Origin of the sequence: Helcobacillus sp. ACRRO, assembly GCF_022347125.1 — a bacterium.
In the GTDB taxonomy this organism is placed as follows: Bacteria; Actinomycetota; Actinomycetes; order Actinomycetales; family Dermabacteraceae; genus Helcobacillus; species Helcobacillus massiliensis.
Genome location: NZ_JAKRNG010000016.1, coordinates 1 through 53,965 on the forward strand (window position 1 = coordinate 1; position 53,965 = coordinate 53,965).

Consider the following 53,965-nt stretch of genomic DNA (forward strand, 5'->3'; position numbering starts at 1 on the left):
CGGTGGGCGCGGGGCGGGCGGGCCGGAGGAAGGCCGACGGCAGCATCGCCAGCACCCCGGCGCTGAGGATGCCCGCGGCGATCAGCCACAGCGGCAGCGCATCGCCGAGCACGAGCACCGCCGCGAACAGGCCGGTCAGCAGAACGAAGAACAGCCCGGCGCTCACGCCCCAGGCGCTCGAGGTCATGCGGGAGATCATCGTGCCTCCTTCCAGGTGACGTCGCCGACGCCGAGGCGCCCGATCACGCGGACCTGCACAGCCGACGGGTTCCACGCATCCGTGCCGCGATGCTCCGTGCCGCGCTGCCTGCCCATGCCGGTGGTGATGTCCGAGCCCACATCCCAGGAGTGCTTCGGCATGATCACGGTGACGTCCCCGACGGGCCGGTCGCACACCACCCGCATCGCCAGCTGCGGGGACTCGGCGGCGGGGGCCGACGGGTTCTTCGCCCGCCACTGCGCCTCCGCTTCCGCCGGGTCGGGCGGCGGCGGCAGCGCGGACATGTCCAGCACCACGGGCGTGGACCAGTCGCGCGGACCGCCCGGTGAACAGGGCACGACCGTGCCGGGCTCGTACTCGGCGACGCTCACCACCACCGGGTCCTGGTGGCGGGAATCGGTGAGCCGCACCCACATCACCGAGCCCGCGAGCGCGACGGCGCACACCGTGCCGAGGACCACGAGTCGCGTATCGGTGCGGCCGCGCAGGCCGAGCACGATCAGCGCCGCGCCGGTGAGTGCGAGGGTCGCCGAGGCGCCGGCGCCGATCCGGCCGATGAAGGCCAGCGGCCCGTCAGGGTTGAGGGTCGGCGCGAGGTGCGGGAAGAGGGACAGGATGCTGAACGCAGCGATGCCGGTGAGCGCGGCGATCGCGAACAGGACCGTGGAGGTGCGGGGATCCGTCGGCCTTCCACCCGGGTCGGTGGTGGCGTCGACGCGGCCGGTGGCGCGGGGATCGGCGTCGGCGCCCCACGCCAGCGGTGCGTCGCGGCGCAGACGGCCCACGAGGTCGGCGAGTTCGTGCTCGGTGAGGATGCCGGCTCGGGCACCGAGCTGCCCGACGATGTAGGCGGAGCGGGCGCGGGAGGACTGCCAGCCGCCCACCACGACGATCGCCAGCAGCACCAGCAGCAGCGGCAGCAGGAATGCGAGGGCGAGCACGAACCAGCGGATGTAGGCCCAGACGGCGAGCCCGGCGAGGATCACCGCCGGGGGGATCGCGGCAGCGATGACGAGGTCGCCCGGCTGCGGGCGGCGCCGGCGCAGCGCCTGCAGGGGCGTGTCGAAGCGGGAGCCGGGCAGCTGGCGCGGCAGCAGGATCAGCAGGATCAGGTAGATGAGGGGGCCGATGCCGAGGATGCCGAGGAGGACCGCGCAGGCGCGCACGAGGCGGGCGGGGAGGCCGAACCCGTCGGCGAGAGCGAGGCACACACCGCCGACGAAGCCGCCTCCGGGCCGGCGCACCACGCCGTAGCGCAGGGCGCGGTCGCGCGGTGTGAGGGAGCGGGGCGGCGCGATGACGGTGTCGAAGACGCTGCGGGACCCGTCGTCGTGGGGTTCTGCCATGGCACCATAGTGGCATGCCCGAGATCACCCAGCCGTCGGCCGATCGATGGGCGCGGACCCTCACCGACGCTCAACTGGTCGGCGTGTGCGGCGCCCTCGCCCGCGGCTGCGGTGTGCCGGTCGCCCCGATCCGGGGCCTGACCCTTCTGTCCTTCGTGATGATCTTCGCCGCTGTGCCGGTCACGCTCGGCCTCAACCAGCCGCCGATGGTCGCGCTGACGTTCGCGGGCCTGGCCAGCGGCATCGTGTTCGCCTACATGGTGGCCTGGTGGGCACTGCCGCTGGACGAATCGGCGGAGCGGGAGCTGCTGATGGGGCTCTCGCAGGCGCCGATGCGAGGCCGGCCGGCGCTGTCGGATGCGTCGATGGCGCTGCGCTCCCCCGCCTCGCAGCTCCTGCAGTGGATGCTCATCGCTGCTCTCGTCGGCGCGGCCGTGATGCTGACGGTGACCGGCATCGGCACCACGGTGGTGTGGGCGCTGCCGAGCTGGCCCCAGATCGCCGCGTTCTGCGGCATCAGCGCCGCCGGCATCGCCCTCGGGGTGCTGCCGCTGAACGCGGTGGACCGCGCCCGGTGGGGCGGTCGGATCGCGCAGGTGCCCTCGGTCGCGATCGTGGCGCTGGGGCTGTCCGTGGTGCTGCTGCTCGCCGGGTCGCTCGGCATGGCCGCCGCCCTGTTCGGCCCCCGCGCTCTGCTGGTGGCGCTGGCCGTCGCGGTCATCGTGATGCTGCTGGTGGCGGCAGTGCTGGTGCCGTGGCTGCGGCGACTGTGGCGGGGCCTGCAGGAGGAGTCGCAGGAGCGGGCGCTCGCGCAGCAGCGCCAGGAGATCACCGCGCACCTGCACGATTCGGTGCTGCAGACCCTCACCGTGATCCAGCAGTCCGGCCGCGACGGCGAGTCGATGAAGCAGCTCGCGCGGCTGCAGGAAGCGGAGCTGCGGCGATGGCTGTACGGGCAGCAGGACGCCCAGGCGGAGGCGGACGGCAGCAGCCTGCGCACTGCGGTCGAGGAGATGTGCGCGGATCTGCAGGCAGAGCACGCCGTGGAGATCGTGACGGTCATCGTCGGCGACGCCCCCCTGTGCCCCCGGGCGCGGCCGCTGGTGAAGGCGCTGCGGGAGGCGACCAGCAACGCGGTTCGGCACGGCGGCACCGGTGTGCGGGTGTTCGTGGACATCTCCCCCGACGTCATCGAAGCGTTCGTGCGCGACCGCGGTGAGGGCTTCGACCTCGACGCGGTGCCGGAGGACCGCCTGGGTGTGCGAGAGTCGATCATCGGCCGGATGAGGCGCGCCGGCGGCACCGCCCGGGTGCGCCGCGCCGCCGGCGGCGGCATGGAGGTGGCGCTGCGACTGGAGCGCCCCGAGGAAGGACAGCCATGAGCACGAAGGACACGGTGAGGATCGTGGTGGTGGACGACCACCGCATCTTCCAGCTCGGCGTCATCGACGAACTGCAGCGGGCCGACCCGTCGATCGAAGTGGTCGGCACGGCCGCGACCGTCGACGAGGCGATCACCGTGATCGGGCGGGAGAAGCCCGACGTGGTGCTTCTCGACGTGCATCTGCCGGGCGGCCACGGCGGCGGGGGTGCGGAAGTGGCGCGCTCCGTCGGCGAGGAGGTGCGGTGCCTGGGCCTCAGCGTGTCCGACGCCGCCGATGACGTCATCGCCGTGATACGCGCCGGCGCCCGCGGCTACGTCACGAAGTCCATCACCGGCGAGGACCTCGCGGATGCGGTGCACCGGATCGCGGAGGGCGATGCGGTGTTCTCCCCGCGCCTGGCCGGGTTCGTGCTCGATGCGTTCCGGGGGCAGGCGCCGCCGAGGCCGACGGAGCTGGACCTCCTGTCACCGCGCGAGACCGAAGTGATGAAGCTGATCGCCCGCGGGTACACGTACCGGGAGACCGCGAGCGAACTGTTCATCTCCGACCGCACCGTGGAGACGCACATGTCGAAAGTGCTGAAGAAGCTGCAGGTATCCAACCGCTACGAGTTGACGCGGTGGGCGCGGGACCGGTTCGTGATCTGACCGATGTGATGGAGCAGGCAGACCCTTCGGGTCCACAGCGCCCGTGTGAGAACCTGTGTGCGCTGTTCCCATCAGCTGGATCGAGGAGATGACATGTCCCTGTTCGGAGAGCCGTTCACCGCGAAGTGCCTGAAGTCGCAGAAGACCGTCGAGGTCGAAGAGGGCCAGTCCCTGCTGCAGGCCCTGCTGGACGCCGGCATCGACATGGACTACTCCTGCGAGGGCGGCGTGTGCGGCACCTGCGTGGTGCCGCTGGTGTCCGGCGAGGTCGACCACCAGGACGAGTTCCTGATGGACGACGAGCACGAGACCCACATGACCACCTGCGTGTCCCGCGGAATCGGCGAGATCGAGATCGACGTCTGATCCTGCGCCCAGCGCACCTGGCCTAGCGTGGGGCCATGACGAAGAACCACGATTCCATCACCGACGCCGCGGCGGCCGAGCGCATGCCGCAGTGGCGCATTGAGGACTCCACCGCACACCTGCAGGCGAAGGGCCGGTCCTTCGCGGATGCGATCCGCTTCGTTACCGGCGTTGCGGAGCTCGCGGAGGCCGCTGACCACCACCCCGATATCGACATCCGGTTCAACCGGGTGCGCCTGGCGCTGTCCTCGCATGACGTCGGATCCCTCAGCGACAGGGACGTCGCGCTCGGCGAGCAGATCGTTCGGCTCGCAGAGGAGCAGGGGCTCACGGTGTCCGCTTGACCTCGAGGGGTCGGCGCATCAGTTTGTGGGCCGCCGCCTGCGCCACCGGCCGCATCGTGATGAGGTCGAGGTTGACGTGGGCGGGCAGTTCGATGCTGTAGGCGATGACATCGGCGACGTCCTGCGCGGTCAGCGGCTTCTCGACGCCCTCGTAGACGGCATCGGCCGCGGCCTGGTCGCCGCCAAGGCGGGTCAGGGAGAACTCGTCCGTGTGCACGAGACCGGGCGCGACTTCGATGACGCGGATCGGCTCGCCGGCGAGTTCGAGCCGCAGGGCCGCTGCGAGCATGTGCTCGGCCGCCTTCGCGGCGTTGTATCCGGAACCGCCCTCGTAGGCGACCTGTGCGGCGGTGGAGGTCAGGAAGACGATGTCGCCGCCGCCGGCGGTGCGGATCTGCGGCAGCAGCGCTTTGGTGACGCGCCCGGCGCCGAGGACGTTCGAGGCGTACATGCCGGTCCACTTCTCGAAGTCCGCGCGCTCCACCCAGTCCACTCCGAGGGCGCCTCCGGCCACGTTGATGAGGGCGCTGACGCCCTGGGGGAAGAGCTCGGCTGCGCGTTCGGCGAGGCGGTCGACGGATGCCCCATCGGAGACGTCCACGACGAGTGTCGAGACGCCGGTCTCGGCAGCAAGCGCCTCGAGCCGGTCGCCGCGGCGGGCGACGGCGAGGACGTGGAACCCGTCGGCCTGCAGGCGGCGGGCGACGGCGCGGCCGATGCCGGAGCTCGCGCCGGTGACGACGGCGGTGCGCTGATTCTCGTTCTGGTGCATGCGGATTCCTCCGGGGATCGGGGCGGGTGATGCTGTCATCGTACGGCGATGCCCGGGCACTCGCCGGGCGAAGCAGTAGACGCAGATCACAGTCGGTGGTTCAATAGCCAGCCAAGGAGTTGCAATTCCCGCAACCCGGTTGCCTTCGGCGCGGCGATGACGCCTGCAACGCCCCCGACTCAAAGGATCACGATGAGTTCAGCACCCACCTCCACCACCCTGTCGGGCCAGCCCCGCAAGGCCGAGACCCTCCGCCAGACCCGCACGCGGGTCCTCACCGCCAGCTTCATCGGCAACTTCGTCGAATGGTTCGACTACGCCGTCTACGGCTACTTCGCGGTGGTCATCTCCGAAGTCTTCTTCCCGGATTCGAAGAACAAGCTGCTGCTGACCTTCGGCCTGTTCGCGATCTCCTTCCTCATCCGCCCGCTCGGCGGCTTCTTCTGGGGACACCTCGGCGACCGGATCGGTCGGCGCACAGCTCTGAGCTGGTCGATCCTCATCATGAGCGCCGCCACCTTCTGCATCGCCCTCATCCCCGGGTACGCCACGATCGGCGTGGCCGCTCCCCTGCTGCTGCTGGCGTGCCGCCTGGTGCAGGGATTCTCCGCCTCCGGCGAGTACGCGGGCGCCTCCGCATTCCTCGTGGAGTACGCCCCGGCGGACAAGCGGGGCCGCTACGCCGCAGTGGTCCCCGCCTCCACCGCCACCGGCCTGCTGATGGGCTCGCTGTTCGCAGCGGTGTCCACCGCCGTCCTCACCGATGCGCAGATGCACGACTGGGGATGGCGCGTCCCGTTCCTGCTCGCCGCACCGATGGGCCTGATCGGCCGCTACATCCGCAACAAGCTGGAGGACACCCCGGCCTTCCAGGAGATCTCCGCGGAGGACGAGGTCATCAAGGCCCCGATGATGCAGATGTTCCGCGACCACTGGCCTGCGCTGCTGCGAGCCTTCGGCGCGGTGCTGCTGAACGCAGTGGGCTTCTACGTGATCCTCAGCTACATGCCGACCTACTTGTCCGAGGTCGTGAAGCTGGATTCGACCCTGAGCTACATCGCCACCACGGTCGCGCTCATCACCTACATCGGCTTCATCTTCGTCACCGGCTCGCTGTCGGACCGCTTCGGGCGCCGACGGGTGCTGATGGCCGCGGCGGTCCTGGCCGTGGTGCTGACGATTCCGGCATTCATGCTGCTGAACACCGGCAGCTTCGTCGTGATCCTGCTGGTGCAGGTGGTCCTGGGCTTCGCCCTCACGCTCAACGACGGCACCCTGCCGAGCTTCCTGTCCGAACTGTTCCCCACCCGGGTGCGCTACTCCGGCTTCGCCGTCAGCTTCAACCTGGGCAATGCGATCTTCGGCGGCACCGCGCCGGCGATCTGCACCTGGCTGATCGCGACGTCCGGTTCGCAGATCGCGCCGTCCTACTACCTGATCGGCGCCGCTGTGGTGTCGTTCATCGCGGTGGCGCTGTCCCCCGAGACGAGTCGTCGCCCGCTGACCTGAGGAGTCCGTGATTCCATCGTGACCCCGGTCACGATATAGTCTTTTGCAACCTAGTTGTTGCTGACGCAACTTTTTGACCATCTGCGCCGCGCCTCGCAAGGAGGAGAACGCATGCCCTCATCATCCATCCCCCCAGCATCACCCGGCTCCCAGCCACCGACGGAGCAGGTGGGAGTCGATCTCCCCCGCTTCCGCGGACGGTCGATCCCGCCGATCGACTCCCTCATCATCAAGGTGCTGCCGCCGATCCTGATCGTCGCACTGGTCATCACCGTGACCGTGGCACCAGATGCGGCCTCGGACTTCATCTCCTATCTGCGCACCAAGGTCACCTCCGGCTGGACCTGGTACTTCGTGATGTACTCGCTGATCGCCGTGGCGCTGTGCACCTGGCTGTGCTTCTCGAAGGTCGGCAAGGTGCGCCTCGGTGGGCCGAAGGCGAAGCCCGAGCACTCGAACTTCGCCTGGTACTCCATGCTGTTCGCCTGCGGCCAGGGCATCGGCCTGATCTTCTGGTCGATCGCCGAGCCGATCATGCTCAAGCCGGAGAGCGAGCACCGCGTCATCGCCGGCGGCGCCAACACCGGTGATGTCGGCATCGTGTGGACGTACTTCCACTGGGGTCTGACCGCCTGGATCATGTACGGCGCCGTCGCCGTGTGCCTGGCGTACTCGCACCACAACCTCGGCAAGACCCTCACCTTCCGCGAGGCGACCGTGGACTTCCTGCCCCGCGCCGCGCAGCGCCCCGCCGGCGTGGTCGTGGAGATGCTCGCGATCATCGCCACCACGCTGGGCCTGGCCACCTCCTTCGGCTTCGCCGCCATGCAGTTCTCCTCCGGCATCGCCTCCTTCACCGGCCTGACCAGCTCGCCGGTGCTGTGGTTCACAGTCATCCTCGGCCTCGGCGCGCTCACCGCGGTATCCGCCTTCATGGGCGTCAACAAGGGCATGAAGCGGATCTCCGAGCTGAACTCCTACCTGTCGGTGGCCCTGATCGTCGGGGTGTTCGTATTCGGACCGACCGTCTACATCCTGTCCACCCTGTTCGAGACCTTCGGCTCGTTCATCCAGAACTTCATCTCGATGAGCTTCTACACCGGCGCCGACGGCGCCACCGGCCCGCTGGAGACCTGGCAGGACTCCTGGAACGGCTGGTGGACCGTGTTCATCTGGTGCTGGGTGATCGCCTTCAGCCCGTTCGTGGCCGGCTTCATCGCCCGCATCTCCCGCGGCCGCACCATCCGCAGCTTCGTCCTCGGCGTCACCATCGTCCCCTCCCTCATCGTCATGGTCTGGGTGGGCATCATCGGCGCCGCCGGCCTGTTCTACGACCAGCGATCGAATGAGGCGATCTCCGGCGCCATCGCGGAGGACACCTCCGCGGGCCTGTTCGCAATGCTGGACATGATCCCCGTGGTGGGCACCGTCCTGCTGGTCGTCGCGACCATCCTGGTGGCCACCTACTACGTGACCTCCCTGGACTCGGGCACCTACGCGCTCGCCGAGTTCGTGTCGGCCCCGAAGAAGTCCGGCCCGTGGTTCCGCGTGATCCTGGTGTTCTCGATCGCAACCGTGGCGGTGGTGCTGCTGTCCATCGGCGGCAGCGCCGTGGTGGACACCGTGCAGACCGGCACGATCCTCGGCGCATTCCCGTTCTCGTTCGTGCTGCTGATCATGTACTTCAACCTGTTCCGCCGCCTGCGCGCCCGCAACAAGAAGATCAAGCAGCTGGAGCGCGCGGTCAACGACCCGAACCATCGCCCTGAGGATGCATTCGTGGACGAGCACGGCATGCCGATCGAGGGAACTCCGCACCCGCACAACATCACCCTGGCGATGGAGGAGGGCAAGGACCCGTTCTCGCGAACCGGTGAGATCGAGATCCCCGAGGAGTTCCGCCGGGACCCGGCGGTCGCCGACATCGACTACGACTTCGACACCCGCAGCCCCAAGCCAAAGGGAGGACAGAAATGACCGAGCAGCCCATCGACCTGGCACTGTTCGATGCCGTCGCCTACCGCGAGTGGACGGAGGGGACCTCGGTGGTGCTGATCCCCGTCGGCGCGTTCGAGCAGCACGGCCCCCACATGCCGCTGGGGACGGACGCGATCCTGTCCACGGCGATGGCCCGCGGGACAGCGGAGCGGATCAACCGCGTCGCCCCCGGGGCGGCGGCGGTGGCGCAGCCGTTCACGCACGGCTACAAGTCGCAGCAGAAGTCCGGCGGCGGCGACCACCTGCCGGGCACCATCAGCCTCGACGCCTCCACGCTGATCGCCCAGACCCGCGACATCGCCCGCGGCTTCCTCCAGCAGGGGGTGAGCCACGTGGTGTTCGTCAACGGGCACTACGAGAACTACCAGTTCCTGTACGAGGGCATCGACCTGGCGCTGCGGGACCTCGGGATCAGCGAGGAGGGCGGGCAGTCGGCGATGCTGCTGAGCTATTGGGACTTCGTCACCGAGGACACTCTGCGCGCCGTCTACCCGGACGGCTTCCCCGGCTGGGACATCGAGCACGGCGGGGTGCTGGAGACATCGCTGATGCTGCATCTGCGTCCCGAGCACGTGCGGATGGAGCGGGCGGTGTCGCATCCTCCGGCGGAGCTGCCGCGCTTCGACCGTCTGCCGGTCATCGCCTCCCGCACCCCGGAGACGGGGTGCCTGTCGGCGCCCGACGGATCCTCGGCCGAGAAGGGTGAGCTGCTGTTCGCGCAGGCGGCGGGCCTGATGGCAGAGGACATCGCAGCCGAGCTCCGGCTGGCATCCGCGTGACGGAGCGCAGGACTTGACGTTCGTCACACCATGAGTATCCTTGAGGGGAACGGCGTTGCAGGTGCCGCAACAGGGCAGGCAGGTCCGTTCCCTTCAACTTTTCCACCGTTCTTTCGACCACAAAGGAGTGTCATGAATACCACCGTCACCTCGGTCAACGACCTCGACCGCCTGAAGACCCTGCACAACGGTGAGAAGCAGCAGCTCACCTTCTCCGATGCCGAGTTCGAGCGCCGCCTGAAGGGCCTGCGAGAGATCATGGCCGCCAAGGACATGGACGCGGTCATCCTCACCTCGTACCAGGGCATCAAGTACTACTCGGACTTCCTGTTCACCTACTTCGGCCGCTCCTACGCGCTCGTGGTGACCCAGAAGAACACCACCACCGTCACCGCGAACATCGATGCGGGCATGCCGTGGCGCACCAGCTTCGGCGACAACATCGTCTACACCGACTGGCGCCGCGACAACTTCTACTACGGCCTGCAGGAGGCCCTGAAGCGCGACGGCGTCAAGGCCAAGAAGATCGGCATCGAGGACGACACCGTCCCCGCCCTCATCCGCGAGCGCCTTCAGGATGCCTTCCCGGATGCGACCCTCGAGGACGTCTCGCAGGACGCCATGCGCCAGCGCATGATCAAGTCCGCCGAGGAGATCGAGGTCATCAAGCACGGCGCCCGCATCGGCGACCTCGGCGGTGAGGCGATCCGCCAGGCGATCCGTGAAGGCGTCATGGAGTACGAGGTGGCCCTCGCCGGCACCGAGGCGATGACCCACGAGATCGCGAAGACCTTCCCGCACCGCGAGGTGCGCGACACCTGGGTGTGGTTCCAGTCCGGCATCAACACCGACGGCGCCCACAACTGGGCCACCACCCGGAAGCTGCAGAAGGGCGACATCCTCTCCCTCAACTGCTTCCCCATGACCTCCGGGTACTACACGGCACTGGAGCGCACCCTGTTCCTCGGCGAGCCGGACGAGGAGTCGCTGCGCCTGTGGAACATCAACGTCGAGGTGCATGAGCGCGGCCTGGAGCTCATCAAGCCCGGCGCGGTCTGCAAGGACATCGCGCTCGAGCTCAACGAGATCTACGCCGGCTACGGCATCCTGCCCAAGCGCACCTTCGGCTACGGCCACTCCTTCGGCGTCCTCTCCCACTACTACGGCCGCGAAGCGGGCCTGGAGCTGCGCGAGGACATCGAGACCGTGATCGAGCCGGGCATGGTCGTCTCCATGGAGCCGATGATCACCATCGAGGACGGCCAGCCGGGCGCCGGCGGCTACCGCGAGCACGACATCCTCGTGGTCGGCGAGGACTCGGTGGAGAACATCACCAAGTTCCCGTACGGCCCGGAGAAGAACATCATCGAGGCCTGATCCTCCTCCGCCGCCGGGGCCGGTCGTTCACTGCGAACGGCCGGCCCCGGCGGCATGTGCGCACCCGGCCAGTCCGCGGTCACGGACGGAGGCCCGGTGCGCTTCGCCCCATTTACGCCGGATTCCTCAAGATTCCTTCCCGATTGCGATTGGCTGAGACGACTATGACCGACTCCGAATCCGCAAAGAACCCGTCGACCATCGGCACCATGATCGAGGTGCTGCGCTGCTTCACCGTGAACGAACCGGTGCGCGGCGTCACCGACATCGCCGCCCAGGTGGGACTGCACAAGTCGTCCGTGTCCCGCATCCTGCAGACCCTGCAGCAGGAGCGCCTGGTGGTACAGGACGAGCAGTCCCGCAAGTACGAACTCAGCTGGGGTCTGCTCGGCATCGCCGGGCCGCTGCTCAGCCAGCTGTCGGTGCGGAGGGTCGCCTACCCGCTGATGGAGGACCTGCGCGACTCCACGCAGGAGACGGTCTCCCTGGTGGTGTTCGACGGCCTGGAGGGCATCTCTGTGGAGCAGGTGGCGAGCCCCCGCCACATCAAGCACACCTCCCCCATGGGCACGCGGTACAGCACGGGCCATTCCGCCAGCATCCAGGTGTTCCTCGCCCACGTCGAGGAAGAGCGGGTGCGTGAGCTGCTGGCGGAGGGCCGCTTCGAGTTCACTACGGCCCCGTCGGCCGAGGACTACCTCGCGGCGCTGCGGCAGGCGCGCGCCGACGGGTTCGCGGCGAACGCCGGCCTCACCCACCCGGACGAGGTGGGCATCGCCGCGCCCGTGTTCGACCATCGGGGCATCGTGACGGCGGCGCTGATGATCGCAGCTCCGCGCTACCGCACCGATGACGCCCTCATCGCACAGCTGGGGCCCGCCTGCGCGGACGTCGCCTCGGTGATCAGTGAGCGGATGGGGTTCGCCGGCCACGTGGAGGACTGAGCGCGGCTCGGGCCGTCGCGCCCGCGCCCGGGGGGTGCGAGCAGTGCCACGCGCCGCAGCGTCGGGCTGCGGCGGGGCATCTGAGACAATGGGCCGCATGAGTGAGATCGATTCCCGCGCAGGCCACGACTCGGCCGCGAGCGCACCCGCCATCCCCGCCAAGCCCAGCCTGGAGGGCCTGGAAGAGAAATGGGACCAGAACTGGACTGACTCCCAGGTCTTCGCATTCGACCCGGACACCACCCGGTCCGAGGTCTTCTCGATCGACACCCCTCCCCCGACCGCGTCGGGCTCCCTGCACATCGGCCACGTTTTCGCGTACTCGCAGTCGGACATCATCGCCCGCTACCAGCGGATGACCGGCAAGAACGTGTTCTTCCCGATGGGCTGGGACGACAACGGCCTGCCCACCGAGCGCCGCGTCCAGAACTACTACGGTGTGCGCTGCGACCCGTCACTGCCGTACGAGGAGGGCTTCGAGCCCCCGCACCGCGGCGGCAACGCACAGACCGCGAAGCCGCAGAACCAGCAGCCGATCTCCCGCCGCAACTTCATCGAACTGTGCCTGGAGCTCACCGGTGAGGACGAGAAGGCGTTCGAGCACGTGTTCCGCACCCTCGGCCTGTCCGTCGACTGGGGCCGCCTCACCTACCAGACCATCAACGCGAAGGCCCAGGCCACGAGCCAGAAGGCGTTCCTCGACCATGTCGCCTCCGGCCACGCCTACCAGGCGGAGGCCCCCACCCCGTGGGACACCACATTCCGCACAGCGGTGGCGCAGGCCGAGCAGGAGGACCAGGACCGCCCGGGCGCGTACCACCGCGTCGGCTTCACGAAGCCGGACGGCGAGAAGGTCTTCATCGAGACCACCCGCCCGGAGCTGCTGCCCGCCTGTGTGGCACTGGTGGCCCACCCGGACGACGAGCGCTACCAGGACCTGTTCGGCACCACCGTCACCTCCCCGCTGTTCGATGTGGAGGTGCCGGTGAAGGCGCACGAGCTGGCGCAGATGGACAAGGGCGCCGGCATCGCGATGATCTGTACGTTCGGTGACGCCACGGACGTGATCTGGTGGCGCGAACTGGACCTGCCGACCCGCGCCGTGATCGGCCGCGACGGCCGCTTCATTCCCGAGGCGGAGTGGATCACCTCCGAGGAGGGCGCGGCCCACTACGCCGAGGTCGCCGGCGCCACCGTCTTCACCGCGCAGAAGCGCATCGTGGAGAAGCTCACCGCCTCCGGTGATCTGGTGGGCGAGCCGAAGAGGATCACCCACCCGGTGAAGTTCTACGAGAAGGGCGATAAGCCCCTCGAATACGTGACGAGCCGCCAGTGGTACATCTCCAACGGCGGCCGCGACACCAACCTGCGCGCCGAGCTGATCACGCGCGGCGAGGAGCTGGAGTGGTTCCCGCCGTTCATGGAGTCCCGCTACCGCAACTGGGTGGAGAACCTGACCGGTGACTGGCTGGTGTCCCGCCAGCGCTACTTCGGCGTGCCGATCCCCGTCTGGTACGGGGTCGCGGCCGACGGCTCCCCGGACTACGACACGCTGCTGACGCCGTCGGCGGAGCAGCTGCCGATCGATCCGACCCTGCACGTCCCCGAGGGCTTCACCGAGGAGCAGCGCGACCAGCCGGGCGGCTTCACCGCCGACCCCGACATCCTCGACACCTGGGCGACCAGTTCGCTGACCCCGCTGCTGGTGACGGACTGGCTGGGCGAGCAGGACATCCTGAACAAGGTGTACCCGTTCGATCTGCGGCCGCAGGGCCACGACATCATCCGCACCTGGCTGTTCTCCACCGTGGTGCGCTCCCACCTGCTCACGGATTCCCTGCCGTGGAAGGGCGCCACGATCAACGGCTGGATCCTGGATCCGGACCGCAAGAAGATGTCGAAGTCCAAGGGCAACGTGGTCACCCCGATCGACCTGCTGGAGCAGTACGGCTCCGACGGCGTCCGCTACTGGGCGGCACGTGCCCGCCAGGGCGCGGACACCGCGTTCGAGGAGGGGCAGATGAAGATCGGTCGCCGCCTGGCGATCAAAGTCCTCAACGCCTCGAAGTTCGCGCTCGGTTTCGGCGAGGCCCCGTCGGACCCCGCGGGTGTTCTCGCGGCTGACCCGGCCGCCGTCACCGAGGCGCTGGACCGCTCCATGCTGGCGGCGCTCGCCGACGTGGTGGAGCAGGCGTCCACCGCGCTCGCGAAGCACGACTACGCCCGTGCCCTCGAAGTGATCGAGCCGTTCTTCTGGACGTTCTGCGACGACTTCATCGAACTGGTGAAGTCCCGCGCCCACGGCCACGCCGGTGAGGAGGCCGCGCTCAGTGCCCGCGCCGCCCTCACGATCGCGCTGGATGTGCAGCTGCGCCTGTTCGCGCCGTACCTGCCGTTCGCGACCGACGAGGTGTGGTCCTGGTGGCGCACGGGCTCCGTGCACGCCCAGGCGTGGCCGCAGGCCGCTCCCCTGCGGGAGGCTGCGGGCACGGAGACCGGCGAGCTGCTCGATGTGGTCAGCGCCGCGATCATCGTGGTCCGCAAGGTGAAGAGCGATGCGAAGGTCTCGCAGCGCACCCCGCTGCTGCGGGCCGCTCTGCATGTGCCCGCCGCACAGGTGGAGCTGCTGCGCCGCGACGCGGACGACGTGTGCCGCCTGGGCTCCATCGAGGACCTCACGATCGAGGCGATCGATGAGGGTGCGGAGGACCAGTCGATCCGGGTGGAGGGCGCTGAGCTGGGCGAACCGCCGGCGAAGCGGCCGCGGAACTGACCGCTGCCGTGACCGCGCGAATCCGCCTTGCCGGCAGCGGCCAGGACGCCGTCATCGAGCCCGCTGAGGTGGGCGAGGGCCACGTACTGATCCTCGACGGCGCGGAGCAGTCCCACGTGGACCTCGCGGACCCGTCGGCGATCCGCCACGAGTACCTGCGCCGCGTTGCGAACGTCGTCGATTCGCTGCCGGCGGGGCCGCTGCGGGTGCTGCACCTCGGCGCCGGGGCGCTGACCCTGGTGCGGTACGTGCAGGCGCTGCGGCCCGGCTCGGAGCAGACCGTGGTGGAGCTGGAGGCGGAGCTGGTGGGCTGGGTGCTGCAGCACCTGCCGCTGCCGGCCGGCACCCGCCTCACCGCGGTGGCGGACGATGCGCTGGCGATCGTGCACCAGCTGGAGGCGTCCTCGTTCGACTGCGTGGTGGTGGACATCTTCACCGATACGGGGCCGACGGATCTGGGCGCCCCGCAGTTCTACACCGCCCTGCTGAAGCTGTTGACTGACCGGGGCGTCGCGATCGTCAACATCGGAGACTCCCCCGGTCTGCAGCTGTTCTCCCGCCACGCCGCTCTGATGGAGGGCGCCGCGGAGACCGCGGGCATGGGCGGGGTGTGGACGCTGACCGATGCGTCGATGCTCGCGGGGAACCGGCCGGGGAACCTGATGCTGGCGGCCGGTCCGGGCCTCTCCCCCGCCGCGGGCATGGATGTGTCTGCCGAGGCGCAGCGGTGGCGCGCGGCGGGGCCGCACCCGTCGGCCGTGCTGGATCCGGACGGGACCGCGGAGCTGGTGCGGCGCTTCGCCTGATGGGGTGGAGTGCCCGGATGGGGACGGGGACCCGTCTCCGGGGCGCGACAGGGTACCCAGGGAGGCCCTAGTCTCGGAATCAGCGGCGGCACCGAGCCGCCCATGGTTTCGGGAAAGGACCAGCACGATGCACCCCACCACAGCAACCAGGCGCGGCGCCCTCGGCCTCCTCGCCGCGAGCGGCTTCGGCCTGACCGCCTGCGGCGCCAACTCGAAGGCCTCGGATTCGAGCGACCCGGCAGGCTCCGCGGCCGCACCGGCGGCCTCGAAGGCACCGGAGGCCGACAGCGCGTCCGACGGCGGAGGCGCGCGTGACAGCAGCGCCTCTGACGGAGGCGGCGCAGGCACCACCGCCGGCACGCCCAGCAGCACCGGCGCCGACCCCATCGCCACCGCGGAGGTCCCCATCACCCGGCCCGGGGATCCGGACGCCACAATGACTGTGTCGCTGCTGGCACTGACCCGCAGCGGCGACACCCTCGAGGCCACCTACGAATACACACTGCACGCCAGCACCGATGGTGACTCCGGGCGGATCGACAGCCTGCACGAGTTCAACGGCGCCACCAAGTTCCGCCCGTTCCTCATCGACCAGAAGAACCTCAACAAGCATCTGGCGATCGATGAGGTCTCCACAGAATCCACCGAGCTGGTCCTCAACCCGGAGAAGCCGAAGCGCGGCCAGTGGGTGTTCGGCGCTCCGCCCGCGGACGTCACCGCCATGGACGTGGTGCTGTGGACCGGGGAGCCGCTGGTGAAGCAGGTGCCGATCCGATGAGCACCATCGAGCCCCTGAACCCCGAGATCATCCCGCTGAAGCCGCTGATCGAACCCCTGGAGCAGGAGTCCACGGACGGCGCCGACCGCGTCATCACCCTGAACTCGGACATCCTGTTCGACTTCGGTCGGCACGACCTCTCGAAGTCCGCCGCCGCAAAGATCGTGGCGCTGGTGTCGAAGCTGCCGGACGGCACTGAGGTGCGGGTTGAAGGGCACACGGACTCGGTCCCCTCCAGCATGGGCAACGATGTGCTCTCGCAGAAGCGCGCTCAGGCCGTGGCGGATGCGATCACGGCGGCTCGAGCGGACCTGACTCTGACGGTGAAGGGATTCGGCGAGTCGAAGCCGATCGAACCGAACGAGAAGAACGGTGAGGACAACCCGGAGGGGCGGGCGAAGAACCGTCGCGTGGAGATCCGCAGCGCGGCCTGACCGAGCGGGGCGGGTGTTCAGGTGATGGCCGTAGCGTCGGTGCCATGACTGCTGAGCACTCTGCTGCCCGTGTCCCGTCGAAGCCGTTCACCATGTCGTACAGCGTCCGCGTGGACGGACCTGCCGACGAGCTGTGGGCGATCGCCGCGAACCCGCACCGCCACCATGAACTCGACGGCTCCTCCTCCACTGGTACCGATGCGATCGGCCCGGACGAGCTGCGGCACGGCGACGTGTTCCGTGTCCGCACCACGAAGTTCGGCCTCACCTACCGCCTGCCGATGCGGGTCACCGAGTCGGTGCCGGGCCGCACGGTGGAGTTCCGCCACCCGCTCGGCTTCCGCTGGAGGTGGGACTTCGAACCGGTCCCGGGGGCCGACGGGGTCAGCATCGCCACCGAGACCTTCGACTATTCGCATGTCCCCTCGATCGTGCTGCGCGGGTGCCGGCGACTGGGTGTGTTCGAGGGGAACGAGGAGTCGATCTGCTCCTCGCTCGATCAGTTGGCGCGGCGGTACGCCTGAAATCGCGAGGGGGCCTCATCGGTCCGTGTCACTGGGCGGCAGACTCTGGTCGACTGCGCTGAACCGCCAGCGCGGTGATCACACCGGTGGGCAGGAGCAGCAGGTGCGGCAGGGGGATCGTCCAGTCGCCACTGAGCGCGCCGTACACGATCCAGGAGGCGCTCGCCGCGGCGGTCAGCCAGTACATGGCGGCGCTCACACCGGCGGCGCTGTCCGGTCGACGGATCACGCGGACCATCTGCGGCAGGTTGATCACCGCTGTCACCACCACGGCGGCGGCCGCCACCGCTGCAGGTGACAGCAGGCTCGTCCCGACGACCACGGCGAGGATGCTGAGCAGAGTCAGCAGCAGGCGCACCCGCAGCTCGGGCCGGGCCCGACCCACGAGGAAGGCGATCAGGGCGAACCCGATCGCGATCGGCACCTGGCCGACGAGCAGCGGCACATCGACCCCGTTGCCCTGCAGGGCGTGCACGGACCAGAGCACCCGGCCGGTGAAGCCCGCGATGATGGTGCCGAGCGCGATGCCCTCCACACTGCGGAATGCACGCGCCACCTGCGGCCAGGCGAGCAAGCAGTTCAGCGCGATGCCGAGCACGCCGGCGGCGGAGGCGATCAGTGCGGCTGGCATCACAGCACGGCGCGGACCGCCGCTTCGAAGCCGTCCACGTGGGCGCTGACCATGTCGGCGGCACGGTCCGCGTCGCCGTCGATGATCGCCTCCATCAGTGCACGGTGCTCCACGATGTGCTCGGAGATCGTCGGCATCCGATCCAGCACCACGCACCAGATGCGGGTCACGAGGTTGTCCAGGCGGATGAGCTCCCCGGCGAGGTGGGTGTTCTCCGTGGCGGCGTAGATCAGGCGGTGGACGTCGACGTCGTACTCCAGCAGCTCCCGTCGGCTCATCGCCGACGGATCCAGCTGCCCGATGTCGTCCGCGACGCGCCGGAACACCTCCCGGTCACCAGGCGTGAGGCGCTCGGCCGCGAGGCGGGCACCGAGCGGCTCCAGCACCCGTCGGACCTCGAAGATCGACTGCAGCTCGGTGATGTCCACGTGCGTGGCGAAGGTGCCGCGGCGCGGATACGACACCACCAGCTGGTCGAGCTCCAGGCGCTTGAGCGCCTCGCGCAGCGGGGTGCGGCCCACGCCGAGCTCGGTGGCCAGGGCGCTCTCGTTGATCGGGTCGCCGGGACGGATGTCCAGCATGATGAGCCGCCGCAGCACGTCAGCGTAGGCGCGCTCGGACATCGACCCCTCGCCCGCCTCCGCGGTGCGCTGCCCCTGGATGATCGCGAGCCCGTTGCCGGCGGACAGCGGTGCGTCGTCGGTCGTGGTCTGCGAACTCATGCGGAAATCTCCATCGGATGGCGGTACTGAGCTGGACTGTTGCACTGATCAGAACAATGTTGCGAAAAATGCTTGACGGGGCGTGATGGCGGCCATACTATCAACCACAATGCTGATATATCAGTAGTCGGCTAAGCGAGGGCGCCTAGCTGAGGAAAGGAAGGACCCCATGGCTGAAACGCTCCCGGAGCACCCAGACTTCCTCTGGGCCGCAGACCCGGAACCGAAGAAGTCCTACGACGCCATCGTCGTCGGCGGCGGCGGCCACGGCCTCGCCACCGCGTACTACCTGGCGAAGAACCACGGCATGACCAACATCGCCATTCTCGAGAAGGGATGGCTCGCCGGCGGCAACATGGCCCGCAACACCACCATCATCCGCTCCAACTACCTGTGGGATGAATCCGCAGCCATGTACGAGCACGCGCTCAAGCTGTGGGAGGGGCTGACCGAAGAACTCGAGTACGAGATGTTCTTCTCCCAGCGCGGCGTCCTCAACCTCGCCCACACCCTCGGCGATGTCCGCGAATCGGTCCGCCGCGTGGAGGCGAACCGCCTCAACGGCGTGGACTCCGAGTTCCTCTCCCCCGAGGAGGTCAAGGAGGTCTGCCCGATCCTCAACATCTCCGACAACGTCCGCTACCCCATCATGGGCGGCACCTACCAGCCGCGCGCCGGCATCGCCAAGCACGACTGGGTCGCCTGGGCCTACGCACGCAAGTGCCAGGAGCTCGGCGTGGACATCATCCAGAACTGCGAGGTCACCAAGGTCCTCAAGGACGGCGAGAAGACCATCGGCGTGGACACCACCCGCGGCCGCATCCTCGCACCCCGCGTGGGCCTCGCCGCAGCCGGTCACTCCTCCGTGGTCGCCAAGACCGCCGGCGTGGACCTCCCGATCCAGTCGCACCCGCTGCAGGCGCTCGTGTCTGAGCTGTTCGAGCAGGTGCACCCCACGGTCGTGATGTCCAACCACGTCCACATGTACGTCTCCCAGGCGCACAAGGGCGAGCTCGTCATGGGCGCCGGCATCGACCAGTACAACGGCTACGGCCAGCGCGGATCCTTCCACGTGGTCGCCGAGCAGATGGCCGCGGCCGTGGAGCTCATGCCGATCTTCGCCCGCGCTCACCTGCTGCGCACCTGGGGCGGCATCGTCGACGTCACGTTCGACGCCTCCCCCATCGTCTCCAAGACCGAGGTCGAGGGCCTCTACGTCAACTGCGGCTGGGGCACCGGCGGCTTCAAGTCCACCCCCGCCTGCGGCTGGACCTTCGCCCACACCATCGCCAACGACGAGCCGCACGAGATCAACGCACCGTTCTCCCTGGACCGGTTCACCACGGGCAAGCTCATCGACGAGCACGGCGCAGCCGCCGTCGCCCACTGACCCGACCAGATCTCGACAGACAAGGACACGCCAATGCTTCTGATCGACTGCCCCCACTGCGGACCGCGCGACGAAATCGAGTTCTCCTACGGCGGCGAAGCCCACGTGGTGTACCCCGAGGACCCGTCGGTCCTCTCCGATGCCGAATGGGGCCGCTACCTCTTCTACCGCGAGAACCCCAAGGGCGACTTCGCTGAGCGCTGGATCCACTCCGGCGGCTGCCGCAAGTGGTTCAACGCCATCCGCAACACAGCAACCTACGAATTCAAGGGCACCTACGCCATGGGCGAGAAGGCCCCCACCATCAAGGAAGGAGACGCGAAGTGACCACCGCCAGCAGCTCGCCGTCGCGCCGCACCGACGCGGCCCCCGGCCACGGCATCGACCGTTCGCAGCCCATCACCATCACCTTCGGCGGCCAGAAGTACGACGCCTTCGCCGGGGACAGCCTCGCCTCCGCCCTCATCGCCGGCGGCAGCCTCCAGACCGCGAACTCCATGTACCTCGACCGTCCCCGCGGCATCCTCGCCGCCGGCGTCGAAGAGCCCAACGGTCTGGTGACCGTCAAGGCCCGCTCCGAGGACGACATCGACGAGACCATGCTCCCGGTCACCTCCGTGGAGGCGACCGACGGCCTCGAAGCGTTCTACGTCTCCGGCCAGGGCGCCCTGGACCCGACCCCGGACCCGGCCCTGTACGACCGCAAGCACATGCACGCCGACGTCCTCATCGTCGGCGCCGGCCCCGCCGGTCTCGCCGCCGCCCGCGCCGCCCTCCAGGGTGAGGCGCGCGTCGTCCTCATCGACAAGGAGAACCGCCCCGGCGGCTCCCTCCTGTCCTCCCGGACCGCGCAGATCGACGGCACCGACGGCGCCCAGTGGGCCGCCGACACCATCGCCGAGCTCAGCGAGAACCCGGACTTCACCTACCTGTCGCGCACCACCGCGTTCGGCAACTACGACTCGAACTACGTGATCGCCCTGCAGCACCGCACCGATCACCTCGAGCCGAAGCACCGCGAAGGCGTGTCCCGTCAGCGCGTGTGGCACATCCGCGCCGACCAGGTGGTCCTCGCCCCGGGCGCCATGGAGCGGCCCATCGTGTTCTCCACCAACGACCGCCCCGGCGTCATGCTCGCCGGCGCAGCCCGCACCTACACCAACCGGTACGGTGCCCTGCCCGGCCAGAAGATCGCGGTCTTCACCACCAACGACTCCGCCTACGAGGCCGCGCTCGACCTCCACGCCGCCGGCGCCGAGATCGTCGCTCTCGTCGACTCCCGCGAGAAGGCCAGCGAAGCGGCCACCGCCGCGGCCGAGCGCACCGGCGCCGAACTGTCGCTGTCCTCAGCAGTCATCGGCACCAACGCATCCGTGATGGGTGACCGCCTCGCCGCCGTCAGCATCTCCGAGCTGGACGCCGACGGGGCCCTCACCGGTGAGACCCGCACCGTCGACGCGGACCTGCTCGCCGTCTCCGGCGGGTTCTCGCCCACCGTGCACCTGCACACCCACCGTCAGGGCACCACCACCTGGAACACCGAGATCGCCGGCTTCGTCCCCAACGACGATGTCACCGGCGAGCACTGCGCAGGCGCCCTCACCGGCGACTTCTCCACCCAGGGCGCGCTCGACACCGGCACCCGTGCCGGCGCGGCAGCCCTCGCGGCCGCTGCCGCCAACGCCGGGTTCGACCCCGGCTCCGGCTCCGGCGACGCGAAGGCTCCGTCGGCCCAGGTCGCCGATGAGGCGCCGCTGTGCGGCGCCGAGGTGAAGCCGCTGTGGCTGGTGCCGTCCGCCACCGGCAGCACGGACGACTCCTTCGTGGACCTCCAGCGCGACCAGGCCGTCTCGGACATCGAGCGGGCCTACGGTGCCGGCATGACCAACATCGAGCACATCAAGCGGTACACCTCCATCGGCACCGCCAACGACCAGGGCAAGACCTCCGGTGTCAACGCCATGGCCGTGCTCGCCCACATGATCGGCGAAGAGGACCTCGGCGCCGTGGGCGTCTCCGGCTACCGCCCGCCGTTCACCGCGCTCCCGTTCGCCGCCCTCGCCGGCCGCGAACGCGGGGACCTGTTCGACCCGGCACGCGTCACCGCCATCCAGCCGTGGCACCTCGAGGCCGGCTGCGAGTTCGAGGACGTCGGCCAGTGGAAGCGCCCCTGGTTCTTCGCCAAGGACGGCGAGGACATGCACCAGGCGGTGCAACGCGAATCCAAGGCCGTGCGCGACAGCGTCGGCTACATGGACGGCACCACCCTCGGGAAGATCGAGATCCGCGGCCAGGACGCCGCCGAGTTCGTCAACCGGTTCTACACCAACGGCTTCAAGCTGCTGAAGGTGGGCAAGGGCCGCTACGGCGTCATGTGCGGTGTGGACGGCATGATCATGGACGACGGCGTCACCATGCGCATCGCCGACGACCGCTTCCTGATGACCACCACCTCCTCCGGTGCCGCTGCCGTGTTCGACTGGCTGGAGGAATGGCACCAGACCGAGTGGCCGGAGCTGGACGTCACCCTCACCTCGGTGACTGAGCAGTACTCCACCATCACCGTGGCCGGCCCGAAGTCCCGCGACGTCATCGCCAAGGTGGCGCCCGGCCTGGACGTCTCCAACGAGGCGTTCGCCTTCATGGAGTTCCAGGACGCCGAGCTGTCCAACGGCGTTCCCGCCCGCATCTGCCGCATCTCGTTCTCCGGTGAGCTCAGCTTCGAGATCAACGTGGACGCCTTCTACGGCCTGTCCGCGTGGAAGCTCGTCGAAGAGGCCGGCGCCGAGTTCGACATCACCCCGTACGGCACCGAGACGATGCACGTGCTGCGAGCCGAGAAGGGCCTGATCATCGTCGGCCAGGACACCGACGGCACCGTCACCCCCGACGACGCCGGGCTCGGCTGGGCCGTCTCCACGAAGAAGAAGCACTTCATCGGCAAGCGCTCCCTCGAACGCGAGGACTCCCAGCGCCCCGACCGCAAGCAGCTGGTCTCCGTGATGAGCGTGGACAAGAAGACCGTCCTGCCGGAAGGCGCGCAGCTCATCGCCAAGGACGCCGATCCGACGCCGAAGAAGGGCTCCGTCCAGGACCCCGTCACCCCGAGCAACGGCCAGGTCCACTCCTACGGCTTCGTCACCTCGTCGTACATGTCGCCGAACCTCGGCCGGCCGTTCGGCCTCGCCCTCATCGAGAGCGGCCGCGAACGCGAAGGCGAGATCATGAAGTCGCTGGTGAACGGCGAACTCGTTGAAGTGGAAATCGGGCCGCTGTGCCTGTTCGACCCGGAAGGAAAGCGCCGCGATGGCTGAGAACCCCACCACCCTGCACACGCCCGAGCCTCCGGCGGTCCCGCTGGACGAGCACCGACTCACCCCGGCCGCGCACCTCGCCGGCGACATGGAGGCCGCCACCGTCACCGGTGCGCGCTCAGTGTCCCTGCGGGAGCTGCAGTTCCCGCTGCAGATCGGTCTGCGCGGCGAGATCGGCTCCGAATCCGCTCAGCTCATCGAGAAGGAGCTCGGCTTCGAGCTCCCCTCCCGAGTCGGCCAGGTCACCGGCGACCCGATGGGTCTGCACGTCCTGTGGCTGTCCCCGGACGAGTTCCTCGCCGTCGACGTCTCCACACGCCAGCAGCCCGGCGACTCCGACCGCTACATCGACGCACTGGCCGGCAAGCCCGGTCACGCAGTGGAGCTGTCGGCCAACCGGACCGTGCTGGAGCTCGTCGGCGCCGCCGCCCGTGACGTGCTCGCCAAGAGCTGCCACGCCGACCTGCACCCGCGCGAGTTCGGCGTCAACACCGCCATCACCACCAGCCTCGGCAAGGTGCCGATCTACCTGCACCGCGCCGGCGAGGACGTGTGGCGCATCTACCCGCGCCAGTCGTTCGCGGACTTCACCGTCCGCTGGCTGCTGGACGGTATGAAGGAGTTCGCTCAGGACGAGGTGCTGTGAACCGCGCGTGAGCGCGGGCTCGCACGGAGCGATGACGAGGGGCGGGGGCTGGTCAGCGAGGACCGGCTCCCGCCCCTCGCTGTGCGGGGGTGCGATACGGCGTTCACGCCGGGTCGTGGGGCGCCATCTGTCGCCACAGTCCGCCACAGGCATTGGGCCGGGACCCGTCGGCCTGCCACGCTCAACCGGACCGCAGCGCCCACCCGGGCGCCCCGCCCCGCACCTCGTGGAGGACGAATGACCGACCTCAGCCTCACCCAGCGCCTCGACGCCGGGCCCGTGATCTGCGCCGAAGGATTCCTCTTCGAACTGGAGCGCCGCGGCTACCTCACCGCCGGCGAATTCGTGCCCGAGGTGGCCCTCGAACACCCGGACGCCCTCGCGACTCTGCACCGCGACTTCCAGCGCGCCGGCTCCGACATCGTGGAGGCGTTCACCTACAACGGTCACCGCGAGAAGATGCGGGTCATCGGCAAGGAGGACCTCCTGGAGCCGCTGAACCGCGCCGCCCTGCGGATCGCCCGCCAGGTGGCCGATGAGAAGCCCGGCAACCTCGTGGCCGGGAACATCTCGAACTCCAACATCTGGGACCCCGCCGACGAGGCCAGCCAGCGCGAAGTGCGATCCATCTTCGAGGAGATGGTCGGCTGGGCCGTCGAGGAGGGCGCCGACATCATCATCGGCGAAACCTTCTACTACGCCGGCGAAGCCCTCACCGCGCTCGAGGTCGCGAAGTCCTCCGGTCTGCCGGTGGTGCTGACGCTCGCGCCGATGGCGTTCCAGGAGATGGCCGAGGGGGCCGGCATCGTGGAGACCGCGCAGCGCCTCGAACAGGAGGGGGCCGACGTGGTCGGCCTCAACTGCTTCCGCGGCCCTGACACGCTCCTGCCGTGGCTGGAGAAGATCCGCGAGGCCGTCTCCTGCCATGTGGGCGCTCTCCCGATCCCCTACCGCACCACCGAGGCGGAGCCGACGTTCTTCAACCTGTCCGACCCGGGCGCCCGCGTCCCGTCACCGCACGGCCGCACCTTCCCCACGGCCCTGGACCCGCTGCGCGGCAACCGGTACGAACTGCGGGAGTTCGCGCAGACCGCCTACGGCCTCGGGGTCAACTACCTCGGAGTCTGCTGCGGCGCCTCCCCGGCCGACATCCGCGAGGTTGCCGAAGCCGTGGGCCTCACCACGGAGGCGAGCCGGTTCTCGGAGAACATGGCGAACCACTTCATGTACGGCACGAACGAGCGCCTGCCGGAGCACGTGAAGGGACTCGGCGCCCGCGCGTGAGACTCCCGGCGTGATCGGGCCGCAGCAGCCGGCGCCCGATCCGAGGCGCATGTGCAGGAGCGGCGGGGACATCCCCGCCGCTCCTGCACATCTCTGGGATGCCGATCAGATCTCGCGCATATCCCGGGCCCGGGTCTCCGGGGAGAGCCGCAGCGCCACGAACGTGATGACGCCTGCCAGTGACAGGTAGGCTCCCACTGCACCCACGCCCCACCGGGCGTTCAGCCACACCGCGATGAACGGGGTGATGGCCGCGCCGAGGATCGAGGCGACGTTGTAGGCGATGCCGCTGCCGGTGTACCGGACGTTCGTGGCGAACAGCTCCGGCAGCAGCGCGGACATCGACCCGAATGACAGACCCATCAGCATCATGCCGAGCGACAGGAACAGCAGCACCCGCCACATGGCAACGTCCTCGCCGACCCCGACCTTCGCCGGGTCCATCAGCGGAGTGAACAGCAGACCGAACACCACGATCAAGGCCGTGGTGACCGACAGCGAGCGTCGGCGCCCGAAGCGGTCCGCCGCCCAGCCCGACACGGGGATGAACGCCGCGAACAGCAGAACGCTCAGCAGCTGCTGGATGAGGAACGTGGTGTAGCTGATGCCCAGCCCGCCGGCCTCCGGCTTCGCAATGCCGTAGGACAGCACCCACGCGGTCATCAGGTAGAACACCACGTAGGTGGCCAGCATGATGAAGGTGCCCTGGATCAGCGGCAGCCACGCGGTGCGGAACACCTCGGTCACCGGCGACTTCACCTTCTTGTCCTCGTCGACCGCCTGCTGGAACACCGGCGTCTCTTCGAGCTTCACCCGGACCCACAGACCCAGCAGCACCATCGCCAGGGAAGCGAGGAACGGCACGCGCCAGCCCCACACGAGGAAGCTGTGGTCGAGCACGGCAGAGGTGGAGTCGAACGCGAACAGGACGGTCAGCACCAGGAAGAACCCGTTGGCGAGGATGAACCCGAACGGTGCCCCGAGCTGCGGCCACATCGCGGCGCGCCCCCGTCGGCCCTCTTCGGCGTACTCGGTGGCCAGCAGTGAGGCGCCGGACCATTCGCCGCCGAGGCCGAGGCCCTGGGTGAAGCGCAGGATCGTCAGCATGGCAGGTGCCCACAGCCCGATCTGGTGGGCGGTGGGCAGCAGCCCGATGAGGAAGGTGGCGATGCCCATGGTGAGCAGGGCGCCGATGAGGGTGGCCTTGCGGCCGATGCGGTCACCGAAGTGCCCGAACACGATGGAGCCGAGGGGCCGGGCGATGAACGCGGCCCCGAACGTCGCCATGGAGGCGAGCAGTTTGGAGGTGTCGTCACCGTCGAGGAAGAAGAGGGCCGGCAGAACGGCCACGGCGGCGGTGGCGTAGATGTAGAAGTCGTAGAACTCGATGGTCGTGCCGACCAGGGAGGCGATGATGACCCGCCGGCGCTCCTTCGATGTGAGTCGGCGGTCCGCTTCGGCTGGCGCGGTCCCGGCGGGGTCGGCGGCAGCTGTGCTCCCGGCCTGCGCGGATGTGGTCGCTGACAAGGTCCCTCCCTCAGGTCGTCTCGGGTGTTCGACCGGTCAGCCGAACGCAAAGGTGATCAGACTAGGCGGGAGGCGCCATATTCCGGGACGACAGTCCGCTATGCGGACGGGCGCTCTTCGTCAGCGATCTGCTCGTGGTGGCGGATCACTTCGCGCACGATGAACCGGAGGAACCGCTCGGCGAACACGGGGTCCAGTCCGGACTCGTCGGCCAGGGCGCGCAGCCTCTCCACCTGCCGGGCCTCCCGAGCGGGGTCCGCCGGCGGCAGATCGTTCTCCGCCTTCAGGCGGCCCACCGCCTGCGTGCACTTGAACCGCTCAGCGAGCAGGTGCACGAGCGCGGCGTCCACATTGTCGATGGTCTGGCGGTGGCGACGCAGCAGCTCCTGGGCGCGGGCGGCGTCGTCAGCGGCGGGGCCGGAGTCGGTCATCGCGTTCATCAGGCCAGTCTCGCAGAGCGGGACCCACCTGCCCAGGCCGTCTCATCACCGGCAAGCGCGAGGAGTGGGCATCGATTCCCTCGCTGTCACTTCGATGTGGTGAGCCGTTCACACCGACCGGTCAGAGTGCAGATGGACCGTCCCCCACACGGAAGGAATCGGCGATGTCCTCCTCCATCAGCCAGTCCCCCGCTGCCGAGAACGACAGCGCCGGCGAGACCACAGCCAAGCCGCCCGGCGACGCCCGCTGGCACGTCGCCTTCGGTGTCATCCTCATCGGTGCGCTCGCCGCGTTCATCCCCTGGACCCTCGGTTACGTCGGCGACACCAGCGCCGTGGTCCTGCTGATCCTCGCGGTCCTCCTCGGCGTGTTCATGGCGTTCACCATCGGCGGCAACGACGTCGCGAACTCCTTCGGCACGTCCGTCGGCGCCGGCACGCTGTCGATGAAGCAGGCGCTGATGGTCGCCGCCGTGTTCGAGGTCTCCGGCGCGATCATCGCCGGCGGCGAGGTCACCGACACCGTCAAGAGCGGCATCGTGGAGCTCGACACGATCTCCCACTCCCCCATGGACTTCGTGTTCATCATGATGTCCGCGCTCGTCGGCGCCGCCGCCTGGCTGCTGTTCGCCACCCGCATGGGCTGGCCGGTCTCGACCACCCACTCGATCGTCGGCGGCATCGTCGGTGCCGCGCTCTGCATCGGCTTCACCACCGGCTCCGGCGGCTTCGACATGGTGCAGTGGAGCGAGATCTGGACGATCGTCATGTCCTGGGTGCTGTCCCCGCTGCTCGGCGGCATCGTCGCGTTCGTCCTGTTCGGCCTGATCAAACGGCACATCCTGCGCTACAACGAGGAAGCGGACCAGGCGATGCGGGAGCTGAAGCTCAAGCGCATCGAGCACCGTCGCCGCGAACGCAGCGCCTTCGAACGCCTCTCCGAAATCCAGCAGATCGCGTACACCAACGCCATGGCGCGCGACTCCGCGACCGTCCGCACCGCCGACTACGAGCGGGACGAGCTGGAGTCCACCTACTACCGCAACCTGTACGACATCGAGCAGGAGGCGCAGGGCGTCGAATCGCATCGCGCGATCGAGGTGTGGGTGCCGCTGCTCGCCGCCTTCGGCTCGATGATCATCGGCTCGATGCTGCTGGTGAAGGGTCTGAAGAACCTCGAGCTCAACGTGTCCCCGCTGGCGACGACTCTCATGCTCGGCATGGTCGGCGCGACCGTGTGGATGGCGGTGTTCATCTTCGCGAAGTCGATGAAGAAGTACGACCTCGACCGCACCACCTTCCTGCTGTTCTCCTGGATGCAGGTGTTCACCGCCAGTGCCTTCGCGTTCTCCCACGGCTCCAACGACATCGCCAACGCCATCGGCCCGTTCGCTGCAGTGCTGGATGTGCTGCGGACCGGCGCCGTCGGCGAAGAGGCCGTCGTTCCCACCCCGGTGATGATCACCTTCGGCATCGGCCTGGTCGTGGGTCTGTGGTTCATCGGCCGACGGGTGATCGCGACCGTCGGCTCCGGTCTGACCCGCATGCACCCCTCGAGCGGCTTCGCGGCGGAGCTCGCTGCTGCCGCGGTCGTGATGAGTGCATCGTCGCTGGGTCTGCCGGTGAGCTCCACCCACATCCTCATCGGTGCGGTGCTGGGTGTGGGCCTGGTGAACAAGGCAGCGAACTGGTCGCTGATGCGCCCGATCGCCCTCGCCTGGGTCGTGACCCTGCCGGCGGCGGCGCTCATCGGTGCCGTTTCCGTGTGGATTCTGCGCCTCGTGTTCGGCTGAGAATCCGGCCGCGGCGGTGGGGTGCGCCCCGCCGCCGCGGCCTGCCCCGCCGGGATCCGCCCCGCCGCAGCCTGTCCCGCCTCGGGACGCTGATGCGCGGGGCGCAAGCGTCAGGCGCTGGTGCGCACCGACTCCTGCTGCTTCTGCGCTTCCTTCTGCGTCAGCATGATCGGCTCGCGTCCGCTGGTCACCACGCCCTCAGTGATGACGACCTTCGCGATGTCGCTGCGGGAGGGGATGTCGAACATGATCGGCTGAAGGGTCTCCTCCATGATGGCGCGCAGCCCGCGGGCGCCGGTGCCGCGCTGCAGGGCACGGTCCGCGATCGCATCCAGGGCCGCCGGTTCGAACGACAGCTCCACATCGTCATAGGCGAACATCTTCTGATACTGCTTCACCATCGCGTTCTTCGGCTCCGTCAGGATGCGGATCAGCGCGTCCTTGTCGAGGCTCTTCACGGAGGTGAGCACGGGCAGGCGGCCGATGAACTCGGGGATCAGCCCGAACTTCAGCAGGTCCTCCGGCTGCACGTTGGAGTACAGCTCCTTCTCGTCCATGCGGCTGGGCAGCTGGGAGCCGAAGCCGATGCCGCCCTTGCCGGTGCGGTTCGCAACGATGTCCTCGATGCCGGCGAACGCACCGGCCACGATGAAAAGGACGTTCGTGGTGTCCAGCTGAATGTAGTCCTGCTGCGGGTGCTTCCGGCCGCCCTGCGGCGGCACCGCCGCCACCGTGCCTTCGAGGATCTTCAGCAGCGCCTGCTGCACGCCCTCACCGGACACGTCACGAGTGATCGACGGGTTCTCCGCCTTGCGGCCGATCTTGTCGACCTCATCGATGTAGATGATGCCGCGCTCCGCCTTCTTCACGTCATGGTCCGCGGCCTGCAGCAGCTGCAGCAGGATGTTCTCCACGTCCTCGCCCACGTAGCCGGCTTCGGTGAGGGCGGTGGCGTCGGTCATGGTGAACGGCACGTTCAGCATCTTCGCGAGGGTCTGCGCGAGGTAGGTCTTGCCGCAGCCGGTGGGGCCCACGAGCATCACGTTCGATTTGGCGACGTCGACGTCGCTGAACTCGTCCTCGCGGCGGGCCGACGGGTGCTGCGCTGCCTCATCGCGGGCGCGCACGCGCTTGTAGTGGTTGTAGACGGCCACGGACAGGGCGCGCTTCGCCTCTTCCTGGCCGATGATGTGGGTTTCGAGGAAGTCGAAGATCTCCCGCGGCGAGGGCAGCTCCTGCTCCGGTTCGGCCTTCGCCTTCTCTGCCTGGGTCTCCTCAGCGATGATCTCGTTGCACAGTTCGATGCACTCTTCGCAGATGTACACGTGGGGGCCGGAGATCAGGCGTTCCACCTGCTTCTGCGACTTGCCGCAGAAGGAGCAGGAGAAAACGTCGGAATCGTCGCCGAGCTGCGCCATGGAGGAATCCCTTTCGAAGCCGCTGTGGTCCGTTCAGCCTATCGAAACCGTCGGCACGCTCCCGGATTTCGGAGGCGGGGCGCGTCACCGTTCGCCGCCAGCACACACCGAGTGTGACCTGCACCTCGCCGCCGCGCGCCCGCGCCCGGAACAGGTGCCCTGCGAACAGAAGCGCCGGGCCCCGCCCCGCGGGGGGGCGGGACCCGGCGCGTCCGGATCAGAGTGAAGTGGGCCGGATCAGTTGGGGATCTGGCCGGCCGCGTCGGTGCGGCGCTCCAGCACCTGGTCCACCAGGCCGTACTCGAGCGCAGCCTGAGCGGTCAGGATCTTGTCGCGCTCGATGTCCTTGTGGATGAGGTCCCGGTCGCGGCCCGTGTGGTGGGCGAGCGTGTCCTCCAGCCAGGTGCGCATACGCAGGATCTCGTTCGCCTGGATCTCGATGTCCGAGGCCTGGCCGCCGCCCTGGCCGCCCATCGCGGGCTGGTGGATCAGGATGCGGGCGTTCGGCAGTGCGAGGCGCTTGCCGGGGGCGCCGGCGGCGAGCAGCACAGCGGCCGCGGATGCGGCCTGGCCGAGGCACACGGTGGTGACGTCCGGCTTGATGTACTGCATGGTGTCGTAGATCGCGGTCAGGGCCGTGAACGAACCGCCGGGGCTGTTGATGTACAGCGTGATGTCACGGTCCGGGTCCTGCGACTCCAGCACGAGCAGCTGCGCCATCACGTCATCGGCGGAGGCGTCGTCCACCTGCACGCCGAGGAAGATGATGCGGTCCTCGAACAGCTTCGCGTACGGGTCCTGGCGCTTGAAGCCGTAAGGGGTGCGCTCCTCATAGGTGGGCAGCACGTAGCGGGAGCTGGGCATCTGGCCGGCGGACGCGTACGGCATCGAACCGGAAGCCATCATGGGGTCAAAGGTCATGGAAGGGTCTCCTCAGTCTCGACGGGTCAGTTCTTCGCGGTGCCGCCGGCACCGGTGACGTCTTCCGCGCCGCAGACGATGTGGTCGATGAAGCCGTACTCGAGGGCTTCCTGGGCGGTGAACCAGTTGTCGCGGTCGCCGTCGGCGATGATCTGCTCAACGCTCTTGCCGGTCTGCTCCGCGGTCAGCTCCGCCATCTGCTTCTTCATCGAGAGGATGAGATCCGCCTGGATCTTGATCTCCGAGGCAGTGCCGCCGAGGCCGCCCAGCGGCTGGTGCATGAGCACGCGGGTGTGCGGCGTGGCGTAGCGCTTGCCCTTGGTGCCGGAGGACAGCAGGAACTGGCCCATGGATGCCGCCATGCCCATGGCGACCGTCACCACGTCCGGCTTGATGAACTGCATGGTGTCGTAGATGGCCATGCCAGCGGTGATCGAGCCGCCGGGGCTGTTGATGTAGAGGTAGATGTCCTTATCAGGGTCCTCAGCGGCGAGCAGCAGCAGCTTGGCGCAGATCGCGTTCGCGTTGTCATCGCGCACGTCCGAACCGAGCCACACGATGCGCTCCTTGAGCAGGCGCTGGTAGACGTTGTCATCCAGACCGAGGGGCAGCTCGCCCGACGCGTTGCGAGGCTGATCTGTCACAGTGCACTCCTTGTAGGGGCTCGACGATGGTTGTTTCCAGACTACGCGAGGGCCCGGCCGCTGCCTGGACGTGTTCGCCAGGGGCGCACTCGCGCAACGAGAAGGGGCGGGCACCGTCGGTCGCCCGATGGTGCCCGCCCCTTCGGCGAGTGATCAGATCACTTCGCGTCGTCGGACTTCTCGTCCTTCTTCGCGGTGGTCTTCTTCGCGGTGGTCGACTTCTTCGCCGGCGCCTTCTTGGCGGTGGACTTGGTGGACTTCTTCGCCGGTGCCTTCTTGGCGGGCTTCTTCTCGTCCTTGTCCTCGGCGTCGTCGGCCTTCTCGGAGTCGGCGGCGTCCAGACCCAGGTCGATGGCCTTGCCGGACTCCTTGCCCTTCACGGTGACCTTCGCGAGAACCGCATCCAGGGCCTTGGAGCGCTGCACCTCGCCGAAGATCTGCTCGATCTGGCCGGACTGCGCCACTGCCTGCAGGAAGGTGTTCGGGTCCATGCCGTACTGGGCGGCCATGGCGGACATGTAGTTCATCAGGTCGTCCTGGCCGACCTCGACCTCGTTGTCCGCGAGGATGGCGTCGAGCAGGAACTGGGCCTGGATGGCCTTGACGGTGTCGTCCTTGATCTCATCGCCGTGCGGGTCGTCCTCGGCCTTGCCCTCGTTCTCGAGGTGAGCGGTGATCTCGTCCTTGACGAGCTGCTCCGGCACGGGGATCTCAAGGTTCTCGAGGAGCTTCTCCAGCAGGGCGTTGCGGGCCAGGCCGGCCTTGTTGGCGTCGGCGTCCTTCTCGGCCTGCTTCTTCAGGTCGTCCTTGAGCTCGTCGATGGTGTCGAACTCGGAAGCGAGCTCGGCGAACTCGTCGTCGGCCTCGGGGAGCTCGCGCTCCTTGACGCTCTTGGCGGTGACGGTGATCTGAGCCTCTTCACCGGCGCGGTCGCCGCCGGCCAGCTTGGAGGAGAAGGTGGTGGTCTCGCCGGCGGACAGGCCCGTCAGAGCCTCGTCGAGGCCCTCGAGCATGTTGCCCTCACCGATCTGGTAGGAGACGCCCTCCACGGTGTCGACCTGCTCGTCGTCGATCTTCGCGTCCATGTCGAGGGACACGAAGTCGCCGTCCTTGGCGGGGCGGTCCACGCCCTTGAGGGTGCCGAAGCGCTCACGCAGGGCGTCGAGGCGGACCTGCACGGCGTCGTCGTCGACCGTCGGCTCCTCGATCTCGACCTCGTAGGAGGCGAAGTCGGGCAGCTCGATCTCGGGGCGCACGTCCTGCTCCACAACGAAGACGAGGTTGCCCTCCTCCTCGCCCTCGAGGCCGGGGACCTCGGTGACGTCGACCTCGGGGCGGCCGACGGGGCTGATCTCAGCCTCGGCAGCGGCCTGCGAGTAGAAGCCGGGCAGGGCGTCGTTGACGGCCTCCTGGATGATGGCGGCCTTGCCGAAGCGCTGCTCGATGAGAGCCGTCGGCACCTTGCCCTTGCGGAAGCCGGGCATCTGCACCTCGCTCGCGATCTTCTTCGCGGCCTGGTCGATGGCGGGCTTCAGCTCTTCGAACGGAACTTCGACGTTGAGCTTGACGCGGGTTGCGTCGAGCTTCTCGACTGAGGTCTTCACGTGGGGGACACTCCCTTGGTTGACTGATCGACGATAAAGAATGAGAAGGGCCAGTGCGTCGGGGCACCGGCCGCGCAGCTCTCGTGCTGTCAGCGCCGCTTCCGGTGGCTCTGCCGCGCCGGAGCCGGCTGGTCGGGATGACAGGATTTGAACCTGCGACCTCACGCTCCCAAAGCGCGCGCTCTACCAAGCTGAGCTACATCCCGAAAAAGACGACCCCAGCGAGTCTATCCTCACCGCTGAAAGGGCGCTGGGTCTGTGCTGACCTTTGTGACCCGCCTCATCGGGCAGATCACACTTCTGGGACGCCGGAACGGTTGGGCGGCCGACGGGTTCTGTGATTGAATAGGAGACCGGCCGACGGCCTCGTCCGGAAGCCTTCGCGGATGTAGCTCAATGGTAGAGCCTCAGTCTTCCAAACTGATAGTGCGGGTTCGATTCCCGTCATCCGCTCCACGAGAAACCCCCGCCCAGCATGTTGCTGGCCGGGGGCTTCGTGCTGCTCGAGGGCGAGGCTGAAGCTGTCGCCGAAGGTCATGACCTGGAGGTCGGCGACGCGGTGAGCCGCACCCGGTTCAGACGAAGCGGCGCAGCCCCGGGATGCGGATCCACACCAGCATCAGCGCGAACGACAGGACCACCGCGAGCGCCCACACCACGAGGTTCGGGCCCAGCGCCTCCGACTCCAGCGCCGGGAACCAGGTGCGAAGCTCCGCCACGAACACCATGTGCACCAGGTACACGCCGAAGGAGGCGCTGGCGAGCGGCCGCAGGAGGCGTCGGCCCCCGTCCCCCACCCGCCAGGACATGCCGAGGGAGGCCGGCGGCGACGGCCGTCAGTGGGGTCCAGGCGACACCGGCCGCGGCGAGGGCATAGGCATGGCCGGCGCTGCGCTCCACGAACGGGGCGAGCACCGGGGACAGCAGCGACAGGCCCAGCACGACCCACAGGAAGTACAGGTGAGGGGCGGCGTCCGCCCGGATCGCCTGCCGGATCAGGCCCTTCCCGGTCAGCTCCGTGCCCCAGAGCAGCGGCTGGACCACCAGCATGTACAGCGCGCTCCACGCGAGGGCGGCGGGCAGCAGACGCAGGAAGCGGGTGCGGAGGAACGCAGCGGTGCCGCGGCGATGCGCCCCCTCGGTGAGGTTGAGCGCACCGGACATCATCACGAAGACCGGAACCGCGGGGCCGAGCGCGGAGCGCAGCAGCGCGGTGGGCCAGCCGACGGATTCCGCCGTGTACGCCGGGGCGATCGCGTGGATGCCGAGGACGGCGATGATGGCGATGACGCGCATGGCGTCGAGGAACGGAATGTACGGGCGTGCGGCGCGGGTGGGCGCGGTGGCGCTGGCAGCTCTCGCCATCGATCCTCCGGCTGGAGTCGGGTCCGTGGGTGAGCGACGAAGCCTACGCCCCGGCGCCTCACCGGCGGCTGGGGGCGGGGGTGACGCGCGGCAGGATGCGGGCGAGCCATGCCCCGCCGGCGCCGCACAGCACCGCCATCGTGCCCGCCGCGACGCCGACGGGCGCCACCACGGTGACGGCGGTGACGAGGCCGGGGCCGGCGAGCTGCCCCACCCCGACCAGGGAGTTCCAGCGCCCGAGGTCCCGCACCCGGTACTGGGGGCGGGCGAGGTCCACGCCGAGGGTGACCTGGATGCCGGAACCGAGGCCGTTGCCGAGCGACATCACGGTCGCCGCTGCCAGCAGGGCCGGCAGGGCCCACGGCTGCGGGGTGGTGGCGTGGCCGCCGAGCGCGAGCGGGGCCATCAGCGCCATCCCGGCGGCGAGGCCGAGGCTGCAGGGGACCGCGGCGGCGGCGCGCCCGAAGCGGTCCATGAGGAGTCCGGCGGGATAGAACAGCGCGATCTCCACCACCGCGGCGATGCCGACCACGATCGCGACATGGTCCTCGCCGAGGCCGAGGCTGAGCGCGACCAGCGGGATGATGATCATGCGGTTGGAGCGGCTCATCGACACCGGCAGGATGCCGGCGGCGACGGCGATGCGTCGGCGTGCGGCGTCGCGGTGGCTGAGCGGTGGGGTCGGGCGGCGCAGCGGAGCAGGCGCAGCAGCATCGGGTGCCGCGGTCCCGGGTGCGGCTGCATCGGGCGTCGCACTGTCAGGTGCAGCGGCATCCGCGGACGCTGCATCGGCTGAGGCGGGCCCGGGTGGGGGATCATCGAGCGGCAGCAGGGTGAGCGCCACCAGCACCGTCGCGAGCACCATCAGGCCCGTGTGCAGGAAGAACACCCCGGCGGTGCTGCCGGCGGCGATGACCGCCGCCCCGATGAACGGGCCCACCACCTGCCCCATCCGCAGCGCCCCGCCGAGGGTGGTGAGGCCGCGCGCACGGATCGACTCCGGCAGCGCATCCGCGAGATACGCCTGTCGGCCCACATGCCACAGCACGAGCCCCATGTTGATCACCAGCAGGCCCGCGATGAGGGCGAGGCGATCCGCGGGCCCTGCTCCGTCGGCCCCACCGGCCGCCAGCGCGCGATGCACCACAACCCCGAGGCCGAGCGAGGTCACCCCCTGCAGCGCCCCGCTCGCGAGCAGCGCCCTCCGCTCCCCCATCGCCGCCAGCAGCCGCGCCAGCGGGATCGGCAGCAGCACCGCGCACAGCCCCTGGATGAGGCCCAGGGCGGCCGCTTCGGGGACGCTGAAGCCCAGGCGCACCGCGATCAGCGGCAGCAGCGGCAGATAGGCGGACACGCCCGCATATTCGAGGAACAGGGGCAGATAGATCGGCAGGATCAGCCGCTTCAGCATCCGCCGCCTCCCTTGCCCGCCGGTGTCGTCCTGTGGTTACGGGTCCTTAGACTATGCCCGGTCAGCATCGGCGCCCCGCGCCGTCTCAGCCAGAAAACGGAGTCCCCATGCCCGCATCCCCGACTGCCCGCACCGGCGAGGTCGCCGTCATCGATGCCGCCGGAGCCCTCGGCGACGCCGTCATGCGGGAGGCCGCCCTGCAGGGCCGACGGGTACAGGCGCTCACCAGCGCTCCTAGCGACCTGGTCGTGTTCTCCAGCGCCGTGACCCCCGTGGTGATCAGCGGCGACGCTGCCCCGGACCGACTCGCCGACGCCGCAGCAACAAGCGACGCGGTGGTGCTGTGCCTGGGCGCGGCACTGCAGGACCCGCCGCTCGCTCCGGCGGGTGGTCGGCCGACGGATGAGGCCGTGACCCTGGCGCTCCTGCGCGCCCTGCGCTCGGCCGGCGAGGACGGCGCGGCGACGCGACTGGTGGTGTCACTCCCGATCGAGGCGCTCGGCCTGCGCACCGACGGGCGCAGGGCCCCGTCGGCCCCGACGCGCCGCACCCCGCTGCTGGAGCGCGCCCGAGCCGTCCGCGGGGCCACCGATCGCCGCGCGCAGCTGCTGGATGCGCGGCGCGCCCTCGAACTGGTGCTGCTCAGCGGCGCCGACTGGACAGCGATCGCGCACCCGCCGGTGCTGGTGGCGCCGGGACCCGCGCCCACGCAGCTGCTGCCGGTGTCCTACGCCCCGCAGGCGTCCGCGCAGGTCAGCGCACAGGCGTGCGCGGCCCGGCTGCTGGAGCTCGCCGACGCTCCCGGCAGCACCGGTCAGCAGCTGGTGATCAGCGAAGTGTGAGGCGCGAGAGCCGCCCAGCGCACCCGGGGCGTCAGCTCTGCGCGGCCTGCGGGGTGTAGGCGCGCACCGTGTTCTCCTCGCCCACCCGGGCCGTCGCCTCCGGGACGCCCGCCGCGATGGCAGCAGCGGCCCAGCGGATCGCCCAGGCGCGCACCGTCTGCGCGCCGTCCTCACTGGCCAGCCACACCGGGTCGGGAGCCGGCAGATCCGCTGCGCAGGCGGAGATGGAGGCATCCCCACCGATCTCGGCGTAGCGGGCGAAGCCCATCAGGGCGATCTCCCAGCCGAGCGCCGCAGCCCCCGGACCGTACTGGGCGAACACCTCGGCCGGCATGGCGAGGCTGTGCTCGATCAGCAGCGAGGAGCTGCCGTCGTCAGTGGGGTCGATGCGCAGGGTCAGCTCATCGGCGCGGCCCTCATACTCCCACGTGAGATCCACTCGGTGCGGGGACTGCACCGACCGGATGGTGCCGTGGACGCCGCCGGGGGCGGTGAAGGCGCCGCCCTCACCGCCGTCGACCGTGACGGGTCCGTACCAGCGGACCAGATGCTGCGGATCGGTGAGCAGGGGGAACAGGTCCGTGGGAGCGCCGCAGCCGTGCAGGGCGAGCGTCAGGCGCAGGGCGACCGCGTCATCGGAGGTGGCGTCATCGTCGATCTGCAGGGAGCGGACAACGGCATCGATGAAGGGACGGGTGCTGGTCAACGATTCCTCCGAGGCGATGATCAGGATGATGACCCACTGCACGACAGCGGAGCGGGCGCTTCGCCGAAGAGCGGACCTCCTCTATCGTAGATCGCGTGAATACGTCGAAGCACCCCAGCGTGGCCGAATTCCGCCTCTCCGACTTCCCAGCGATCCTGTTCGACATGGACGGAGTGATCACACCGACCGCCGAGGTCCACATGCGGGCCTGGGACCGCATGTTCACCGAGTTCCTCACCGAGCGCGGCATCAGCGAGCCGTACACGGATCACGACTACTTCGACTACGTGGACGGCAAGCCCCGCTATGAGGGCGTCGACTCCTTTCTGAAGTCCCGCGGCATCGGCCTGCCCTGGGGCGAGAAGACCGATGACCCGTCCACCGAGACGGTGTGCGGCCTCGGCAACCGCAAGAACGACCTCGTCCTCACCCTGCTGCGCGAGGAGGGGGTCCAGCCGTACCCCGGCACTGTGGCGCTGCTCGACTCCCTCAGCGACGACGTGCGCATCGCCGTGGTCTCCTCCTCCCGCAACGCGGAAGAGGTGCTGACCGCCGCCGGTCTCCTCGACCGGTTCGGCGTGATCGTGGACGGCAACGTGGCCGAGCGCGAGGGACTGCCGGGCAAGCCCGCTCCCGACACGTTCGTCCACGCCGCCGAACAGCTCGGCGCGGACCCCGCCGCCGCCCTCGTGGTCGAAGATGCCGTCTCCGGGGTGAAGGCCGGCGCCGCCGGGCCGTTCGCCGCCGTCCTCGGCGTGAACCGCGGCGTGGGAGCAGAGAAGCTGTACGCCGCCGGCGCGACCCTCGTGGTGGACGACCTGGGGGTGCTCGCATGACTCCCCGCCCGCACGACACCGCGCACGCGCACCGGCGCGACCCGATGGACCGCCAGCAGTTCCCGGTCGACCCGTGGCGCCTGGTGGAGAGCCGACCCGGTGGCGACCTCGGCGTCACCGAAACGATCTTCGCCTCTGCCAACGGCTACCTCGGCATGCGCGCCACCCCTGAGGAGGGCCGTGACGCCACCGAGCACGGCACCTTCCTCAACGGCTTCCACGAGACCTGGGACATCCACCACGCGGAGTCCGCCTACGGCTTCGCCACCGCCGGTCAGACCATCGTGGGCGTCCCCGATTCGACCGTCATCAAGCTGTACGTGGACGATGAGCCGCTCGTGCTGTCCAAGGCGGACATCCTCGACTACGAGCGCTCCCTCGACTTCCGCGAGGGCGTGCTGCGACGCCGCGTGCTGTGGCGCACCCCCGCCGGCAAGCACGTCCGCGTCACCTCCACTCGCATGGTGTCCTTCACCGACCGGCACCTCGCGCTGATGACCTACGAGGTGGAGATGGTCAAGGGCACCGCCCCCATCCTCATCTCCTCCCAGGTCCTCAACCGCGAGGACCTCGACCGCGAAGCGGGCGGCACCACCGACCAGGGCAGCGCCGACCCTCGCAAGGCCGCGAAGTTCGACCACCGCGTGCTGCACACCGAGCACACCCAGCAGCGGGACGGGCGGATCCACCTGGGCTACCGCACCGCCCATTCCGGCATCGGCGTGTCCGTGGCCTGCGACCACGACGTCGCCACGGCCGACGGGGTCGATGTCGACCTCGCCACCGATGTCTCCGAGGACCTCGGCCGCACGGTGTTCCGGGCGGAGCTCGCGGAGGGGCAGCGCCTGGCCGTGACGAAGGCCGTGGCCTACCACTACGGCTCCCACGCTCCCGGCCGCGAGCTGGCCGACCGCACCGGCCGCACCCTGGACCGGGTCCGCAAGTACGGGTTCGCCCAGTACCACCAGTGGCAGGCGGAGTTCCTCGAGGACTTCTGGAGCCGCTCCGATGTCCGCGTGGAGGGCGCTGAGCACATCCAGCAGGCGATCCGCTGGTGCATCTATCAGCTCGCTCAGGCCGCTGCGCGCGCCGACGGCCGCGGAATCCCCGCCAAGGGCGTCACCGGCTCCGGGTACGAGGGCCACTACTTCTGGGACACCGACATCTACGTGGTCCCGTTCCTGTCCTTCACCTCTCCGGAATGGGCTCGCAACGCCCTGCGCTTCCGCTACGGCCTGCTGGAGTCCGCGCGCCGGCGCGCCACCGTGCTGAACCAGCGCGGCGCGCTGTTCCCCTGGCGCACCATCACCGGCGAGGAGGCCTCCGCCTACTATGCCGCCGGCACCGCGCAGTATCACATCGACGCCGACATCGCGTGGGCTTTCAACACCTACACCACCGTCTCCGGCGACCAGCAGTTCATGGACTCCCAGGGCGTGGAGGTGCTGGTGGAGACCGCCCGTATGTGGGCCGATCTCGGCTTCTGGCGCTCCAACGGCGAAGCCGTGTTCTACATCCACGGCGTCACCGGCCCGGATGAGTACACCACCGTGGTGAACAACAACCTGTTCACCAATGTGATGGCGAAGAACAACCTGGAGAAGGCCGCCGAAGTCGTCACCGAGCTCGCAGAGCGCGACCCGGGCGCCTACCGCACCCTGGTGGAGCGCCTGGACATCGACGAGGGCGAGATTGCGGAGTGGCGGCACTGCGCCGAGGGCATGTACATCGGCTGGGACGAGAACTTCGGCATCCACCCGCAGGACGACCAGTTCCTGGACCGCGAAGTGTGGGACGTGGCCAATACGCCGAAGGACCGCTTCCCGCTCCTGCTGAACTTCCACCCGCTGGTGATCTACCGCTTCCAGGTGATCAAGCAGGCCGATGTGGTGCTCGCACTGTTCCTGCGCGGCAGCGAGTTCACCCTCGAGCAGAAGCGCGCCGACTTCGAGTACTACGACCCGATCACCACCGGCGACTCCACGCTGAGCGCGGTCGTGCAGTCGATCATCGCGGCGGAGGTGGGCCACCAGGACCTCGCGATGGACTACTTCATGGACGGCCTGTTCGTGGACCTCGCGAACCTGCACCGGAACACCAGCGACGGTGTCCACATCGCCTCCGCCGGCGGTGTCTGGAACGCCCTCGTCCACGGCTTCGGCGGGCTGCGCAGCGACAGCGAACAGCTCGAGTTCGATCCGCGGCTGCCGGCGGCCTGGCCGTCCCTCGAGTTCAGCCTGCTGGTGCGCGGCTCCCGCTTCGAGGTGCGCGTCACCGCGGACGAGATCGCCTTCACGCTGCTGGACGGCCCCGAGATCGAGGTCGATGTGCGCGGGCAGCGCGTCCGCGTGACCGCGGACGGCGTCGCCGTCGCCCTGGACGGCCACGGCCCGGTGCTGGCGCCCGGGGAGCTGCGCACGCCGTCCTCCGTCGGGGACGTGCGGGCCGACGGCACCGTCGTCTCCAGCACGGTCCCCGCCGACCCCGAGTCGCCCTGGGAGTATCCTGAGGGCGCACCGTCGGACGCGGAGGGGGAGCCGGACGCTCACACGAGCTGACCCGTTCCACCGCCGCACCGCCGCCGCACTGACCAGTTCGCCCAACCCAAGGATCAACGCTATGACCTCCTCCGCAACGACGCTGGCGCACCGCCCCGTGCTGTCCGAGCGATTCCTGCCCGCTTCCTCCGCAGCCCGCACCATCGCCCTGGTGCTCGCCGGAACCGCGGCCCTGACGCTCATCTCCCAGGTGTCGATTCCGCTGCCGTTCACCCCAGTGCCACTGACCCTCGCCACCTTCGGCGCCCTCCTGGTCGGCGCGAGCCTCGGCCCGGCGCGCGGCACCGCCGCCGTCGGCCTGTACGCCGTGCTCGCGGCCGTGGGCGCTCCCGTACTCGCAGGCTGGTCCTCCACCGGTGTCGCCGCCGCCTCCTTCGGCTACGTGATCGGCTACGTGCTCGCGGCCGCCGCCCTCGGCGTCGCCGCCCGTCGCGGCGCTGACCGCTCCGCCTGGCGCACCGTCCTGGCGGCGATCGCCGCCACCGCCCTGGTGTACGCCGCCGGCCTCCCGTGGCTCGCTCTGGCCACCGGCGCTGACCTCTCCACCACCCTCCTGCAGGGCCTCGTGCCGTTCATCCCGGGCGACATCGTGAAGGCCGTCGCCGCGGCTGCGCTGCTTCCGGCCGCGTGGAAGCTGGTGGGCGACAAGCGCGCCTGATGCGCCGTCGCTGAGTCGTCGGCATGGGCTCGCGGAAGTCTGAGATCACCGTGAGGCGTCCGCGCCTCACGGTGATCCACGTTCTGCACCGAGTGGGAGTGCGCATGCTCGAAGTGCAGGTGTGGGATGTCGCCGCCACCATGACCTTCTACGCCCTGCTGTCCTCCCTGCCCGCCTCGATCGCGCTGATCTCGATCCTGTCGATGCTCGGCATCGAGGAGCAGAGCGTCAGCGCCGTCGGCTCCCTCATCACCCAGATCTTCCCCACCGCCGACCCGGAACCGTGGGAGCGCGCCGTGCTGACGCTGTCCACCACCGGCGGCGGTCTGCCCGGCCTCGTGCTCGGCATCGCCGGGTCCCTCATCTCCAGCTCGAACGGCGTGGCCGCCTACCACCGCACCATGCACCGGGTGTACAACACTCGCGAGGGCCGCAGGTTCCTCTGGTTCCGCCTCGTGGTGCTCGGCGAAACGGTCCTGCTGATGGTCCTGTTCACCCTCGCGATGATCGTGCTGCTGCTCGGCAACGAGTTCTCCCGCCGAGTCGGCGTCCACATCGGCGTCCCGGAGGCCGCCTTCGACACCTGGAGCATCATCAAATGGCCGATCCTGCTGCTGCTCATCACGGTGCTGATCTCCTTCACCTCCGTGTACGTGCCGAACGTGCGCCTGCCGTACGAGCGGCTCATCACCGCCGGTTCCGCGCTCAGCGTCCTCACCCTGTTCGGGGCGGCAGCGGCCCTCGGCTGGCTGCTGGAGGTCATCACCTCCTACGCCCAGGTCCTCACCACCCTGAACTCCCTCATCGGGATCCTCGTGCTGGCGTGGCTCGCCGCCATCGTTCTGATCACCGGGACCATCATCGATGCGGAGTTCCTGCGCGCCCGCCAGATCGCCGCCGGCCTGCCCGCCTGGGACCGTCTCTGCCTGGAGCCGGTGCACAGCGGCACGCTGGAGTACTTCGAACGCGATGAGGCCCGGCAGGCCGAGATGTGCCGGAGCGTCGCAGAGTCCGCCCGCACAGGTGAGCCGATCACCGTGCGCCGAGGCGTCCTCGTGGCGGAGGCGGACCACTGGCTCGCTGTGAATCCTCGCCCGGACGACCAGGCTCCGCCGAAGGAATCGGATCGGTCCGGGTAGTCTGTGGACATGACTGACTCTCCGCTCTCCCAGCCCTGCCTGCGCCGCCGCACCCTCGGTGCCCTCGGCGTCACCGGCGCCGCGGCGATCGCGATGACCGGCTGCGGCCCCGACCGCGGCAAGAACCCCGACAAGCCGTCGTCCGTGACCAGTGACGCGTCCGGCCAGGTGAGCCTCGATGAGATCCCGGAGAACGCCACCACCGTGGTGGACTTCGGCGGATCCCGCGGCTACGTCGCGGTTGTGCGGGGCTCCGGGGAGGACCTCACCGGCTACTCCGGCTACTGCACCCATCAGGGCTGCGCTCTGTCCCCGCAGGAAGAGGTGCTGCACTGCCCCTGCCACGGCTCCACCTTCGAACTGAAGGACGGCACTCCGGAGCAGGGCCCTGCCGTGGAGCCCCTGCCCACCGTGAAGCTGACCGTCACCGATGGCAAGGTGTCCCGCGCTGATGCCTGAACAGACCCCGACTGAGAACAGCGGCCGGACCCGCAGCGCCGCCGCCTCCCGTCCCCGCCGCGAGATCGTCAGCTTCGTGCGCCGCGGCCGCCGCCTCACCGAGGAGCAGACCGAGGCGTGGGACGCCCACCACGAGCAGTACATGCTGGACGTTCCCCAGGGCGAGCGGGACACTCTCATCCACCCGGATGTGCGCCTGGACCCGGTGGAGCTGTTCGGCAACGACAATCCGCTGATCATCGAGATCGGCTCCGGTCAGGGCGACAACATCGCCCAGGCCGCAGCGGATATGCCGGACCACAACTTCCTCGCGTTCGAAGTGTGGGGGCCGGGCAACGCCCAGACCGTCGTGCACCTGCAGCGCCTGGGCCTGCCGCAGAACCTCCGCATCCTCGAGTTCGATGCTGAGCACTCCCTGCCCGGCCTGTTGCCGGAGAGCAGCGTGGAGGAGGTGTGGATCTTCTTCGCCGACCCGTGGCACAAGACGAAGCACCACAAGCGCCGCCTCGTCTCCGCCGGTTTCCTGGAGGAGCTGCACACCCTGCTGAAGCCGGGCGGCCGGGTCCGCACCGCAACGGACTGGGCGGACTACGCCAGCCACCAGGCGCACGCCTTCGAGACGGTGGCCGCCCGCGGCCTCTTCACCAACGACCACCCGGACGGCCCGAGGCCGACGGGTTCCACCACTGACGAGATCCCGGAGGACTCCCCCGCCACGGGGTGGGCTCCGCGGTTCGAGCGCCGTGTCCGCACCGCGTTCGAGGGGAAGGCGCTGCGCGCCGGCCGCCTCATCTGGGACCTCTCCTATTCTGCTCAGAAGCCGGCTGCACCGGCGGCGAGCGCAACCGAGGACGGCAGCGCCGCCTCTGAACCCACGACCCGCTGAGCATCCGAGGGGACCTGCCGATGAGCTCCACCCATGACGACCGCGACGACCTGTTCGACCGTGACGACTTCGACGGCCCCGACGACGGCGCGCTCGCCGCTGATGAGGCCGCGCCGACGGGCCGCCGCCGGTCGCGCCGCCGCAAGGGCCTGTGCTGCGGCCTGTCCGCTGTTCTGATCCTCGCGCTGGTCGCCGCCGCCGTGGTGGGCGGCTACTTCTTCTCCCTCAACGACAAGTACCAGAAGAACGTGGACTTCGTGACGCTGGATAAGAAGGACCGCGAAGCGCAGGGCAAGGGCACGAACATCCTCCTGCTCGGCTCGGACAAGCGCAGCGGCGAGGAGGCGAAGACCGTCACCGGTCAGCGCTCCGACGTCATGATGCTGGTGCACATCGATGCGGACAACAAGCACGCCTATGTGCTGTCGTTCCCGCGCGACCTGTACATCGACATCCCCGGCCACGGCAAGGACCGCATCAACTCGGCACTCGCCTACGGCGGTGTCCCGCTGGCCACGCAGACCGTGGAGAAGTACGTGGGAACGAAGATCGACCACGTGGCGCTGGTGGACTTCGACGGCATCAAGAAGATCGTCGACACCCTCGGCGGTGTGGACGTGGAGGTGTCCCGCAGCTTCGAGGGCGACGGCATCCAGTTCACCCAGGGCACCCAGCACATGGACGGCGAGACAGCGCTGACGTTCGTCCGCCAGCGCAAGCAGCTTCCGGGCGGCGACTTCGACCGCAACGCCAACCAGCGCGCGCTGCTCAGCGCTCTGGTCGGGAAGATCCTCTCCGGGGACACCCTGTCCGATCCGAACAAGATCCAGCAGCTCGCCGGCGACATCACCCCGTACATGACGGTGGACGACGGCCTCACCGGTACGAAGGTGGCGCAGCTGGGGCTGGCGAACCGCGGTCTCCGCTCGGAGGACATCACCTACGGCTCCATGCCGCACGGCGACCCCACCACCACCTCGGGCGGTGCGTCCGTGGTGGCGACCGACGACGCCGGAATGGAGAAGTTCCGCACCGCGCTGAAGGAGGACCGCCTGGACGAATGGGCGAAGGAGAACCTCTGAGTCCCGCGCACAGCGCCCGGCCGGGCCCGGCCTCCCGGTGCCCGGCCAGGCGCGGCGCGTAGACTCTCTCGCGCATCCGGAACCACAGAAGGGCAGATATCCATGGCCAAGCAGAACCACGGCATCGCCACGAAGCTCGCGATGACCGCCGCCAGCGCACTCGCCGGCGTCATCGGCACGAAGCTCGTCAACGGCGCCTGGGGAGTCGTGTTCGGAGAGCAGGCACCGACGTCGAAGGTGCAGAAGGACAACGACAAGGCACTCAAGGAGGAGATGAAGCGCGCCAAGAAGCAGGGCGCGTCGAAGCAGGAGATCCGCGCGATGGAGTCCTCCTACGACGCCCTGCCGGTGTGGAAGATCAGCCTCTACACGGTCCTCTCGGGCGCGGTCATCGCGGCTCTGCAGCTGGCGGCTCAGCGGGGCGCGGAGCGCGGTGCTGACCGTCTGGCGCACCGCCGTCCGCCGATGAACCGCGGCTGACGCCCCGGCATCCGTTGGCCCCACAGCCAGCGGATCTCCGCTGAACGGCCCGGTCCCCCGCCCCTGCGCGGAGGTGGCCGGGCCCACTCGTCTGTGGCCCACCTTGATCCCTCCGTGACCTCCAAGTGAACGAGCCGTGAATTCCTCCGATCGGCCCCGTGCAGCCAGCCGCCCCGACGACCGGACCGCTCAACGGACGGATTAGGGTGGAAGGGTGGATCTCCTGTTTCTTCTCATCGCCGGTGCCATCGGCGTCGTCTTCGGCGTGGCCGCCATGGTCGCCCTGCAGCGCAACGACTCGCGCCGCACGGTCGACATGCCGCGCCCGCACCAGGCCGTCGCAGACGTCACCTCCGAGATCCTCACGATCATCTCCACCGCCCACGTGCTGCTGGACCGCACCGGTGACGTGGTCCGCGCCTCGCCCCTCGCATTCAGCTACGGCATCGTCCGCGCCACCAACGGCGACTACCCCCGCCTCGCCTCCCCCGTCCTCATCGACATGGTCACGGACGTCGGCTCCAACGGCGGATACCGCGACCAGACCCTGGAGCTCAGCCGCTCCCACGAAGCCGACGGCACCGGCATCATCTCCGTGAAGATCGGCACGATCGGCGCCGACCACGTGCTGCTGCTCGCGGACGACCTCACCCGCGCCACCCGTGTGGAGGCCACTCGCCGCGACTTCGTTGCGAACGTGTCCCATGAGCTGAAGACCCCAGTCGGCGCCCTCGCCCTCCTCGCCGAGACGATGGAGGACGCCGCCGACGACCCGGTCGCGGTGCGCCGCTTCGCACAGCGCATGCAGTCGGAGTCCACACGACTGAGCTCCCTGGTGCGCGAGATCATCGAACTGTCCCGAATCCAGGGCTCCAGTGCCCTGCAGGACGCCGACGAGGTGTCGATGGCGGATGTGGCCGAGCAGGCGATCACCGTCAACCAGACCGTGGCGGAGGGCGCCGGCATCCGCCTCGTGAACCAGGCGCAGGACGATCTGCTGGTGTACGGCAACCGGTCGATGCTGATCACGGCGCTGTCGAACCTGATCGCCAACGCGGTCACCTACTCGCCGAAGTCCTCGACCGTGACGATCTGCTCGCGCCGCCACAACGGCATGATCGAGGTGTCAGTCCGCGACCAGGGCATGGGCATCAGCCCCGAGGACCTGGAGCGCGTCTTCGAACGGTTCTTCCGCGTGGACAAGGCCCGCTCGCGCGCCCGCGGCGGCAGCGGCCTGGGCCTCGCGATCGTCAAACACATCGCCAATGACCACGGCGGCAGTGTGAACGCCCAGTCGGTGCTCGATGCCGGCTCCACGTTCACCCTCCAGATCCCCGAGCTGTCCGTTCCGGTGGCAGCCGGTGCCCGAATGAAGGAGAATTCGTAGCATGGCCCGCATCCTTGTCGTCGAAGACGAAGAGTCGTTCTCGGATCCCCTCAGCTATGCCCTGCAGCGTGAGGGCCATGAGGTGGCAGTTGCGGACAACGGCGTGGACGGTCTGGCGATCTTCAACCGTCACGGCGCGGACCTGGTCCTGCTGGACCTCATGCTGCCCGGCATGAGCGGAACGGATGTGTGCCGCGAGATCCGCCGCACCTCGAGCGTCCCGGTCATCATGGTGACCGCGAAGGACGACGAGTTCGACAAGGTCCTCGGTCTGGAGCTCGGCGCCGATGACTACGTGACGAAGCCGTACTCGTCCCGTGAACTGATGGCGCGCGTAAAGGCGGCGCTGCGCCGCAGCACTGACGCTGCCGGTGCGGCCGCGGATGAGGCGGAGGACGACGGCGTGTTCGAAGCCGCCGGCATCCGGATGGACATTGAGCGCCACGTGGTGAGCGTGCGCGGTGAGCGCGTGCAGCTGCCGCTGAAGGAGTTCGACCTGTTGGAGTTCCTGCTGCGCAATGCCGGCCGCGTGCTCACCCGCAGTCAGCTCATCGACCGCGTGTGGGGCTCCAACTATGTGGGGGACACCAAGACCCTCGACGTGCATGTGAAGCGCTTGCGCTCGAAGATCGAGGAGGATCCGAAGAACCCGCGCACCTTGGTGACGGTGCGCGGGCTCGGATACAAGTTCGAGGACGCCTGACCGGGCCGGCCGGTCACAGCGACGAGGGTCTCACTGCTGGGTGGTGAGGCCCTCGACGTATTCCTTGAGGTACGGCAGGGAGGTGTCGAGGACCGCCACGGTGACGGTGTCCTCGGAACCGGCGGCGGAGAAGGTGACCTGCATGTTGTCACCGGCTTCGATGCCCGACAGCTGGTCGACCTTGATCGCCTGGTGCTCCCCTTCGCCGAGGTCGACGGTGCCGTTGGCGGGGATGGTGACGGTCTCGGAGAAGAGCTCGGTGTCGCCGGCCTTGCCGGTCATCTCGACGGTCTGCTCCTCGGCGGTGTCGTTGGAGAGGGTGCCGGTGAACAGGCCCGCGCCGTCGTCCGTCTTGATCATCAGCATGTTGCGCAGGCCGACGGGCTCACCCGGACCAGCGGGGTACACGTTCGCGACAGTGCCCTCCGCGGACTGGTAGAACTCGTGGGTCTGAATGGGATTCAGGTTGCTGCAGCCGGACATCACGACTGCGATGCCGACGGAGGCGACCGCTGCGGCGATGCGGGCAGACGGGCGACGGATCTTCACGCTCACTCCTCGGGAGGGGAAAGGGACGGCCGGGCGGCCTTCGACCTCCCAAGGGTACCAGTATTCTCAGGGCGTCATCGGCTCGACCTGGCATGCCCCGCGCGTGGGCGCCGACACCCCGCCCGGCCCTGTCCTCCCCGCGGGGGCGGGCCGTGGGACGGGCTCGCCGTGATGTGGAGCGCACACCCTAGCACATCGGGGGTTTGCTAGGATAGAGCGGATGAAAGGGGCCGATGACATGAATTTCTCTGTGGGCGAGACCGTTGTGTACCCACACCACGGCGCTGCTCTGATCGAAGAGGTCAACCAGCGCACCATCAAGGGCGTCGAGCGCACCTACCTCAAGCTGAAGGTGGCGCAGGGCGACCTCACCATCGAAGTTCCGGCGGAGAACGCTGAGCTCGTGGGTGTCCGCGATGTCGTGGACAAGAAGGGTCTCGAGGAGGTCTTCGATGTCCTCCGTCAGCCGCACACTGAGGAGCCGACCAACTGGTCCCGCCGGTACAAGGCTAACGTCGAGAAGCTGGCGAGCGGTGACATCAAGAAGGTCGCCGAGGTCGTCCGCGATCTGTGGCGCCGCGACCAGGATCGCGGCCTGTCCGCCGGTGAGAAGCGCATGCTCTCCAAGGCTCGCCAGATCCTCACCAGCGAGCTCGCGCTCGCCGAGGACGTCGACCAGGAGCGCGCTGACGAGATCCTCGACGAGGTCCTCGCATCCTGAGCCCAGCTGACCAGCTGATGACATCCCGTCTGGCATGTGCCGTCAGCGCCGCGAGCGCTGACTCCTCCGACGTCCCCGGAGGGCGCATCCTGGGCGGGATGTCGCTTGTCCAGCGGGCCGTGCGCTCCCTGGACACCGTGGTGGATCCGTCGGTCGCCGGCGGCCGCGTCGGCCTGATCACGGCCGCCCCCGGCCGTGCGAGCAGTGACCACGCCGAGATCGCGGGGACGGCGGCGCTGGCCGCCGCGACCGCTCACCCGCAGGACGTCTGCCGCGTGCTCGCTCAGTGGGCGAGCCAGCAGGGGGCCGACGGAGTCCTGCTGCATGACGCGGGCCGCCCCCTCACCACCGAGGCGACGGTCCGCTCCGTTGTGCAGGCGTGGCGCGACGGCGCCGTCTGTGCGGTGCCGGGGATCCCGGTGACGGATTCGGTGAAGAGCGTGCGGGGCGACCAGCTGACCAATATCGAGCGGGCGTCGCTGACCGCTCTGCAGTCCCCGATCGTGGTGGATCTGCATCTGCTGGAGCGGGCGCTGGAGCATGAGTGGACCACGCAGTCGGCGGTGCGGGAGATGCAGGCGATCGGCGCTGACGTGGTGGTCGTGGACGGCTCCCATGCGGGTGAGCCGATGACCGATGAGCTGTCCCTGTGGCGTGCGCAGATCGCGCTGGGGCTGGCCCGTGACACGTCCGGGCCCCGTCGGCCCGCCTGAGCGGATCAGCACTCTTCGGCGACCGCGGCCGTTCGCGGCGCCGGATCAGACGCGTCAGCGGCCGGGGGCGAGTCCGTGGGCGCGCACCACGTCGGTGGCGAGCGCGAGGTCCTGCGCGAACGTGATCTTGAAGTTCTCCGCTTCCCCGCGCACCCACTGCACGGGGGTGGTGGTGTACCGCTCGATGCAGGAGGCGGTGTCGGTGCCGGCGAACCCGTCGCGGGCCGCTGCTTCGTAGGCCTCCAGGAGCGCATCGGCACGGAAGCCCTGCGGGGTCTGCACCCGGATCAGGTCGCCCAACGGCTGCTCGGCGGCGAGCCGGTCCGCGCCGTCGCTCGGTGCGAGCGCCGCGATGTCGTCCGCATGGAATCCGGGCAGCGCCCCGCCGTGGCGGCGCGCCGTGCGCAGGACCGTGGCGATGAGGCCGCGGGAGACGAGCGGCCGGGCGGCGTCATGGATCAGCACGGTGTCCACCGCGCCGCTCTCGATGCGGTCCGCGAGGTGGCGCAGCGCCTGCAGCTCGGACTCCTGGCGGGTGGCGCCGCCGCCGATGATCTCCACACGCCGCTCCCCCAGTTCGCGGGCCACCGTGTGCTCGGCGTGGTCGCGATCTTCGGGGCGGACCACGAACACGAGGGGGCCGATGCCGTCCACCGCCGCCATCGAGAGCAGGGACCAGCTGGCGATGCTGCGGTGCGCGAGGGTGAGGAATGCCTTGTTGATGCCGGCGCCGAAGCGGGACCCGCTGCCGCCGGCGAGGACCACGCCTGCGGCGAGGGGCCGGTCAGCGCCGCCGCGAACAGGTGGGCTCGGGGCAGGCGCAGCAGCGGGGCGATGGTCACTCACCCCTCCAGTGTAGGCGGCGAGCGCATCCAGAGGCGGGCCGCCGCGGTGGGCGCACGTGGTCGGGTCCACTCGCGCCGGTTCACACAGTGTCATAGGGTGGGGAGAACCACAGCACTCCACTGCCACGTCCACGCTTCGCGAAAGAACCCTGTTGCTCACGATTGCCATTGTCGGGGGATCCGGTGTCGCCACCTCGGTGCGCCTGACCCAGGAGGTCCGCCGTTGCCTGGCCGAACGGGACATCGCCGCCCGTGTCCGTCAGGCCACCGTGATGGACCTTCTCTCCCCCTATTTCAGCGCGGACATCGTGGTCTCCACCGTGGAGCTGCCCGAATCACTCGGGATCCCGGTCGTGTCCGGGATGCCGCTGCTGCTGGGCACCGGTTCCGACCACGTCATCGATTCGCTGGTCGATCTGATCCAGGCGCACGGCGCCGCCTAGACTGACCTGGTTCCCCGTCCCCGCTGTGGAAGGACTCCCATGGCCCACCCGCGCATCGGCATCGGCACGGACGTGCACGCCTTCGCCGCCCCCGATTCCGACCGGCCCCTCTGGATCGGCGGTGTCCTCTTCGAGGGCGAAGTCGGCCTCGTGGGCCATTCGGATGCGGACGTCGCCGCCCACGCCGTCTGCGATGCCGTGTTATCCGCCGCCGGCATCGGCGACCTCGGCTCCAACTTCGGCACCGATGACCCGGAGTTCGCCGGCGCGTCCGGTGAGCGCCTCGTCCGCGAAGCCGCCCGCCGGGTCCGCGCCGCCGGCTTCGAAATCCTCAACGCGTCCGTGCAGGTGATCGGAAACCGGCCGAAGCTGGCGCCCCGTCGGCAGGAGATGACCGAGGTGCTGAGCGAAGCGCTCGGCGCCCCCGTGTCCATCGCCGGCACCACCACGGACGGGCTCGGCCTCACCGGCCGCGGCGAGGGCGTCGCCGCCGTCGCCACCGGCCTCGTCCTGCCCGAAGGAGGCACCCCGTGAGAATCGAATCCCCCGCCGACGTCACCGCGGACGCTATCGACCAGGCCGCGGAGATCCTCACCGGAGTCGTCCGCCGCACCCCGCTGGAGCGCTCCCATCGGCTCTCGGAGATCTCGGGCCGCAACGTGTTCCTCAAGCGGGAGGACCTGCAGTCGGTGCGCTCCTACAAGATCCGCGGCGCCTACCTGTTCGTCGCGGGCCTCGAGCCGGAACAGCGGACCGCCGGTGTGGTGACAGCCAGCGCCGGCAATCATGCGCAGGGCGTTGCGTTCGCCTGCAACCGGCTGAAGATCCAGGGCCGCATCTACGTCCCCACCCGCACCCCGAAGCAGAAGCGGGAGCGCATCCTCGCCATCGGCGGCGAATGGGTGCAGCTGGTCCTCACCGGTGACACGTTCGACGACGCCGCTGAGGCCGCCCACACCGATGCGGAGCGCACCGGCGCCACGATGGTGCCGCCGTTCGACGACCCGACTGTCATCACCGGTCAGGGCACGGTGGTGCGCGAAGCAGTCGCGCAGGCCCGCGAGCAGTTCGGCAGCGAGATCGGCACTGTCGTGGTGCCCGTCGGCGGCGGCGGTCTGATCGCCGGTACCGGCGCGTGGCTGCGGGAGCGCATGCCGTCGGTCCGCCTCGTCGGGGTGGAGCCCGCCGGTGCCGTGTCGATGGCGACCGCGGTGCGGCAGGGCAAGCCAGTCACCCTCGCGGAGATCGACTCGTTCATCGACGGCGCCGCGGTGCGCCGCGCCGGCCGCGCCAACCTGGAGCTGGTGGACCGAATCGCACCGGAGCTGATCGCGATCGAAGAGGGCGCTGTCTGCACCGAGATGCTGAACCTGTACCAGGTGGAGGGCATCATCGCGGAGCCCGCGGGCGCGCTGGCGGCGACCGCGGTCACCACCCGCGCCGTCCCCGGGGAGGCAACGGCTGAGGGGCAGGACCCGTCGGCCGCCGCCCGCCCCGAAGGGGAGGCCGACGGGGACATCCTGGTGGTGGTCTCCGGTGGCAACAACGATGTGTCCCGCTACAACGAAGTGGTGGAGCGATCCCTTGTGCACGAGGGACTGAAGCACTACTTCCTGGTGACGTTCGCGCAGGAGCCGGGCGCGCTGCGCCGGTTCCTCGACCAGGTCCTCGGCGAGGGCGACGACATCGTCCTGTTCGACTACATCAAGCGGAACAACCGTGAACAGGGGCCGGCGCTGGTCGGCATCGAACTGGGCGCCCGGGAGAACCTGGAGCCGCTGCTGGCACGGATCGCAACGTCGAACATGCCGATCGAGCGGATCGACCCGATGGACCCGATGTACCGCTATCTCACATGACGCGGATCGTGAAGGTCGTATCGACGACGTCCTCGCCGGGCCTGGCGTAGGTCTGATCGCACGTCCCGTTCTGGTCGGGCCGATCGCGGAAGCAGTAGACCACCCGCAGATCGACCGTGCCGGCAATGCCGCCGTTCGCCCACACGTGCAGGTAGGAGCGGCCTCCGTCGCCACCGGCGCGGCCACCGGCGCCGTTGTTCCGCTCCTTCGAGACGTGGCGGACCCGAGCTTCCAGGATGCTGTCGCGGTAGACGCCGTCGACGGCTCCGACGATGCTGAAGCCCTTCCCGACGGACGGGTGGGAGACACCGAGGTCGATGAGGGCGTTCTCCCGCTTCCAGAGTTCGAGGGGGCCGCTGACATCGCTGTGCAGAACCGGCTCCACCTCGCTGGGCACCCCATCGAGCCCGGGCCGCTTGTCGCTGGGCGCCCCCTCGAGCCCGGGCCGGCTGCCGCGGGTGATGCCGAGCATTCCGCAGCCGGTGGTCGCAGTGGTGATGCCCAGGGCGCCGACGGATGCGAGCAGCATGCGGCGGTTCAGGTGCGTCGTGTCCATCATGCTCACTCCTCCACCCGGACGCGGAAGGTCTCATCGGTGAGTCCTTCGGCGCTGCCCACCCGTCTCTGGTCGCAGGAGCCGTTCTGGTCCGGCGCGGACTGGAAGCAGTAGAGCACCCGGACCTCCTGCTCGCCGGGGGCGGTGCCGGTGATGGTGAGGACGCTGTGGCCGCGGTCCCCACCGGGCTCAATCGGCCCCGGGTCAGCCGAGATGTGGGTGATCTCGGCGCCGATGGTGGGGTCATCGATGCGGGAGCGGTGGCGCTGATCGCCGATGACCACGTAGTACTGCATGCCCACGGACGGGTGGGAGTGCCCCAGTTCGATGGAGATGCTCTCCCCGATGCCGAGCTCGATCGGGTCGGGGACCTCCGTCAAGGGAATGCCGCGCACGGTGGGGGCGGATGACGGTGAGGGGGTCGCGGGGTC

Annotated in this window: 54 protein-coding genes and 2 tRNA genes; 37 read left to right on the top strand and 19 right to left on the bottom strand. The window is 69.2% G+C overall.

The window, feature by feature from the left end; genetic code table 11:
* Together MHY20_RS07000 and MHY20_RS07005 are read right to left on the bottom strand one after the other, a co-directional pair.
* Window positions 1–199: hypothetical protein (locus MHY20_RS07000; RefSeq protein ID WP_239375860.1), on the bottom strand; the 199-nt coding region annotated here is incomplete at its 3' end.
* On the bottom strand, window positions 196–1,566 hold the full coding sequence (locus MHY20_RS07005; RefSeq protein ID WP_239375862.1) for a PspC domain-containing protein: 1,371 nt from the start codon (window positions 1,564–1,566) through the stop codon (window positions 196–198). The genes MHY20_RS07000 and MHY20_RS07005, both read right to left, overlap by 4 nt.
* A gap of 14 nt (window positions 1,567–1,580) precedes the next feature.
* Here MHY20_RS07005 and MHY20_RS07010 point away from each other — a divergent pair, with 14 nt between their 5' ends.
* The 4 genes from MHY20_RS07010 to MHY20_RS07025 all read left to right on the top strand — a co-directional run bounded on the left by MHY20_RS07010 (window position 1,581) and on the right by MHY20_RS07025 (window position 4,308).
* Window positions 1,581–2,948: a PspC domain-containing protein gene (locus MHY20_RS07010; RefSeq protein WP_183376660.1), complete on the top strand. Its 1,368-nt coding sequence runs from the start codon at window positions 1,581–1,583 to the stop codon at window positions 2,946–2,948.
* Window positions 2,945–3,598 carry a response regulator transcription factor gene (locus tag MHY20_RS07015; RefSeq protein ID WP_183376658.1) on the top strand — a complete coding sequence of 218 codons (654 nt, stop codon included), beginning with the start codon at window positions 2,945–2,947 and terminating at the stop codon, window positions 3,596–3,598. Before MHY20_RS07010 ends, MHY20_RS07015 begins: the two co-directional genes overlap by 4 nt.
* Before the next feature lie 93 nt (window positions 3,599–3,691).
* Window positions 3,692–3,964: a 2Fe-2S iron-sulfur cluster binding domain-containing protein gene (locus MHY20_RS07020; RefSeq protein WP_183376656.1), complete on the top strand. Its 273-nt coding sequence runs from the start codon at window positions 3,692–3,694 to the stop codon at window positions 3,962–3,964.
* Between the two features lie 35 nt (window positions 3,965–3,999).
* A complete protein-coding gene (locus MHY20_RS07025; RefSeq protein ID WP_183376654.1) occupies window positions 4,000–4,308 on the top strand; it encodes a 4a-hydroxytetrahydrobiopterin dehydratase in 309 nt (102 codons plus the stop codon).
* Here the strand turns inward: MHY20_RS07025 and MHY20_RS07030 are convergent.
* On the bottom strand, window positions 4,292–5,080 hold the full coding sequence (locus MHY20_RS07030; RefSeq protein ID WP_183376652.1) for an SDR family oxidoreductase: 789 nt from the start codon (window positions 5,078–5,080) through the stop codon (window positions 4,292–4,294). The genes MHY20_RS07025 and MHY20_RS07030 overlap by 17 nt on opposite strands.
* 192 nt (window positions 5,081–5,272) lie before the next feature.
* Here MHY20_RS07030 and MHY20_RS07035 point away from each other — a divergent pair, with 192 nt between their 5' ends.
* The 10 genes from MHY20_RS07035 to MHY20_RS07080 all read left to right on the top strand — a co-directional run bounded on the left by MHY20_RS07035 (window position 5,273) and on the right by MHY20_RS07080 (window position 17,002).
* Complete coding sequence (locus MHY20_RS07035) at window positions 5,273–6,589, top strand: MFS transporter (protein ID WP_183376650.1); 1,317 nt, start codon at window positions 5,273–5,275, stop codon at window positions 6,587–6,589.
* A 111-nt stretch (window positions 6,590–6,700) separates the two neighbouring features.
* Window positions 6,701–8,566 carry a BCCT family transporter gene (locus MHY20_RS07040; RefSeq protein WP_183376648.1) on the top strand — a complete coding sequence of 622 codons (1,866 nt, stop codon included), beginning with the start codon at window positions 6,701–6,703 and terminating at the stop codon, window positions 8,564–8,566.
* Window positions 8,563–9,366, top strand: coding sequence for a creatininase (locus tag MHY20_RS07045; RefSeq protein WP_183376646.1), 804 nt, complete (start codon window positions 8,563–8,565; stop codon window positions 9,364–9,366). Before MHY20_RS07040 ends, MHY20_RS07045 begins: the two co-directional genes overlap by 4 nt.
* A 132-nt stretch (window positions 9,367–9,498) precedes the next feature.
* Window positions 9,499–10,743, top strand: a complete 1,245-nt coding sequence (locus MHY20_RS07050; protein WP_183376644.1) for an aminopeptidase P family protein — start codon at window positions 9,499–9,501, stop codon at window positions 10,741–10,743.
* Between the two features lie 164 nt (window positions 10,744–10,907).
* Window positions 10,908–11,687 carry an IclR family transcriptional regulator gene (locus MHY20_RS07055; RefSeq protein WP_183376642.1) on the top strand — a complete coding sequence of 260 codons (780 nt, stop codon included), beginning with the start codon at window positions 10,908–10,910 and terminating at the stop codon, window positions 11,685–11,687.
* Between the two features lie 97 nt (window positions 11,688–11,784).
* Window positions 11,785–14,460 carry a valine--tRNA ligase gene (gene valS, locus MHY20_RS07060; protein WP_239375864.1) on the top strand — a complete coding sequence of 892 codons (2,676 nt, stop codon included), beginning with the start codon at window positions 11,785–11,787 and terminating at the stop codon, window positions 14,458–14,460.
* Between the two features lie 8 nt (window positions 14,461–14,468).
* Window positions 14,469–15,266: a fused MFS/spermidine synthase gene (locus MHY20_RS07065; RefSeq protein WP_239375866.1), complete on the top strand. Its 798-nt coding sequence runs from the start codon at window positions 14,469–14,471 to the stop codon at window positions 15,264–15,266.
* Window positions 15,267–15,393: 127 nt separating this feature from the next.
* The gene (locus tag MHY20_RS07070; RefSeq protein WP_239375868.1) at window positions 15,394–16,044 is read left to right on the top strand and encodes a hypothetical protein; all 651 of its coding nucleotides are present in this window, start codon (window positions 15,394–15,396) and stop codon (window positions 16,042–16,044) included.
* Window positions 16,041–16,478 (top strand): OmpA family protein, encoded by a 438-nt coding sequence (locus MHY20_RS07075; protein ID WP_183376636.1) that lies wholly within the window; start codon window positions 16,041–16,043, stop codon window positions 16,476–16,478. Before MHY20_RS07070 ends, MHY20_RS07075 begins: the two co-directional genes overlap by 4 nt.
* Before the next feature lie 44 nt (window positions 16,479–16,522).
* Window positions 16,523–17,002, top strand: coding sequence for an SRPBCC family protein (locus tag MHY20_RS07080; RefSeq protein ID WP_239375870.1), 480 nt, complete (start codon window positions 16,523–16,525; stop codon window positions 17,000–17,002).
* Window positions 17,003–17,030: 28 nt separating this feature from the next.
* Here MHY20_RS07080 and MHY20_RS07085 read toward each other — a convergent pair whose 3' ends face one another.
* Together MHY20_RS07085 and MHY20_RS07090 are read right to left on the bottom strand one after the other, a co-directional pair.
* Window positions 17,031–17,633 carry a hypothetical protein gene (locus MHY20_RS07085; protein ID WP_239375872.1) on the bottom strand — a complete coding sequence of 201 codons (603 nt, stop codon included), beginning with the start codon at window positions 17,631–17,633 and terminating at the stop codon, window positions 17,031–17,033.
* A complete protein-coding gene (locus tag MHY20_RS07090) occupies window positions 17,633–18,355 on the bottom strand; it encodes a GntR family transcriptional regulator (RefSeq protein WP_183376630.1) in 723 nt (240 codons plus the stop codon). Before MHY20_RS07090 ends, MHY20_RS07085 begins: the two co-directional genes overlap by 1 nt.
* A gap of 169 nt (window positions 18,356–18,524) precedes the next feature.
* Between MHY20_RS07090 and MHY20_RS07095 the strand changes: the two genes are divergently transcribed.
* The 5 genes from MHY20_RS07095 (at window position 18,525) to MHY20_RS07115 (ending at window position 24,989) form a co-directional block, all read left to right on the top strand.
* A complete protein-coding gene (locus MHY20_RS07095) occupies window positions 18,525–19,745 on the top strand; it encodes a sarcosine oxidase subunit beta family protein (protein ID WP_183376628.1) in 1,221 nt (406 codons plus the stop codon).
* 33 nt (window positions 19,746–19,778) lie between these two features.
* Entirely contained in the window at window positions 19,779–20,072 is a 294-nt protein-coding gene (locus MHY20_RS07100) for a sarcosine oxidase subunit delta (protein ID WP_239375874.1), read from the top strand.
* Complete coding sequence (locus MHY20_RS07105; protein WP_239375876.1) at window positions 20,069–23,059, top strand: FAD-dependent oxidoreductase; 2,991 nt, start codon at window positions 20,069–20,071, stop codon at window positions 23,057–23,059. The genes MHY20_RS07100 and MHY20_RS07105 overlap by 4 nt, the downstream gene beginning before the upstream one ends.
* Window positions 23,052–23,705 carry a sarcosine oxidase subunit gamma family protein gene (locus MHY20_RS07110; RefSeq protein WP_239375878.1) on the top strand — a complete coding sequence of 218 codons (654 nt, stop codon included), beginning with the start codon at window positions 23,052–23,054 and terminating at the stop codon, window positions 23,703–23,705. Before MHY20_RS07105 ends, MHY20_RS07110 begins: the two co-directional genes overlap by 8 nt.
* A 237-nt stretch (window positions 23,706–23,942) precedes the next feature.
* Window positions 23,943–24,989, top strand: a complete 1,047-nt coding sequence (locus MHY20_RS07115) for a homocysteine S-methyltransferase family protein (protein WP_183376622.1) — start codon at window positions 23,943–23,945, stop codon at window positions 24,987–24,989.
* Between the two features lie 105 nt (window positions 24,990–25,094).
* Here the strand turns inward: MHY20_RS07115 and MHY20_RS07120 are convergent, their stop codons facing one another.
* Complete coding sequence (locus MHY20_RS07120) at window positions 25,095–26,516, bottom strand: MFS transporter (RefSeq protein WP_239375880.1); 1,422 nt, start codon at window positions 26,514–26,516, stop codon at window positions 25,095–25,097.
* A 98-nt stretch (window positions 26,517–26,614) separates the two neighbouring features.
* Window positions 26,615–26,956, bottom strand: coding sequence for a chorismate mutase (locus tag MHY20_RS07125; protein ID WP_221187293.1), 342 nt, complete (start codon window positions 26,954–26,956; stop codon window positions 26,615–26,617).
* Between the two features lie 164 nt (window positions 26,957–27,120).
* Here MHY20_RS07125 and MHY20_RS07130 point away from each other — a divergent pair, with 164 nt between their 5' ends.
* A complete protein-coding gene (locus MHY20_RS07130) occupies window positions 27,121–28,749 on the top strand; it encodes an inorganic phosphate transporter (protein ID WP_239375882.1) in 1,629 nt (542 codons plus the stop codon).
* 110 nt (window positions 28,750–28,859) lie between these two features.
* On the opposite strand, the gene clpX is transcribed toward MHY20_RS07130, so the two are convergent.
* The 5 genes from clpX to MHY20_RS07155 all read right to left on the bottom strand — a co-directional run bounded on the left by clpX (window position 28,860) and on the right by MHY20_RS07155 (window position 33,542).
* The gene (gene clpX / locus MHY20_RS07135) at window positions 28,860–30,167 is read right to left on the bottom strand and encodes an ATP-dependent Clp protease ATP-binding subunit ClpX (RefSeq protein WP_239375884.1); all 1,308 of its coding nucleotides are present in this window, start codon (window positions 30,165–30,167) and stop codon (window positions 28,860–28,862) included.
* Window positions 30,168–30,404: 237 nt separating this feature from the next.
* Complete coding sequence (locus MHY20_RS07140; RefSeq protein WP_239375886.1) at window positions 30,405–31,088, bottom strand: ATP-dependent Clp protease proteolytic subunit; 684 nt, start codon at window positions 31,086–31,088, stop codon at window positions 30,405–30,407.
* A gap of 26 nt (window positions 31,089–31,114) precedes the next feature.
* Window positions 31,115–31,732 (bottom strand): ATP-dependent Clp protease proteolytic subunit, encoded by a 618-nt coding sequence (locus tag MHY20_RS07145; protein ID WP_239375887.1) that lies wholly within the window; start codon window positions 31,730–31,732, stop codon window positions 31,115–31,117.
* 158 nt (window positions 31,733–31,890) lie between these two features.
* Window positions 31,891–33,336: a trigger factor gene (gene tig, locus MHY20_RS07150; protein WP_239375888.1), complete on the bottom strand. Its 1,446-nt coding sequence runs from the start codon at window positions 33,334–33,336 to the stop codon at window positions 31,891–31,893.
* A gap of 129 nt (window positions 33,337–33,465) precedes the next feature.
* A tRNA-Pro gene (locus MHY20_RS07155) sits at window positions 33,466–33,542 on the bottom strand.
* 176 nt (window positions 33,543–33,718) lie between these two features.
* On the opposite strand from MHY20_RS07155, the gene MHY20_RS07160 reads away from it, so the two are divergent.
* Window positions 33,719–33,792: transfer RNA gene (locus MHY20_RS07160), tRNA-Gly, on the top strand.
* 78 nt (window positions 33,793–33,870) lie between these two features.
* On the opposite strand, the gene MHY20_RS07165 is transcribed toward MHY20_RS07160, so the two are convergent.
* Complete coding sequence (locus MHY20_RS07165) at window positions 33,871–34,701, bottom strand: acyltransferase (RefSeq protein ID WP_239375889.1); 831 nt, start codon at window positions 34,699–34,701, stop codon at window positions 33,871–33,873.
* A 58-nt stretch (window positions 34,702–34,759) separates the two neighbouring features.
* Window positions 34,760–36,112: an MFS transporter gene (locus MHY20_RS07170; RefSeq protein WP_239375890.1), complete on the bottom strand. Its 1,353-nt coding sequence runs from the start codon at window positions 36,110–36,112 to the stop codon at window positions 34,760–34,762.
* A gap of 107 nt (window positions 36,113–36,219) precedes the next feature.
* Between MHY20_RS07170 and MHY20_RS07175 the strand changes: the two genes are divergently transcribed.
* On the top strand, window positions 36,220–36,954 hold the full coding sequence (locus MHY20_RS07175; RefSeq protein WP_239375891.1) for an NAD(P)H-binding protein: 735 nt from the start codon (window positions 36,220–36,222) through the stop codon (window positions 36,952–36,954).
* 31 nt (window positions 36,955–36,985) lie between these two features.
* Here the strand turns inward: MHY20_RS07175 and MHY20_RS07180 are convergent, their stop codons facing one another.
* Window positions 36,986–37,702: an SRPBCC domain-containing protein gene (locus MHY20_RS07180; RefSeq protein ID WP_239375892.1), complete on the bottom strand. Its 717-nt coding sequence runs from the start codon at window positions 37,700–37,702 to the stop codon at window positions 36,986–36,988.
* 53 nt (window positions 37,703–37,755) lie between these two features.
* Here MHY20_RS07180 and MHY20_RS07185 point away from each other — a divergent pair, with 53 nt between their 5' ends.
* From MHY20_RS07185 to MHY20_RS07230, 10 genes are all read left to right on the top strand, one after another.
* On the top strand, window positions 37,756–38,496 hold the full coding sequence (locus MHY20_RS07185) for a beta-phosphoglucomutase family hydrolase (RefSeq protein ID WP_343217739.1): 741 nt from the start codon (window positions 37,756–37,758) through the stop codon (window positions 38,494–38,496).
* A complete protein-coding gene (locus MHY20_RS07190) occupies window positions 38,493–41,054 on the top strand; it encodes a glycosyl hydrolase family 65 protein (RefSeq protein ID WP_239375893.1) in 2,562 nt (853 codons plus the stop codon). Before MHY20_RS07185 ends, MHY20_RS07190 begins: the two co-directional genes overlap by 4 nt.
* A 61-nt stretch (window positions 41,055–41,115) precedes the next feature.
* On the top strand, window positions 41,116–41,712 hold the full coding sequence (locus MHY20_RS07195; protein ID WP_239375895.1) for a biotin transporter BioY: 597 nt from the start codon (window positions 41,116–41,118) through the stop codon (window positions 41,710–41,712).
* Window positions 41,713–41,762: 50 nt separating this feature from the next.
* Window positions 41,763–42,851 carry a YihY/virulence factor BrkB family protein gene (locus MHY20_RS07200; RefSeq protein WP_239375897.1) on the top strand — a complete coding sequence of 363 codons (1,089 nt, stop codon included), beginning with the start codon at window positions 41,763–41,765 and terminating at the stop codon, window positions 42,849–42,851.
* A 9-nt stretch (window positions 42,852–42,860) separates the two neighbouring features.
* Entirely contained in the window at window positions 42,861–43,310 is a 450-nt protein-coding gene (locus tag MHY20_RS07205; RefSeq protein ID WP_239375899.1) for a Rieske (2Fe-2S) protein, read from the top strand.
* Window positions 43,303–44,196 (top strand): tRNA (guanosine(46)-N7)-methyltransferase TrmB, encoded by an 894-nt coding sequence (gene trmB, locus MHY20_RS07210; protein WP_239375901.1) that lies wholly within the window; start codon window positions 43,303–43,305, stop codon window positions 44,194–44,196. The genes MHY20_RS07205 and trmB overlap by 8 nt, the downstream gene beginning before the upstream one ends.
* A 20-nt stretch (window positions 44,197–44,216) precedes the next feature.
* The gene (locus MHY20_RS07215; protein ID WP_239375903.1) at window positions 44,217–45,278 is read left to right on the top strand and encodes an LCP family protein; all 1,062 of its coding nucleotides are present in this window, start codon (window positions 44,217–44,219) and stop codon (window positions 45,276–45,278) included.
* A gap of 102 nt (window positions 45,279–45,380) precedes the next feature.
* Window positions 45,381–45,758, top strand: coding sequence for a DUF4235 domain-containing protein (locus tag MHY20_RS07220; protein WP_183376594.1), 378 nt, complete (start codon window positions 45,381–45,383; stop codon window positions 45,756–45,758).
* A gap of 214 nt (window positions 45,759–45,972) precedes the next feature.
* Window positions 45,973–47,145 carry an ATP-binding protein gene (locus tag MHY20_RS07225; RefSeq protein ID WP_239375905.1) on the top strand — a complete coding sequence of 391 codons (1,173 nt, stop codon included), beginning with the start codon at window positions 45,973–45,975 and terminating at the stop codon, window positions 47,143–47,145.
* A gap of 1 nt (window position 47,146) precedes the next feature.
* Window positions 47,147–47,848: a response regulator transcription factor gene (locus MHY20_RS07230; RefSeq protein ID WP_239375907.1), complete on the top strand. Its 702-nt coding sequence runs from the start codon at window positions 47,147–47,149 to the stop codon at window positions 47,846–47,848.
* 30 nt (window positions 47,849–47,878) lie between these two features.
* Here MHY20_RS07230 and MHY20_RS07235 read toward each other — a convergent pair whose 3' ends face one another.
* Window positions 47,879–48,397 carry a hypothetical protein gene (locus MHY20_RS07235; protein WP_239375908.1) on the bottom strand — a complete coding sequence of 173 codons (519 nt, stop codon included), beginning with the start codon at window positions 48,395–48,397 and terminating at the stop codon, window positions 47,879–47,881.
* A gap of 238 nt (window positions 48,398–48,635) precedes the next feature.
* Here MHY20_RS07235 and MHY20_RS07240 point away from each other — a divergent pair, with 238 nt between their 5' ends.
* Together MHY20_RS07240 and MHY20_RS07245 are read left to right on the top strand one after the other, a co-directional pair.
* Window positions 48,636–49,118: a CarD family transcriptional regulator gene (locus tag MHY20_RS07240; RefSeq protein WP_183376588.1), complete on the top strand. Its 483-nt coding sequence runs from the start codon at window positions 48,636–48,638 to the stop codon at window positions 49,116–49,118.
* Window positions 49,119–49,216: 98 nt separating this feature from the next.
* Complete coding sequence (locus MHY20_RS07245) at window positions 49,217–49,831, top strand: 2-C-methyl-D-erythritol 4-phosphate cytidylyltransferase (RefSeq protein ID WP_239375909.1); 615 nt, start codon at window positions 49,217–49,219, stop codon at window positions 49,829–49,831.
* Window positions 49,832–49,885: 54 nt separating this feature from the next.
* Here MHY20_RS07245 and MHY20_RS07250 read toward each other — a convergent pair whose 3' ends face one another.
* Window positions 49,886–50,677: an IspD/TarI family cytidylyltransferase gene (locus tag MHY20_RS07250; RefSeq protein WP_239375910.1), complete on the bottom strand. Its 792-nt coding sequence runs from the start codon at window positions 50,675–50,677 to the stop codon at window positions 49,886–49,888.
* Window positions 50,678–50,828: 151 nt separating this feature from the next.
* Here MHY20_RS07250 and MHY20_RS07255 point away from each other — a divergent pair, with 151 nt between their 5' ends.
* From MHY20_RS07255 to ilvA, 3 genes are read left to right on the top strand one after another with little or no spacing between them, the layout of a single operon-like run.
* The gene (locus tag MHY20_RS07255) at window positions 50,829–51,119 is read left to right on the top strand and encodes a PTS lactose transporter subunit IIB (protein ID WP_239375911.1); all 291 of its coding nucleotides are present in this window, start codon (window positions 50,829–50,831) and stop codon (window positions 51,117–51,119) included.
* A gap of 39 nt (window positions 51,120–51,158) precedes the next feature.
* Window positions 51,159–51,653 (top strand): 2-C-methyl-D-erythritol 2,4-cyclodiphosphate synthase, encoded by a 495-nt coding sequence (gene ispF / locus MHY20_RS07260; RefSeq protein WP_239375912.1) that lies wholly within the window; start codon window positions 51,159–51,161, stop codon window positions 51,651–51,653.
* A 2-nt stretch (window positions 51,654–51,655) separates the two neighbouring features.
* Window positions 51,656–52,978: a threonine ammonia-lyase IlvA gene (gene ilvA / locus MHY20_RS07265; RefSeq protein WP_239375917.1), complete on the top strand. Its 1,323-nt coding sequence runs from the start codon at window positions 51,656–51,658 to the stop codon at window positions 52,976–52,978.
* Here ilvA and MHY20_RS07270 read toward each other — a convergent pair.
* Both MHY20_RS07270 and MHY20_RS07275 read right to left on the bottom strand, forming a co-directional pair.
* Window positions 52,971–53,537 (bottom strand): hypothetical protein, encoded by a 567-nt coding sequence (locus MHY20_RS07270; RefSeq protein WP_183376578.1) that lies wholly within the window; start codon window positions 53,535–53,537, stop codon window positions 52,971–52,973. The genes ilvA and MHY20_RS07270 overlap by 8 nt on opposite strands.
* A 2-nt stretch (window positions 53,538–53,539) precedes the next feature.
* Window positions 53,540–53,965: hypothetical protein (locus MHY20_RS07275; RefSeq protein ID WP_239375913.1), on the bottom strand; the 426-nt coding region annotated here is incomplete at its 5' end.

Bases quoted from the DNA above. Each gene is read 5' to 3' on its own strand.
- MHY20_RS07075 (WP_183376636.1), top strand. From the start codon at position 16,041: ATGAGCACCATCGAGCCCCTGAACCCCGAGATCATCCCGCTGAAGCCG.
- MHY20_RS07140 (WP_239375886.1), bottom strand. From the start codon at position 31,088: ATGACCTTTGACCCCATGATGGCTTCCGGTTCGATGCCGTACGCGTCC.
- MHY20_RS07240 (WP_183376588.1), top strand. From the start codon at position 48,636: ATGAATTTCTCTGTGGGCGAGACCGTTGTGTACCCACACCACGGCGCT.
- MHY20_RS07220 (WP_183376594.1), top strand. From the start codon at position 45,381: ATGGCCAAGCAGAACCACGGCATCGCCACGAAGCTCGCGATGACCGCC.
- MHY20_RS07175 (WP_239375891.1), top strand. From the start codon at position 36,220: ATGCCCGCATCCCCGACTGCCCGCACCGGCGAGGTCGCCGTCATCGAT.
- MHY20_RS07125 (WP_221187293.1), bottom strand. From the start codon at position 26,956: ATGAACGCGATGACCGACTCCGGCCCCGCCGCTGACGACGCCGCCCGC.
- MHY20_RS07130 (WP_239375882.1), top strand. From the start codon at position 27,121: ATGTCCTCCTCCATCAGCCAGTCCCCCGCTGCCGAGAACGACAGCGCC.
- MHY20_RS07010 (WP_183376660.1), top strand. From the start codon at position 1,581: ATGCCCGAGATCACCCAGCCGTCGGCCGATCGATGGGCGCGGACCCTC.
- MHY20_RS07080 (WP_239375870.1), top strand. From the start codon at position 16,523: ATGACTGCTGAGCACTCTGCTGCCCGTGTCCCGTCGAAGCCGTTCACC.
- valS (WP_239375864.1), top strand. From the start codon at position 11,785: ATGAGTGAGATCGATTCCCGCGCAGGCCACGACTCGGCCGCGAGCGCA.
- MHY20_RS07045 (WP_183376646.1), top strand. From the start codon at position 8,563: ATGACCGAGCAGCCCATCGACCTGGCACTGTTCGATGCCGTCGCCTAC.
- clpX (WP_239375884.1), bottom strand. From the start codon at position 30,167: ATGGCGCAGCTCGGCGACGATTCCGACGTTTTCTCCTGCTCCTTCTGC.
- MHY20_RS07095 (WP_183376628.1), top strand. From the start codon at position 18,525: ATGGCTGAAACGCTCCCGGAGCACCCAGACTTCCTCTGGGCCGCAGAC.
- MHY20_RS07270 (WP_183376578.1), bottom strand. From the start codon at position 53,537: ATGATGGACACGACGCACCTGAACCGCCGCATGCTGCTCGCATCCGTC.
- MHY20_RS07055 (WP_183376642.1), top strand. From the start codon at position 10,908: ATGACCGACTCCGAATCCGCAAAGAACCCGTCGACCATCGGCACCATG.
- MHY20_RS07070 (WP_239375868.1), top strand. From the start codon at position 15,394: ATGCACCCCACCACAGCAACCAGGCGCGGCGCCCTCGGCCTCCTCGCC.
- MHY20_RS07215 (WP_239375903.1), top strand. From the start codon at position 44,217: ATGAGCTCCACCCATGACGACCGCGACGACCTGTTCGACCGTGACGAC.
- MHY20_RS07090 (WP_183376630.1), bottom strand. From the start codon at position 18,355: ATGAGTTCGCAGACCACGACCGACGACGCACCGCTGTCCGCCGGCAAC.
- MHY20_RS07165 (WP_239375889.1), bottom strand. From the start codon at position 34,701: ATGGCGAGAGCTGCCAGCGCCACCGCGCCCACCCGCGCCGCACGCCCG.
- MHY20_RS07195 (WP_239375895.1), top strand. From the start codon at position 41,116: ATGACCTCCTCCGCAACGACGCTGGCGCACCGCCCCGTGCTGTCCGAG.
- MHY20_RS07050 (WP_183376644.1), top strand. From the start codon at position 9,499: ATGAATACCACCGTCACCTCGGTCAACGACCTCGACCGCCTGAAGACC.
- MHY20_RS07205 (WP_239375899.1), top strand. From the start codon at position 42,861: ATGACTGACTCTCCGCTCTCCCAGCCCTGCCTGCGCCGCCGCACCCTC.
- ispF (WP_239375912.1), top strand. From the start codon at position 51,159: ATGGCCCACCCGCGCATCGGCATCGGCACGGACGTGCACGCCTTCGCC.
- MHY20_RS07030 (WP_183376652.1), bottom strand. From the start codon at position 5,080: ATGCACCAGAACGAGAATCAGCGCACCGCCGTCGTCACCGGCGCGAGC.
- MHY20_RS07110 (WP_239375878.1), top strand. From the start codon at position 23,052: ATGGCTGAGAACCCCACCACCCTGCACACGCCCGAGCCTCCGGCGGTC.
- MHY20_RS07040 (WP_183376648.1), top strand. From the start codon at position 6,701: ATGCCCTCATCATCCATCCCCCCAGCATCACCCGGCTCCCAGCCACCG.
- MHY20_RS07115 (WP_183376622.1), top strand. From the start codon at position 23,943: ATGACCGACCTCAGCCTCACCCAGCGCCTCGACGCCGGGCCCGTGATC.
- MHY20_RS07035 (WP_183376650.1), top strand. From the start codon at position 5,273: ATGAGTTCAGCACCCACCTCCACCACCCTGTCGGGCCAGCCCCGCAAG.
- MHY20_RS07245 (WP_239375909.1), top strand. From the start codon at position 49,217: ATGTCGCTTGTCCAGCGGGCCGTGCGCTCCCTGGACACCGTGGTGGAT.
- MHY20_RS07005 (WP_239375862.1), bottom strand. From the start codon at position 1,566: ATGGCAGAACCCCACGACGACGGGTCCCGCAGCGTCTTCGACACCGTC.
- MHY20_RS07085 (WP_239375872.1), bottom strand. From the start codon at position 17,633: ATGCCAGCCGCACTGATCGCCTCCGCCGCCGGCGTGCTCGGCATCGCG.
- MHY20_RS07230 (WP_239375907.1), top strand. From the start codon at position 47,147: ATGGCCCGCATCCTTGTCGTCGAAGACGAAGAGTCGTTCTCGGATCCC.
- MHY20_RS07170 (WP_239375890.1), bottom strand. From the start codon at position 36,112: ATGCTGAAGCGGCTGATCCTGCCGATCTATCTGCCCCTGTTCCTCGAA.
- trmB (WP_239375901.1), top strand. From the start codon at position 43,303: ATGCCTGAACAGACCCCGACTGAGAACAGCGGCCGGACCCGCAGCGCC.
- MHY20_RS07015 (WP_183376658.1), top strand. From the start codon at position 2,945: ATGAGCACGAAGGACACGGTGAGGATCGTGGTGGTGGACGACCACCGC.
- MHY20_RS07025 (WP_183376654.1), top strand. From the start codon at position 4,000: ATGACGAAGAACCACGATTCCATCACCGACGCCGCGGCGGCCGAGCGC.
- MHY20_RS07020 (WP_183376656.1), top strand. From the start codon at position 3,692: ATGTCCCTGTTCGGAGAGCCGTTCACCGCGAAGTGCCTGAAGTCGCAG.
- MHY20_RS07190 (WP_239375893.1), top strand. From the start codon at position 38,493: ATGACTCCCCGCCCGCACGACACCGCGCACGCGCACCGGCGCGACCCG.
- MHY20_RS07100 (WP_239375874.1), top strand. From the start codon at position 19,779: ATGCTTCTGATCGACTGCCCCCACTGCGGACCGCGCGACGAAATCGAG.